General features: G+C 73.3%; 56 protein-coding genes, 1 tRNA gene and 1 pseudogene (2 of these 58 cut by a window edge). 35 read left to right on the top strand and 23 right to left on the bottom strand.

All coding sequences use genetic code 11. The annotated features are described in order from the left end of the window. Positions 1-588, top strand: the 3' portion of a protein-coding gene (locus L7N97_RS04820) for an amino acid--[acyl-carrier-protein] ligase (RefSeq protein ID WP_237477218.1). The gene continues 345 nt to the left of window position 1, outside the view; the window shows 588 of its 933 coding nt (coding positions 346-933); the start codon falls outside the window, past its left edge; the stop codon is at positions 586-588. A gap of 17 nt (positions 589-605) precedes the next feature. Here the strand turns inward: L7N97_RS04820 and L7N97_RS04815 are convergent, their stop codons facing one another. Genes L7N97_RS04815 through L7N97_RS04795 form a run of 5 tightly spaced genes read right to left on the bottom strand, consistent with a single transcriptional unit; the run spans position 606 to position 4018 of the window. Beyond that, entirely contained in the window at positions 606-1061 is a 456-nt protein-coding gene (locus tag L7N97_RS04815) for a hypothetical protein (RefSeq protein ID WP_237477217.1), read from the bottom strand. A 57-nt stretch (positions 1062-1118) separates the two neighbouring features. Next, a complete protein-coding gene (locus tag L7N97_RS04810) occupies positions 1119-1637 on the bottom strand; it encodes a GNAT family N-acetyltransferase (RefSeq protein WP_237477216.1) in 519 nt (172 codons plus the stop codon). Positions 1638-1655: 18 nt separating this feature from the next. Beyond that, the gene (locus L7N97_RS04805) at positions 1656-2405 is read right to left on the bottom strand and encodes an SDR family NAD(P)-dependent oxidoreductase (protein WP_237477215.1); all 750 of its coding nucleotides are present in this window, start codon (positions 2403-2405) and stop codon (positions 1656-1658) included. Positions 2406-2412: 7 nt separating this feature from the next. Then, positions 2413-3786, bottom strand: coding sequence for an ANL family adenylate-forming protein (locus L7N97_RS04800; protein WP_237477214.1), 1374 nt, complete (start codon positions 3784-3786; stop codon positions 2413-2415). Next, a complete protein-coding gene (locus tag L7N97_RS04795; protein WP_237477213.1) occupies positions 3746-4018 on the bottom strand; it encodes a phosphopantetheine-binding protein in 273 nt (90 codons plus the stop codon). The genes L7N97_RS04800 and L7N97_RS04795 overlap by 41 nt, the downstream gene beginning before the upstream one ends. A 75-nt stretch (positions 4019-4093) precedes the next feature. Between L7N97_RS04795 and L7N97_RS04790 the strand changes: the two genes are divergently transcribed. Beyond that, entirely contained in the window at positions 4094-4960 is an 867-nt protein-coding gene (locus L7N97_RS04790; RefSeq protein WP_237477212.1) for a hypothetical protein, read from the top strand. A gap of 73 nt (positions 4961-5033) precedes the next feature. Beyond that, a complete protein-coding gene (locus tag L7N97_RS04785; protein ID WP_237477211.1) occupies positions 5034-5729 on the top strand; it encodes a glutamine amidotransferase-related protein in 696 nt (231 codons plus the stop codon). 13 nt (positions 5730-5742) lie between these two features. Here L7N97_RS04785 and L7N97_RS04780 read toward each other — a convergent pair whose 3' ends face one another. Beyond that, complete coding sequence (locus L7N97_RS04780) at positions 5743-6591, bottom strand: branched-chain amino acid aminotransferase (protein WP_237477210.1); 849 nt, start codon at positions 6589-6591, stop codon at positions 5743-5745. Positions 6592-6647: 56 nt separating this feature from the next. Then, the gene (locus tag L7N97_RS04775; protein ID WP_237477209.1) at positions 6648-7844 is read right to left on the bottom strand and encodes an MFS transporter; all 1197 of its coding nucleotides are present in this window, start codon (positions 7842-7844) and stop codon (positions 6648-6650) included. 276 nt (positions 7845-8120) lie between these two features. Here L7N97_RS04775 and L7N97_RS04770 point away from each other — a divergent pair, with 276 nt between their 5' ends. Beyond that, on the top strand, positions 8121-9542 hold the full coding sequence (locus tag L7N97_RS04770; protein ID WP_237477208.1) for a class II 3-deoxy-7-phosphoheptulonate synthase: 1422 nt from the start codon (positions 8121-8123) through the stop codon (positions 9540-9542). Positions 9543-9653: 111 nt separating this feature from the next. Here the strand turns inward: L7N97_RS04770 and L7N97_RS04765 are convergent. Both L7N97_RS04765 and L7N97_RS04760 read right to left on the bottom strand, forming a co-directional pair. Beyond that, positions 9654-9729: transfer RNA gene (locus tag L7N97_RS04765), tRNA-Thr, on the bottom strand. Between the two features lie 67 nt (positions 9730-9796). Then, a complete protein-coding gene (locus L7N97_RS04760) occupies positions 9797-10612 on the bottom strand; it encodes a hypothetical protein (protein WP_237477207.1) in 816 nt (271 codons plus the stop codon). Between the two features lie 339 nt (positions 10613-10951). Here L7N97_RS04760 and L7N97_RS04755 point away from each other — a divergent pair, with 339 nt between their 5' ends. Then, positions 10952-11449, top strand: a complete 498-nt coding sequence (locus L7N97_RS04755; protein ID WP_237477206.1) for a YciE/YciF ferroxidase family protein — start codon at positions 10952-10954, stop codon at positions 11447-11449. A gap of 24 nt (positions 11450-11473) precedes the next feature. On the opposite strand, the gene L7N97_RS04750 is transcribed toward L7N97_RS04755, so the two are convergent. The 5 genes and pseudogenes from L7N97_RS04750 to L7N97_RS04730 form a co-directional block, all read right to left on the bottom strand. Then, positions 11474-11854 (bottom strand): acyl-CoA thioesterase, encoded by a 381-nt coding sequence (locus L7N97_RS04750; protein ID WP_237477205.1) that lies wholly within the window; start codon positions 11852-11854, stop codon positions 11474-11476. Positions 11855-11986: 132 nt separating this feature from the next. Further along, positions 11987-12397: a response regulator gene (locus L7N97_RS04745; protein WP_237477204.1), complete on the bottom strand. Its 411-nt coding sequence runs from the start codon at positions 12395-12397 to the stop codon at positions 11987-11989. A 192-nt stretch (positions 12398-12589) separates the two neighbouring features. Next, positions 12590-13084: pseudogene (locus L7N97_RS04740) on the bottom strand (YciE/YciF ferroxidase family protein); the annotation flags it as partial. A gap of 145 nt (positions 13085-13229) precedes the next feature. Further along, a complete protein-coding gene (locus L7N97_RS04735; protein ID WP_237477202.1) occupies positions 13230-14249 on the bottom strand; it encodes an LLM class flavin-dependent oxidoreductase in 1020 nt (339 codons plus the stop codon). Positions 14250-14595: 346 nt separating this feature from the next. Continuing rightward, entirely contained in the window at positions 14596-15297 is a 702-nt protein-coding gene (locus L7N97_RS04730) for a FadR/GntR family transcriptional regulator (protein WP_237477201.1), read from the bottom strand. A gap of 179 nt (positions 15298-15476) precedes the next feature. Here L7N97_RS04730 and L7N97_RS04725 point away from each other — a divergent pair, with 179 nt between their 5' ends. From L7N97_RS04725 to L7N97_RS04705, 5 genes are all read left to right on the top strand, one after another. Beyond that, a complete protein-coding gene (locus tag L7N97_RS04725; RefSeq protein WP_237477200.1) occupies positions 15477-16487 on the top strand; it encodes a zinc-binding alcohol dehydrogenase family protein in 1011 nt (336 codons plus the stop codon). A gap of 115 nt (positions 16488-16602) precedes the next feature. Next, on the top strand, positions 16603-17610 hold the full coding sequence (locus L7N97_RS04720) for an ABC transporter substrate-binding protein (protein ID WP_237477199.1): 1008 nt from the start codon (positions 16603-16605) through the stop codon (positions 17608-17610). Further along, positions 17607-19106, top strand: a complete 1500-nt coding sequence (locus tag L7N97_RS04715) for a sugar ABC transporter ATP-binding protein (protein ID WP_237477198.1) — start codon at positions 17607-17609, stop codon at positions 19104-19106. Before L7N97_RS04720 ends, L7N97_RS04715 begins: the two co-directional genes overlap by 4 nt. Next, positions 19106-20047 carry an ABC transporter permease gene (locus L7N97_RS04710; protein WP_237482043.1) on the top strand — a complete coding sequence of 314 codons (942 nt, stop codon included), beginning with the start codon at positions 19106-19108 and terminating at the stop codon, positions 20045-20047. Before L7N97_RS04715 ends, L7N97_RS04710 begins: the two co-directional genes overlap by 1 nt. Continuing rightward, the gene (locus L7N97_RS04705) at positions 20047-20997 is read left to right on the top strand and encodes an ABC transporter permease (RefSeq protein WP_237482042.1); all 951 of its coding nucleotides are present in this window, start codon (positions 20047-20049) and stop codon (positions 20995-20997) included. The genes L7N97_RS04710 and L7N97_RS04705 overlap by 1 nt, the downstream gene beginning before the upstream one ends. Positions 20998-21059: 62 nt before the next feature. On the opposite strand, the gene L7N97_RS04700 is transcribed toward L7N97_RS04705, so the two are convergent. Beyond that, positions 21060-22199 (bottom strand): fumarylacetoacetate hydrolase family protein, encoded by a 1140-nt coding sequence (locus L7N97_RS04700; protein ID WP_237477197.1) that lies wholly within the window; start codon positions 22197-22199, stop codon positions 21060-21062. 215 nt (positions 22200-22414) lie between these two features. On the opposite strand from L7N97_RS04700, the gene L7N97_RS04695 reads away from it, so the two are divergent. Then, a complete protein-coding gene (locus L7N97_RS04695) occupies positions 22415-23089 on the top strand; it encodes an RraA family protein (protein ID WP_237477196.1) in 675 nt (224 codons plus the stop codon). 64 nt (positions 23090-23153) lie between these two features. Continuing rightward, entirely contained in the window at positions 23154-24428 is a 1275-nt protein-coding gene (locus tag L7N97_RS04690; RefSeq protein WP_237477195.1) for a glycerate kinase type-2 family protein, read from the top strand. A gap of 21 nt (positions 24429-24449) precedes the next feature. On the opposite strand, the gene L7N97_RS04685 is transcribed toward L7N97_RS04690, so the two are convergent. Beyond that, positions 24450-24953, bottom strand: coding sequence for a cupin domain-containing protein (locus L7N97_RS04685; RefSeq protein ID WP_237477194.1), 504 nt, complete (start codon positions 24951-24953; stop codon positions 24450-24452). 234 nt (positions 24954-25187) lie between these two features. Between L7N97_RS04685 and L7N97_RS04680 the strand changes: the two genes are divergently transcribed. Then, on the top strand, positions 25188-25856 hold the full coding sequence (locus L7N97_RS04680; protein WP_237477193.1) for a peroxiredoxin: 669 nt from the start codon (positions 25188-25190) through the stop codon (positions 25854-25856). Between the two features lie 73 nt (positions 25857-25929). Here the strand turns inward: L7N97_RS04680 and L7N97_RS04675 are convergent, their stop codons facing one another. Next, the gene (locus L7N97_RS04675; protein WP_237477192.1) at positions 25930-26154 is read right to left on the bottom strand and encodes a hypothetical protein; all 225 of its coding nucleotides are present in this window, start codon (positions 26152-26154) and stop codon (positions 25930-25932) included. A 216-nt stretch (positions 26155-26370) separates the two neighbouring features. On the opposite strand from L7N97_RS04675, the gene L7N97_RS04670 reads away from it, so the two are divergent. After that, positions 26371-26622, top strand: coding sequence for a hypothetical protein (locus L7N97_RS04670; RefSeq protein ID WP_237477191.1), 252 nt, complete (start codon positions 26371-26373; stop codon positions 26620-26622). Between the two features lie 163 nt (positions 26623-26785). Then, a complete protein-coding gene (locus tag L7N97_RS04665) occupies positions 26786-27073 on the top strand; it encodes a hypothetical protein (RefSeq protein WP_237477190.1) in 288 nt (95 codons plus the stop codon). A gap of 110 nt (positions 27074-27183) precedes the next feature. On the opposite strand, the gene L7N97_RS04660 is transcribed toward L7N97_RS04665, so the two are convergent. Beyond that, positions 27184-27516 (bottom strand): hypothetical protein, encoded by a 333-nt coding sequence (locus L7N97_RS04660; RefSeq protein ID WP_237477189.1) that lies wholly within the window; start codon positions 27514-27516, stop codon positions 27184-27186. Between the two features lie 156 nt (positions 27517-27672). On the opposite strand from L7N97_RS04660, the gene L7N97_RS04655 reads away from it, so the two are divergent. Beyond that, positions 27673-28044 carry a hypothetical protein gene (locus tag L7N97_RS04655; protein WP_237477188.1) on the top strand — a complete coding sequence of 124 codons (372 nt, stop codon included), beginning with the start codon at positions 27673-27675 and terminating at the stop codon, positions 28042-28044. Between the two features lie 25 nt (positions 28045-28069). Here L7N97_RS04655 and L7N97_RS04650 read toward each other — a convergent pair whose 3' ends face one another. The 4 genes from L7N97_RS04650 to L7N97_RS04635 are packed head-to-tail and all read right to left on the bottom strand — an operon-like array spanning position 28070 to position 32962. Then, positions 28070-29239 carry a glycosyltransferase family 4 protein gene (locus tag L7N97_RS04650; protein ID WP_237477187.1) on the bottom strand — a complete coding sequence of 390 codons (1170 nt, stop codon included), beginning with the start codon at positions 29237-29239 and terminating at the stop codon, positions 28070-28072. Further along, on the bottom strand, positions 29236-30285 hold the full coding sequence (locus tag L7N97_RS30140) for a glycoside hydrolase family 5 protein (RefSeq protein WP_237477186.1): 1050 nt from the start codon (positions 30283-30285) through the stop codon (positions 29236-29238). The genes L7N97_RS04650 and L7N97_RS30140 overlap by 4 nt, the downstream gene beginning before the upstream one ends. Beyond that, positions 30282-32186, bottom strand: coding sequence for an alpha/beta hydrolase family protein (locus tag L7N97_RS30135; RefSeq protein WP_237477185.1), 1905 nt, complete (start codon positions 32184-32186; stop codon positions 30282-30284). The genes L7N97_RS30140 and L7N97_RS30135 overlap by 4 nt, the downstream gene beginning before the upstream one ends. Continuing rightward, a complete protein-coding gene (locus tag L7N97_RS04635) occupies positions 32183-32962 on the bottom strand; it encodes a WecB/TagA/CpsF family glycosyltransferase (protein WP_237477184.1) in 780 nt (259 codons plus the stop codon). Before L7N97_RS04635 ends, L7N97_RS30135 begins: the two co-directional genes overlap by 4 nt. Positions 32963-33302: 340 nt before the next feature. On the opposite strand from L7N97_RS04635, the gene L7N97_RS04630 reads away from it, so the two are divergent. The 8 genes from L7N97_RS04630 to L7N97_RS04595 all read left to right on the top strand — a co-directional run bounded on the left by L7N97_RS04630 (position 33303) and on the right by L7N97_RS04595 (position 42838). Continuing rightward, positions 33303-34325, top strand: coding sequence for a glycosyltransferase (locus tag L7N97_RS04630; protein WP_237477183.1), 1023 nt, complete (start codon positions 33303-33305; stop codon positions 34323-34325). 45 nt (positions 34326-34370) lie between these two features. Beyond that, positions 34371-35846 (top strand): oligosaccharide flippase family protein, encoded by a 1476-nt coding sequence (locus L7N97_RS04625; RefSeq protein WP_237477182.1) that lies wholly within the window; start codon positions 34371-34373, stop codon positions 35844-35846. A gap of 32 nt (positions 35847-35878) precedes the next feature. Continuing rightward, complete coding sequence (locus tag L7N97_RS04620) at positions 35879-37033, top strand: GumK N-terminal domain-containing glycosyltransferase (protein ID WP_237477181.1); 1155 nt, start codon at positions 35879-35881, stop codon at positions 37031-37033. A gap of 31 nt (positions 37034-37064) precedes the next feature. Beyond that, positions 37065-38261, top strand: a complete 1197-nt coding sequence (locus L7N97_RS04615; RefSeq protein WP_237477180.1) for an acyltransferase family protein — start codon at positions 37065-37067, stop codon at positions 38259-38261. Positions 38262-38435: 174 nt separating this feature from the next. Next, positions 38436-40418, top strand: a complete 1983-nt coding sequence (locus L7N97_RS04610) for a GumC family protein (RefSeq protein WP_237477179.1) — start codon at positions 38436-38438, stop codon at positions 40416-40418. Then, a complete protein-coding gene (locus tag L7N97_RS04605) occupies positions 40415-41665 on the top strand; it encodes a hypothetical protein (RefSeq protein WP_237477178.1) in 1251 nt (416 codons plus the stop codon). Before L7N97_RS04610 ends, L7N97_RS04605 begins: the two co-directional genes overlap by 4 nt. Before the next feature lie 14 nt (positions 41666-41679). Next, a complete protein-coding gene (locus L7N97_RS04600) occupies positions 41680-41919 on the top strand; it encodes an acyl carrier protein (protein WP_237477177.1) in 240 nt (79 codons plus the stop codon). A 97-nt stretch (positions 41920-42016) separates the two neighbouring features. Then, complete coding sequence (locus tag L7N97_RS04595) at positions 42017-42838, top strand: thioesterase domain-containing protein (RefSeq protein ID WP_237477176.1); 822 nt, start codon at positions 42017-42019, stop codon at positions 42836-42838. A 9-nt stretch (positions 42839-42847) separates the two neighbouring features. Here the strand turns inward: L7N97_RS04595 and L7N97_RS04590 are convergent, their stop codons facing one another. Beyond that, positions 42848-43885, bottom strand: coding sequence for a hypothetical protein (locus L7N97_RS04590; protein WP_237477175.1), 1038 nt, complete (start codon positions 43883-43885; stop codon positions 42848-42850). A 111-nt stretch (positions 43886-43996) separates the two neighbouring features. Here L7N97_RS04590 and L7N97_RS04585 point away from each other — a divergent pair, with 111 nt between their 5' ends. From L7N97_RS04585 to nuoH, 11 genes are all read left to right on the top strand, one after another. Continuing rightward, positions 43997-45166 (top strand): HPP family protein, encoded by a 1170-nt coding sequence (locus L7N97_RS04585; RefSeq protein ID WP_237477174.1) that lies wholly within the window; start codon positions 43997-43999, stop codon positions 45164-45166. A 214-nt stretch (positions 45167-45380) separates the two neighbouring features. Beyond that, positions 45381-45746 carry an NADH-quinone oxidoreductase subunit A gene (locus tag L7N97_RS04580; protein WP_237477173.1) on the top strand — a complete coding sequence of 122 codons (366 nt, stop codon included), beginning with the start codon at positions 45381-45383 and terminating at the stop codon, positions 45744-45746. Next, a complete protein-coding gene (locus L7N97_RS04575) occupies positions 45737-46393 on the top strand; it encodes a NuoB/complex I 20 kDa subunit family protein (RefSeq protein ID WP_237477172.1) in 657 nt (218 codons plus the stop codon). The genes L7N97_RS04580 and L7N97_RS04575 overlap by 10 nt, the downstream gene beginning before the upstream one ends. Positions 46394-46420: 27 nt before the next feature. Further along, positions 46421-47065, top strand: coding sequence for an NADH-quinone oxidoreductase subunit C (locus L7N97_RS04570; protein WP_237477171.1), 645 nt, complete (start codon positions 46421-46423; stop codon positions 47063-47065). After that, a complete protein-coding gene (locus L7N97_RS04565; RefSeq protein ID WP_237477170.1) occupies positions 47062-48252 on the top strand; it encodes an NADH-quinone oxidoreductase subunit D in 1191 nt (396 codons plus the stop codon). Before L7N97_RS04570 ends, L7N97_RS04565 begins: the two co-directional genes overlap by 4 nt. After that, a complete protein-coding gene (locus L7N97_RS04560) occupies positions 48252-48491 on the top strand; it encodes a hypothetical protein (RefSeq protein ID WP_237477169.1) in 240 nt (79 codons plus the stop codon). Before L7N97_RS04565 ends, L7N97_RS04560 begins: the two co-directional genes overlap by 1 nt. Then, positions 48491-49561 (top strand): NADH-quinone oxidoreductase subunit NuoE, encoded by a 1071-nt coding sequence (gene nuoE / locus L7N97_RS04555; RefSeq protein ID WP_237477168.1) that lies wholly within the window; start codon positions 48491-48493, stop codon positions 49559-49561. Before L7N97_RS04560 ends, nuoE begins: the two co-directional genes overlap by 1 nt. 11 nt (positions 49562-49572) lie before the next feature. Further along, a complete protein-coding gene (gene nuoF / locus L7N97_RS04550) occupies positions 49573-50874 on the top strand; it encodes an NADH-quinone oxidoreductase subunit NuoF (RefSeq protein WP_237477167.1) in 1302 nt (433 codons plus the stop codon). 4 nt (positions 50875-50878) lie between these two features. Further along, positions 50879-51088, top strand: coding sequence for a hypothetical protein (locus L7N97_RS04545; RefSeq protein ID WP_237477166.1), 210 nt, complete (start codon positions 50879-50881; stop codon positions 51086-51088). Between the two features lie 125 nt (positions 51089-51213). Next, positions 51214-53277, top strand: a complete 2064-nt coding sequence (gene nuoG / locus L7N97_RS04540) for an NADH-quinone oxidoreductase subunit NuoG (RefSeq protein ID WP_237477165.1) — start codon at positions 51214-51216, stop codon at positions 53275-53277. Between the two features lie 4 nt (positions 53278-53281). Next, positions 53282-54278, top strand: partial view of an NADH-quinone oxidoreductase subunit NuoH gene (nuoH, locus tag L7N97_RS04535; RefSeq protein WP_237477164.1) — the 5' portion only. It continues 23 nt past the right edge of the window; only the first 997 of its 1020 coding nucleotides appear in the window; the start codon lies at positions 53282-53284; its stop codon lies beyond the right edge, outside the window.

Genomic DNA, 54278 nt, shown 5'->3' with positions numbered 1-54278 from the left:
GGGCTCGAGGCCGGCGACCTCGTGCTGACGCCGGCTGCCTGCTACCCGGTCTACCCGATCGCGGCGCGCCGCGGCGCGCTGCCCGCCGGCGGCCTGCGCTTCGACGTGGCGAGCGACTGCTTCCGCCGCGAGCCCTCGCCCCACGCCGACCGCTTCCAGTCCTTCCGCATGCGCGAATACGTGTGCATCGGCTCGCCGGCCGACGTCGCGGCCTTCCGCGAGCGCTGGATCGTCAAGGCGCGCGGCATGGCGGAGCGGCTCGGGCTGCCCTACCAGGTCGAGGTCGCCAACGACCCGTTCTTCGGCAAGGTCGGGCTGATGATGGCCGAGATGCAGCGCCACGACGCGCTGAAGTTCGAGCTCGTGGTGCCGGTCCGCACCCCCGAGAAGCCGACCGCCTGCATGAGCTTCAACAACCACAAGGACCATTTCGGCGAGGTGTGGGGCCTGCGCGACGCGACGGGCGGCGTCGCCCACACGGGCTGCGTGGCCTTCGGCATGGACCGGCTGGCGGTGGCGATGTTCGCGATCCACGGGACCGACACGGCGGGATGGCCGACGGCGGTGCGCGACGCGCTGCGGTTTTGAGAAGAAGGGCGTGGCGCTCACCCGGGTGGGGCCGGGAACCGGTCTAGGAAGCGCCGCGCCCGTGGCAGGGCGTCGTGGAGGAACTGCCCCGGCTCCCGCAGCCGGAGCGCCGGATCGAAGGCGCGCGAGCCGGCCTCGGACGTGAGCACGGCCGGCGGGATTTCGATCAGATCCGCATCCCATCCTGGACAGCGCTGCCGTGCACGCGTCTCGTGGTGGATCAACAGCGCGCCCGGCCGTACGAATCCGTGGTAGTCGAAAGTCCAGGCGCCTCCGTCGACGAAGACGTGGTGGCCGGCGAAGCCCGTGTCCGGCCTGATCCAGACGACGCGCACCCGCACTGATTCATGGCGCTCCAGAAACGCGTGGGCGAGGATGTGGCAGGCGCCGCAGGCGAAGAACACCCGGTCCGGCAAGGCCCAGCGCATCGCGGGATCGCTCTTGCGATAACGGGGCGTGCGGACGACGTACATGCCCCTCGAGGATCCCATGCGATGCAGGGTGTGAGAGGGCGGCCCCGATCGGCCGCGTCAAGCCCCGGCCTCGAAGCATAGCACGACGCCCTCCCAACGCCCCTCCGTTCCAAGTCGCTCCTCGACGCTCGGCAGGTGCCGCGCGACCATGCGCCAGAAGGACAGGGCAGGGGTGTTGTAGGACGCGACGCCGACCTGCCATCGTCCGGGATAGAGGCTGAACAAAGCCTGCGCGGCTCGCCGTCCGACGCCGGCTCGTCGATATTTCCGCAGCACGAAGAATTCAGCCAGGGCGTGATCGAGGGGCGCGTCGAGTGGCGGCCAGCGGTTCACCAGCGCTAAGCCGGCGACGCGCCCGTCGGCGCGGATCAGCACCGGCATGTGGCCGGGCTCGCGCCAGTAGCCGTCGAGCCCCGGCGGGTAGGCGAAGAGCCCCTCCGCATCCACCTCCCCATAGGGGCTGCCGCGCGGGGCGAACTCCGAGAAGTCGTGCAGGTAGAGCTGGAGGAGCCGGTCCAGGACCGGCCTGTCCGAAGCCGGGACGGGCGCCACGGCGACATCCTCGACCTCATCCACCGTGCTGTCCTCCCCGGCTCACGCCGTGTTGCCGGCGTCCACCGTCAGCACCGTCCCCGTGATGTTGCGCGCGGCGTCGCTCATGAGGAAGCCGACCGCCTTCGCCACGTCCTCGACCTCGGCGAGGCGGCGCAGCGCGCTGCGGCCGGCGATCTTGCCGCGCTGGGCGTCGCCGAGGCCGCCGGTCAGCTCCGTCTCGACGAAGCCCGGCGCCACCGCGTTCACGGTGATGCCCGCCCGCCCGACCTCGCGCGCCAGCGATTTCGTGAAGCCGACCAGCGACGCCTTGGTGGCGCCGTAGACCGACAGGCCGTTGTAGCCGGTCGAGCCGATGATCGAGGCCATGTTGACCACGCGCCCGCGCCCTTCCGCGATCATGCCGCGCACCGCGTATTTGCTGAGCACGATGGGGGACAGCGTGTTGATGCGGATCAGCGCCTCGATCTGGGAGTTGTGCATCGTCGCGAGCAGGCCCTCGGTGCCGATGCCGGCGTTGTTGACGAGGCCGTAGAGCGGGCCGTGGAGGCGGCGCTGCTCCTGCACCATGGCCGGGATGGCGTCGATGTCGCCGAGGTCGAGGGCGACGAAATGCACCTCGCCCGCGCCGTCCCGCGCGGCCTCCTCGGCGGCGGCGTCGAGCGCGTCGCTCGGGCGGCGCGCCACGGCGAGCACGCGGTGGCCGGAGGCCGCGAGGTCGCGCACGATGCCGAGGCCGAGGCCGCGGCTGCCGCCGGTGACGAGGACGTTGCGCCTGGAGCCCTGGACCATCGTCCCCTCACGCGTGGTGGCGTTGCAGCTTGCCGGCCGGCGTCACCGCGAGGCCGTCGGCGAAGCGCAGCAGCACCGGCACCTTGTAGGCCGGCAGCGTGGCCCGGCACAGGTCGAGGATCTCGGCCTTCAGGGCCGCCTGCCCGGCCTTCGCACCCTCCGCGAAGGGCGCCTCCGCCACCACGTCGGCCACCACGATGGCGCCCGTGATGGGGTTGGCGCGGGCCTTCACCAGCGACATGCGGACGCCGGCGTGGCGGTTGATCACGGCCTCGACCTCCTCGGGATGCACCTTCAGGCCGCCGACGTTGATGACGCCCGAGCGGCGGCCGACGAAGTGCATCCGCTCGCCCCGGCGCTCGACGAGGTCGTCCGTGTCGACGTAGCCCTCGGGGTCGGCCAGCGCCGCCCCGCCGATGTAGCGGCTCGCCGTGCGGGCCGAGCGGATGCGGAGCGAGCCGTCCTCGACCTTCATCGCGACGGCGCGGCCGGGGTCGAGGAAGGACGCCGGGAAACCCTCCAGCCCGTCCGTCACCTCGAAGCCGACGCCGGCCTCGGTCGACGCGTAGGCGTGGCCGAGCGCGGCGTTCGGGTAGGCGCGCGCCAGGGCGTCGAGCACCGCCTGGTCGGCGATCTCGCCCGACAGGCGCACGGCGCGGGGCGCGATCGACGCCGCCTCGGGCGCCATCAGGGCGCGGCGCCAGTGCGACGGCGTGCCGGACAGGTGGGTGACGCCGTGGCGGGCGAGGCGGCCGAGGTGGTCGGCCACGGGCTCGCCGGCCTCCGACAGCACCAGCGAGCCGCCGCCCAGCACCGCGCGCAGGAAGATCTGCAGGCCGCCGTAGCGGCGGATGTCGTAGAAGGTGCCCCACACCGGCGCCGAGACGGCGGGGTCGATGGCGCCGACGAGGCCGGCGCGGCTGTGCACCACCATCTTCGGCGTGCCCGTGGTGCCCGAGGTCAGCATCACCCATTCGGTGTCGCGCGCCTCGCCCCCGTCGGGCGGCAGCGGGGACAGCGGGCCCGGCACGGCGACCAGCAGCCCTCCGGGCAGGCTCGGGTGGTCGCCGTCGCACACCACGGCGTCGATCGCCGCGCCGGCGACGACGCCCGGCAGGTCGCTCGGCTTCAGGTCGGGCGGCGCCAGCACCACGCGGCGCGCGAGCCCGTCGAGCTCGATCAGGGCGAGGCCGGCGGCGATCTGCGTGCCGGTCGCGACCAGCACCGAGCGCCCGCCGAGGGCGCCGCGCAGCGGGCCGATGCTCGTGGACGCGCGGAGGTCGTCGAGGGGGAGGCTCCGGCCGGGCGCGTGGATCGCGCGCCCCGGCCGGGGCTCCGCCTCAAGCAGCCAGCGTCGGAGCGGCTTGGCGGCTTGCGGCATCGTCGTAGAACCGGATGAAGTCGCCGAGCGTGACGGGGAAGTACACGTCGTCCGACAGGGTGAAGGGGTCGAAGCCGACCTCGTCCTCGAGGCGCGTCACCAGCACCGCGAAGCAGAGCGAGTCGAGGCCCGAGTCAAGCAGCACGAGGTCGTCCGTCAGCGGCTTCAGCGGCTTGCTCTGCTCCGCCGCGACGGCCTCGATCGCGGCAAGGATGACCGACCTCATGTGCATCGGATAGAACCCCTCTTGGAACCGGAGCCACGCTAGCATGCCGTCCTGCCGCGACAACGAGAACGCACCCGCGTGGTGAACGGGGTGCAACCGGGGATGCTGCCCGGCCTGCGCCGCCGAGAGATCCGCGAGGACGACCTGCCGGGCGTCGCCGACCTGCTGCTGCGGGGCTTCGCCCACCGGCCGCGCGGCTTCTGGGAGCGGGGCCTGCGCCGCATGGCGGCCCGCCCGGCCGTCGAGGGCTGCCCGCGCTTCGGCTTCCTGCTCGACGACGGCGCCCGGCCGGTCGGCGTCGCCCTGACCCTGTTCAGCCGCGACGGGGCGGGGGCCACGCGCTGCAACCTGTCGAGCTGGACGGTCGACCCGGCCTACAGGGCGCAGGCGCCGCTGCTCGTCGCCTCCGCGCTCCGGCGGGCGGACGTGACGTTCACCAACATCTCGCCCGCGCCCCACACCTGGCCCATCATCGAGTCGCAGGGCTTCCGGGCCTATTCCGAGGACCAGAGCCTGATGGTGCCGCTGCTCGGCCGGCCGGGCGCGCGGGCGCGCGCGTCCTCCGACCCCGCATCCTGGCGCGGCCTGCCCGAGGCGGCGATGCTCGACGACCACCGCGGCTTCGGTTGCTCCTGCCTGACGGTCGAGGCCGGGGGCGAGCTGCGCCCGATCGTGCTCCTGCCGGTGCGGGCGCGGGCCGGCCGCTACCCCCTGCCGGTCATGCAGGTGGTGTTCTGCCGCGACGCCGCCGACGTGCCGCGCTTCGCCGGCGCGCTCGGCCGCTGGATGGCGCCGCGCGGCGCCTTCGGGCTCCTGGTCGACGGCGACCTGCCGCCGGGCGCGGTGGGCCGGCGCCGCATCCGGCGCAGCCGCAAATACGCGCGGGGCCCCAACCCGCCGCGGGTGGGGGACCTCAGCTACACCGAGCTCGCCCTGTTCGGGCCTTGACGGTCCGCCGCGCCCGTGGTGCCACCGGGCGGCCCCGGAGCGGGCCTCGCAGCCGCGCCGAGGAGGCGACCCCGTGACCACCATCGGCATCCTCGAAACCGGCGTGCCGCCGGACGACCTCGCGGCGCGCTTCGGCCGCTACGACGCCATGATGCGGCGCATGCTGGGCGACGGCTTCGCCTGCCGCACCTACCGGGTGCGCGACGGCGAGCTGCCGGCCGCGCCCGACGCGCATCCGGCCTACGTGATCACCGGCTCGTCGGCCGGCGCCTACGAGGACCTGCCCTGGATCGCGCCGCTGGAGGACTTCATCCGTGCCATCCACGGCCGCGCCCGCATGGTGGGGGTGTGCTTCGGCCACCAGGTGATGGCGCAGGCGCTCGGCGGCCGCGTCGAGAGGAGCGACAAGGGCTGGGGCCTCGGGCTGCACCGCTACGCGGTCGACCGGGCGGAGCCCTGGATGGACGGCGCGGCCGGCGTGGCCGTCGCGGCCTCGCACCAGGATCAGGTCGTGGAAGCCCCGCCCGGCGCCACGGTGCTGCTGTCGAGCGGCTTCACGCCCAACGCGGCGCTGCTCTACGCGGGCGGCGAGGCCGTGTCGTTCCAGTTCCACCCCGAGTTCGAGCGCGGCATGGCGCAGGCGCTGGTCGACCTGCGCCGTCCGCAGCTCGACGAGGCCGAGGCCGACCGCATGCGGGCGAGCCTCGACGCGCCGAGCGACGCCGCGCGCGTCGGCGGCTGGATCAGGCGGTTCATCGCGCGGCCGTGACGCCGCGCCGCCCTCAGCCGTGCGCGAAGTCCCAGTAGAGCGCGCGGGCCCTGGCCGCGACCGGCCCCCGCGGCAGCTCCCGGTCGTCGACACGCGTGATCGGCACGACCTTCGAATAGTTGCCGGTCGAGAACAGCTCGTCGGCCCGCGCCACGTCCTCGTAGGACAGCCGGGCCTCGACGACCTCCGTCCCGGCGCCGCGCAGCAGCCCGATCACACGGGCGCGGGTGATGCCGGCCAGGAAGGTGCCGTTCGGGGCCGGCGTGAAGACCGTGCCGCCCTTCACCAGGAACAGGTTGGCGTTGGCGAGCTCGGCCAGGTCGCCGTACGCGTCCAGCATGGCGCAGTTGTCGAAGCCGCGCCGCTTGGCCTCGGCCAGCGCGCGGGCGCCGTTGGGGTAGAGGCACCCGGCCTTGGCCTCGGTCGGCGCCGTGTCGGGCCGGGGCCGGCGGAACGGCGACAGCGTCACCGCCACGCCGGCGGGCTTCGGCATCGGGGCCTCGTAGACCGACAGGCACCAGCGCGTGGTGGCGGGGTCGAACATCACGCCGCCGCCGTAGCCGGCCTCGGCCCAGTACATGGGGCGGACGTAGAGCTCGGGCCGGGCGCCGAAGCGCGCGATGCCGTCGCGGGCGAGGTCCATCCAGCGGGCGGGACCCACGACGGGGTCGAGCCCGAAGGCCGCGGCGGAGGCGTTGATCCGCGCGCAGTGGAGGTCGAGGTCCGGCGTCACGCCCTCGAAGGCGCGGGCGCCGTCGAACACGGACGAGGCCATCCAGGCGCCGTGCGTCCGCACCCCCATGATCGGCACGTTGCCCTCGTGCCAGCGGTCCTCGAAGAAGGTCCAGGTTCGCGAATGCATGGGGCGCTCCGCCGAGGGATCCGCGCGGACGCTAACCCCGAGTCGTCACGGAACCGTCAACCGCGGCCAGGTTCGATCTCCCCGAGCGTCGGCTCGCGCCGCAGCGCGGGGCCGCGCCCACGGACGCCGACGCGCCACATCGCGTAGGCGGCCAGGGCCGCGTGGGTGGCGCCGTTCTGCCAGAACAGCGCGGTGGCGCCGAACCGCCCCATCAGGGCCGCGGCCAGCACGGGCGCGAGGATCGCGCCGGCGCAGTACAGGAACAGCAGCCCCGACGACACCGTGACGGCGTGGAGCGGCCCCGCGCGGTCGTTGGCGTGGCTGACCGCCAGCGTGTAGAGCACCATGGTGGTGGAGCCCACCGCGAAGCCGAGCGCGCAGACGAGGCCGTAGGGCAGGGCGGAGCCGAGCGCCAGCGCCGCCTCGGCCAGCGCGCCGACGCCCGCGAAGCCGATCAGCACGAGGCGCCGGTCGATCCGGTCCGACAGGCGGCCGGCGGGGTAGAGCGCCAGCGCGGTGCCGATGATCACGCAGGTGATGAAGCCCGCCACGCGGCCGGCGTCGAGGCCGAGGCTCAGCCCGTAGACCGGCACCATGGCCCAGAACGAGCCGTTGGCGCAGCCGATCGCGAAGGCCGCCACCGCCCCGACCGGCGCCGTGTTCCACAGCCAGGGCAGGCGCAGGCTGACGGTGCGCGGCTTCGGCGGCGGCTCCGCCCGGGTGAAGGCCATGGGCAGCATGGCGAGGGCGAAGAGCCCGGCCACGAGCGAGAACAGCGCCGCCGAGCGCGGGTCGACGAAGGCCAGCACCTCCTGCCCGGCCGCGGTCGCGCCGTAGCTGACCACCTGGTAGACGGCGTAGATGCGCCCGCGGTTGCCGGCGTTGGACTTGTCGCTGAGCCAGGCCTCGATCACGGCGTAGAAGCCGGAGAACAGGAAGCCGATCGCGTAGCGCAGCCCCACCCACACGGCGGGCACGACCGCGAGCGGGTAGACGAGCGCCACCACCACGGCGCCCGCCACGAAGGCCGCGAAGGCGCGGATGTAGCCCGCCCGCGCGATGAGGCCCGGCGCCGCCAGCGTGCCGGCCAGCATGCCGGCGAAATAGCCAGAGCCGAGCAGGCCGATGGCGAGGTCCGGGAAGCCCTCCATCTTGGCGCGCAGCGGCACCAGCGTGTTGACGAGCCCGTTGCCGGCGATGAGCACGAGCACGGAGGACAGGAGCGCGGCGATGGACGAGACGGCGGCGGGCATCGGCTGGGTGCGGGAGGGCTGGGACGGGCCGGCGGCGCGGGTTCGTCGACGGGGCCGCCCTTCCTGCCCGCGCCAAGGCGGCGGAACCGTGTCTCCGCGCCGATAAAACCGACGATTGGAGCCGTTCGGACGCGTTCGCCGGAGCCGTGTTGCCGGCGCGCCGCAGTCGAGGGCGCCCCGAATGTGGACCGATGCGCGCGCTGGTGTATAAGCGCGGCCTCACGGTCGGGAAAAGGACCGTCGGCGCCGGAGCGAGGCGCCGCGGGGAGTGGAACCATGGCACAGGATCGCAAGCTGTTCGAGGGCGGGGCCCGCGCGAACTGGACGCCCGCGAGCTGGCGGGGGTTTCCGGTCGAGCAGTCGCCCGTGTATCCGGACGCCGCGAGCCTCGACGCCGTCGAGCGGCAGATCGCCGGCTTCCCGCCGCTCGTCTTCGCCGGCGAGGCGCGCAAGCTGAAGCGCACGCTGGGCCAGGTGGCGAAGGGCGAGGCCTTCCTGCTGCAGGGCGGCGACTGCGCGGAAGCCTTCGGCGAGCACGCCGCCGACACGATCCGCGACTCGTTCCGCGTGTTCCTGCAGATGGCGCTGGTGATGACCTTCGCGGGCGCGGTGCCGGTGGTGAAGGTCGGCCGCATCGCGGGCCAGTTCGCCAAGCCCCGCTCGGCCCCGACCGAGACGGTCGACGGCGTCGAGCTGCCGAGCTACCGCGGCGACATCATCAACGGGATCGAGTTCGACGCCGCGGCCCGCACGCCGGACCCGCAGCGCCAGCTCGACGCCTACCGGCAGTCGGCCGCGACGCTGAACCTGCTGCGCGCCTTCGCGGGCGGCGGCTATGCCAACCTCGAGAACGCGCACCGCTGGATGCTGGGCTTCGTCGCCGACAGCCCGTCCTCGTCGCGCTACGCGGCGGTGGCGGACCGGCTGACCGAGAGCCTGGAGTTCATGCGCGCCATCGGGCTCGACGCCGAACACCACCCCGAGCTGCGCGCGACGGATTTCTACACCTCGCACGAGGCGCTGCTGCTCGGCTACGAGCAGGCGCTGACCCGGATCGACTCGACCAGCGGCGACCCCTACGCCACCTCGGGCCACATGATCTGGATCGGCGACCGCACCCGGCAGCCGGACGGCGCCCACGTGGAGTTCTTCCGCGGCGTGAAGAACCCGATCGGCCTGAAGTGCGGGCCGAGCATGACGGCCGACGGCCTGCTGAAGTTGATCGACATCCTCAACCCGGCCGACGAGGCCGGGCGCCTGACGCTGATCTGCCGCTTCGGCGCCGACAAGGTGGGCGACCACCTGCCGGCCCTGATCCGCGCGGTGCAGCGCGAGGGCCGCACCGTCGTGTGGTCCTGCGACCCGATGCACGGCAACACCATCAAGGCGTCGAGCGGCTACAAGACCCGCCCGTTCGACCGCATCATGGGCGAGATCCGCACCTTCTTCGCCGTCCACGCGGCGGAAGGGACCTATCCGGGCGGCGTCCACTTGGAGATGACGGGCAAGAACGTGACGGAATGCACGGGCGGTGCTCGCGCGATCTCCGACACCGACCTGCACGACCGCTACCACACCTACTGCGACCCCCGGCTCAACGCCGAGCAGTCGATCGAGGTGGCGTTCCTGGTGGCGGAGCTGCTCAAGGCCGGGCGGCAGGGCCGGGCGAGCCTGCTGCGCGCCGACGCGGCGGAATGACCGCGGCGGCGGGTCGGCGCCTCGCGCCCGACCCGCCGCCACGACGATCTGGTCTTCAGGGCAGCGAAGGCGACGGACCTCGCTGTCGTGACTGGCTCGATTGATGAGGAGTGGTGCCGGTTGCAGGAATCGAACCTGCGACCTTCGGTTTACAAAACCGCTGCTCTACCAGCTGAGCTAAACCGGCGACGCACGCATTCTACTTGATTGCCTTGACGTGACAACGGAAATCGCTCCCGAAGTCTCGGTCCCGGTCAGAAGTAGTGCCAGACACCGGCCGTGAAGCCCCGCCCGTGCAGCGCGTCGCGCCGAGACGCCGTCGTGAAGGCGCCGAACTGCAGGGCCCAGGCCTGCGTCAGCGCGTAGACGCCCGTCGCGGCGACGCGCGTGGACCGGGACCGCAGGTCGCCGGGCCCCACCGGCACCGTCGTGAAGCTCTGCAGCAGCACCAGGAGGCGGTCGGTCGGGTAGAAGCCGACGGTGGCGTCGGCGTGGCCCTCCGCGGCCGCCCCGCCGGAGCGGAGCCGGTAGCTGGCCTGCAGGTCGAGGAAGGGCCTGAACGGCAGGGGCAGGTTGGCCCCGGCGAGCACGCGCAGGTCCCCCTCGCGGGACGTGTTGCCCACCAGCGCCGGATTGGCGCGCGAGGTGGAGCCCGGCAGCGTGAAAGTGCCCTGCACGGCCAGCACGGCGGGCCCGAACGCCAGCGCCTGCCACTGCGCGCCGACCGTGCCTTCGCCGAGGCCGCGGTAGCGGCCCGCATCGGGCGCCCCGATCCGGATGTCGTCGAGCGACGGGCGGGCGATCAGGGTCAGGCTTTCGGTGGCGCCGTATTCCACGTAGGCGGCGAGCTCGGACTTGCTGTAGCTCCGCGCGGGCGCCAGACGCCCGCGGCCGTCGAAATAATCTGTTCCGGAGTCCAGCGTGTAGTCGACGATGGCGAGGCCCTGGCCTTGCGGCCGATTCCAGGGCCCGGCCGCGGCGGGCTGGACGGCGACGGAGCCCAGCAGGATGGCGAGCCGTGCCGCGCTCGCCCGCACCGGGGTCGGGCAACGCGGCACCGCGGGGATCAAGCTCCGGCCATCCGTCGCAACCCTTCTTCCGCCGTGGGCCTCTGAGGCCAGCGGACGGCGACGAGCGACATCGAAGAGGCGGCCCGCCGTCGTCGCTCCTGCCCCGAGACTAGGGTCGCGGGCAGGGCGATGCAATGATCAATTGAGGATATCCCCGCGACCGGGCGACCGACGCTCTCCCCGGAGCTGGGGCGTCGCCGCCAGGCCGACGGTGCGTCGCGGGCCGGCCTGCATCCTCCTGCGGCGTGGTGCAGCATCGCTCGGCGATCGCTTGATCGCCCCCATTGGCCAGCCCTGAAGGGTCGCCGACGTCCGCGGCCCGAACGGGAGGAGGGTCCGATGGCCGACGCGGCATTCGAGCAGTGGTACGTGCAGGGGCTGCAGGCGGTGAGGACCGCCGCCGACCAGGGGCGCGCGGCGTCGGGCAGCGAGCACGCCCGGAACGCGCCGCCCGAGATCCGCGAGCTGATGGAGGGCGGTGCCAAGGTCTTCGGCCGGCACGCCGAAACGCTGGGCGGCCTGCTGCACAAGGCGGGCGGCGCCGCGGGCAGCGCGCCGAATCCCTTCTGGGACGGCATCCAGAAGGGCAGCCAGCACATGATCCAGGCCGCGCAGGACGCGGGCGTGCGGGAAGCCAGCGTCGTCGCCGCGGCGCAGATCGCCACGCACTATTTCATCGCGGCCTACGGCACGCTGGCCTCCAACGCCAAGCACCTCGGGCTCGACGAGGACGCGCGGGCGCTGAAGGGCTTGGCGGACGAGATGAAGGCCGCGGACGAGCGGATGACGCAGCTCGCCGAGGACAAGTTCAACGAGCGGGCCGGCTCGGGCGCCTGACGCGGGCCCGCCGCGCCGGGGCGATCAGCCTCGGCGGAACCCGCGCGGCTTGCCCGCGTCGTCGACCGGCACGTAGGTGAACAGCCCCTCGGTGACCTTCTCGGCATCGTCGCCGTCGCGGCTCTGGGACCAGGTCTCGATCTTCACCGTCAGGGACTCGTCGTCCGCCCGGTCAAGCGAGCAATAGCAGCTCACCTCGTCGCCCACCGAGACGGCGTGGAGGAACCGCATCGCCTCGATGCTGCCCGTGACCACGCGGCCCCGGCTGCGGCGGGCCGCGAAGGTGCCGCCCGCCAGATCCATCTGCGACAGGATCCAGCCGCCGAAGATGGCGCCGCTCGCGTTGGTGTCGGCCGGCATGGCCACGGTGCGGAGCAGGGGGGCTTCGGGTGCGCGGTCCGCCATCTGCAGAACATCCCTCGACGTGGATGCGGATCAAGTCCCGTTCCGCCGTCCGGGTTCCGGCCGGGGAGATCGGGCCGCCCCCGCCCCGCGAGGGGAGCGCGGATCCCGTTCGCCAGCTCGTCCGGGCGGCGCTCAGGACCGCAGCCCCTCCGGCTTGCGGCCCTCCGGCATGATCTCGCGCAGGTGGCCGTGCACCGTCTCGGCGCTGAACGGCTTGCCGATGAAGCGGGCCCCGGCCGGCATGTCGCCGTCGTGCGGCCGGAGCCGACCCGAGGCGACCACGATCGAGATCGCGGGCCATTTCGCCGCGACCTCCCGCGCCAGGGCGAAACCGTCGCGCGAGCCCGGCATCTCAACGTCGGAGAACAGCAGCGTCACGTCGAGGTGGCGCTGTTCGAGCATGAGGATGGCCGCGTCGCCGTCGGCCGCCTCTAGGGTGCGGAAGCCCAGGCCCGCCAGCAGGTCGGACACATCCATCCGCAGGATGTCGTCGTCGTCGACGACGAGGGCGTGAGGCGGTCGGTCGGGGAGCGGAGCAGCCATGCACACCGAATGTTTCACACATGCGATGGTTCACTGCGCCGCCGCGCCCGTGCGCGCCGCTCAGGCCTTGGCGGGCGCCTTCTTGGGAGCCTTCTTCGCGGGCTTCTCGGCGGCCTCGGCGGCCTCGTCGCCTTCGAGCTCGCCCTCGGCTTCCCGGTCCTCCTCGTCCTCGTCGTCGTCCTCCTCGACCTCGCCCTTCCCGGCCGCCGCGTTGGCCTGGGCTTCGGCGATCTTGCTCAGCTTCGCGTCGAAGGCCTTGTCCTCGCCGGTGATCTCCTCCAGCAGCTTCGCCGCGTCGGCGTGGCCGAGCTGCTTGGCCCAGGCCTTGAGCGAGCCGTAGCGGGCGATCTCGTAGTGCTCGACGGCCTGCAGGCAGCCGATCAGCACGGCGTCGGACGCTTCGGTGTCCTCGAACTCCTCAAGGTCCTCCGTCATCTCCTCGACGATGCCCTTCATGGCCTCGCAGGTCTTGGCGCGGGCGGTCTTGCCGATGATCTCGAACACCTGCTCCAGCCGCTCGATCTGCCCGGCGCTCTGTTCGCGGTGGCCCTCGATGGCCTCCTTCAGGCCGGCGTCCTCGGCTGCCTTGGCCGACTTGCCGAGCGCGCGGGCGGCCTGCTTCTTCGCCCAGTAGGCGTCCTTCAGCGTCTCGTAGAACGCGTCGCTGAGCGTCTTTTCCTTGGCCATGGTCCGGCTCCTCACATCCCGCCGCCCTGCGGAGACGCCGCAAAGCTCGCGCGGGAGCGGGGCGCCGACGGGGCGCCCTCGATCCCGCCGGAGCCCAACACGGTGCCGCGGAGGAGGTTCACCCCGAAACGGCAGGGCCTCGCCGTCAGCGCCAGCCGAGCGCGGGCGCGACGTGCTTGAGGACGCTCTCGATCACGTGCGTGTTGTAGCCCACGCCGAGCTGGTTCGGCACGGTGAGCAGCAGCGTGTCGGCCTCGGCGATGGCCTCGTCCTCCCGGAGCTGCTCCACCAGCCGGTCGGGTTCGGCCGCGTAGGAGCGGCCGAACACCGCGCGCATGTTGTCGATCACGCCCACCTGATCGCCGCCTTCGCCGCTGCGGCCGAAGAAGGCGCGGTCGCGGTCGCTCACCAGCGCGAAGATCGAGCGCGACACGGAGACCCGCGGCGCGCGGGCGTGGCCGGCCTTCGCCCAGGCGTCGCGGTAGAGGCGGATCTGCCGCGCCTGCTGGACGTGGAAGGGCTCGCCCGTCTCGTCGGCCTTGAGGGTCGAACTCTGCAGGTTCATGCCGCGCGTCGCTGCCCAGACCGCGGTCGCGTCCGACGCGGAGCCCCACCAGATCCGGTCCCGCAGCGTCGGGGAATGCGGCTCCACGCGCAGCAGGCCCGGCGGGTTCGGGAACATCGGGCGCGGGCTCGGCTCGGCGAAGCCCTCGCCGCGCAGCACGTCGAGGAACACCTCGGCGTGGCGGCGCCCCATGTCGGCGTCGCTCTCGCCCGCCGCCGGCGCGTAGCCGAAGTGCCGCCAGCCCTCGACGACCTGCTCGGGCGAGCCGCGGCTGAGGCCGAGCTGCAGCCGCTCGCCGGCGATGAGGTCGGCCGCGCCCGCGTCCTCCGCCATGTAGAGCGGGTTCTCGTAGCGCATGTCGATCACGCCGGTGCCGATCTCGATGCTGCGCGTGCGCGCCCCCACGGCCGCAAGCAGCGGGAAGGGGGATGCGAGCTGGCGCGCGAAGTGGTGCACGCGGAAATAGGCCCCGTCGGCGCCGACCTCCTCGGCCGCCTGGGCGAGGTCGATGGACTGCAGCAGGACGTCCCGGGCCGACCGCGTGGCGGAGCCCGGCGACGGCGACCAGTGCCCGAAGGACAGGAAGCCGATCTTCTTCATGGTGATGCCCTCCGGACGCGGCGCGCCGTTCGCGGCCGTGCCGCGCCCTGTCTCGACGCATCGGGGCGGCGGAGCGCCGCCCGGTGCTGGCGCTGATTAGGGGAGGGCGGACGCGCCCGGCAAGCAGGCACATGGTTGTAACCGGGCCGGCTGGCTTCACGGCCATGATCGGGGTCGACCCGCCGATCGCGGCGGGACCGGCACCCCGAAGCTCGTGGAGCGATGGCCCGATCGCCAGCCGGCGCGGCCGAGGTGGCCGCGCCGTTCGAGGTGAGGGTCGGCCTGTCCCGGCCATCGACGAGGCGCCGCGGGCCGAGCCGGGCGAGGATGCCGCCGTGGATGGGTTTCAGGGCGCGCAGACGCCGTTCAGCCACCGCTCGCCCGACTGCTGGAGGTGGCGGCGCATCGCGGCCTCGGCCTGGAACGGGTCGTTGCCTTCGAGGGCCGCCAGGATGGCCTCGTGCTCCGACAGGGCGGCCGACCAGGTCTCGCCGTTCTCGGACCGCGCGCTGACCCGGTTCGACAGGCGGCTGTGGCGCCCGTCGAAGAGGTCGCCCACGATGCGCGCCAGCAGCCCGTTGCCGGACTGGCGCGCGATGGCGACGTGGAACGACCGGTCGTGGTCGAGCGGGTCGCGCCCTTCCGCGATCGCGGCCCGCATGTGCTCGACCGCCGAGCGGAGCGCCAGGAGCGTGCCCGGCGCCATGCGGGCGCAGGCCAGGACGATCACGGCCCCCTCGATGACCATGCGCCCGTGCATGAGTTCCGAGGGGCTCTCGCCCAGCACCGTCAGGCCGCCGGGCCACCGCTCCGCCGCGGAGGTGACGTAGACGCCGGACCCGAGCCGGATCTCGACCACGCCCTCGATCTCCAACGCCACCAGGGCCTCGCGCAGGGACGGGCGGGACACGCCGAGCTGAGCCGCGAGGTCGCGTTCGGCCGGCAGCCGGGCCCCGACGGCGAGCTGCCCGCCGCGGATCAGCGCGCGGATGTCGTCGGCCACCACCTGGTAGATGCGGCGGGGATCGGGGCGCTTCGCGTCGGTCAAGCGGCACTCCCCCGGGTCGCGGCTGCGAGTCGGCCGCGACACCATCTTGCCCACCGTCCGGCGGTCAGGCCAATAGTTCATTGGCTTGACAAGCCGGGCTCGCGCCCATGAGATGACCGGCAATCGTCAGGCCAGAGCCCGAGGCTCCCCGCCTGTGACATCCGGGGGAGGACGAGCCGATGCTGACCGTCGTGTGCGAGGCCCCGGGCCGGCTGGAGGCGCGGGAGCGCCCGGCCCCGGAGCGGGGGCCGGACGAGATCCTGGTCCGCATCAGGAGGGTCGGTGTCTGCGGCACCGACCTGCACATCTTCGAGGGGACGCAGCCCTACCTGTCCTACCCGCGCGTCATGGGCCACGAGCTGGCCGGCATCGCCGAGGAGGTGCCCGAGGGCAGCGAGGTCCGGGTCGGCGACGTCGTCTACATCGTGCCCTACCTGTCCTGCGAAACCTGCGGCGCCTGCCGGTCCGGGAGGACGAACTGCTGCCGCCACCTCCAGGTGCTCGGCGTCCACCGCGACGGCGGCATGGCGGACTACCTCAGCCTCCCCCGGCGCTTCGTGCGCGCCGCGACGGGCCTCAGCCTCGACCAGGCCGCGATGGTGGAGTTCCTCGCCATCGGGGCCCACGCGGTGCGGCGGAGCCGGGCCGTCGCGGGGCAGCGCTGCCTCGTGGTCGGGGCGGGGCCGATCGGCATCGCGGTCGCGCTCTTCGCCCGGCTGCGGGGCGCCGCCGTCACGATGCTGGACGCGCGCCGGGACCGCTTGGCCTTCTGCGAGCGGGAGCTCGACCTTCGGTCGGTCGTCGAGGTCGGGCCGGGCGACGAGGGCGAACTCGCCGCCTTGACGGAGGGCGAGATGTTCGATCTCGTCTTCGACGCGACCGGCAATCCCCGCGCCATGGAGCGGGGCTTCCGCTTCGTGGCCCACGGCGGCACCTACGTCCTGGTCTCCATCGTGAGCGGCGACATCTCCTTCTCGGATCCGGAGTTCCACAAGCGCGAAACCAGCCTGCTCGGCAGCCGCAACGCGACGGTCGAGGATTTCGAGACCGTGGTGGAGGCGCTGCGGGCGGGCGCGATCCCGGCCGACCGGCTGAACACCCATCGCATGCCGCTGGCGGACGCGCCCGCGTCCTTCGCGCGGCTGCTCGATCCCGAACAGGGCGTCGTCAAGGCGCTCCTCGACGTGTGACCATCGCGCGGCGGCTCCGGCCGCCGCCCATGGTCGACGGCACCCATCGACCCGTGAGGCTCCCCTCACCAAGGCGCCGGAGAGCGCCCAACGCCACAGCCACAAGGGAAACGCCATGAAAGCGCTCGCCGCATCGACCGTCCTGCTCGCCCTGGGCGTCCTGCCCGCCACGGCGGCGGACACCAAGGACATGAAGATCGCCCTGTCCAACAACTTCGCCGGCAACAGCTGGCGGCAGGCCATGCTGAAGAGCTGGGAAACCGTCACCAAGCGGGCCGTCGCCGACGGCGCCGTGGCCGAGGCGCCCGCCTTCACCACCTCGGAGAACCAGGCGACCGAGCAGGCCGGCCAGATCCAGAACATGATCCTGCAGGGCTACAACGCCATCGTGATCGACGCGGCCTCGCCCACCGCGCTCAACGGCGCCATCAAGCAGGCCTGCGACGCCGGCATCGTCGTGGTGACCTTCGACGGCATCGCCACGGAGCCCTGCGCCTACCGCATCGCCGTCGACTTCAAGAAGCTCGGCGACATGCAGATCGGCTACTTCAAGTCGCGCGGCCTCAAGGGCAACCTCCTCGAGATCCGCGGCCTCGCGGGCGTCTTCGTGGACGACGAGATCCACGACGGGATCGAGGCCGGCGTGAAGGCGGACCCGGACCTCAAGATCGTCGGCAGCGTCCACGGCGACTGGACGCAGACCGTCGCGCAGAAGGAGGTGGCCGGCATCCTGCCGACCCTGCCCGAGGTCGTCGCGGTGGCGACGCAGGGCGGCGACGGCTTCGGCACAGCCCAGGCCTTCAAGGACGCCGGCCGCAAGACGCCGGTGATCTTCCTCGGCAACCGCGAGGACGAGCTGAGCTGGTGGAAGCAGCAGAAGGACGCCAACGGCTACCAGACCATGTCGGCCTCGATCGCGCCGGGCTCCTCCACCTTCGCCTTCTGGGTGGCCAAGAAGATCCTGGCCGGCGAGAAGCTGCCGCACGACATGACGCTGCCCATCACGGTCGTGACCCAGGACAACCTCGAAGACCAGCTCAAGCATACCGAGAAGGGCAGCGTCACCAACGTCGAATACAAGGAGGCGGACGTGTCCCGCATCCTGGCGGACTCCGCCAAGTGACCACGCCCGGCGGGGGCGCGGCGTCGGCGGCGCTCCCCGCCGATGCCGCTGAAACGGCCGCGGGGGCGGCCTTCGTCGACCTCCGCGGCGTCGCCAGGAGCTTCGGCGCCGTCCGCGCCCTCCGGCCGGTCGATCTCTCGGTGCGCCGCGGCGAGTGCCTCGGCCTCGTGGGCCACAACGGCGCCGGCAAGTCGACGCTGATGAACGTCCTGTCGGGCGCGCTGCCGGCCAGCGCCGGCACGATCGCGATCGCGGGCCAGGACCTGACGGGACGGTACGACGTGCGCGGCGCCCACCGGGCCGGCGTGCGCTGCGTGTTCCAGGAACTCTCGCTGTGCCCGAACCTGTCGGTCGCCGAGAACGCCAGGATCGCCCACCCGTCGCTCAACGGCTTCGGCTGGCGCCGGCGCGCCGCGGCCCTCATGCAGGACGCGCTCGACCGCATCTTCCCCCGCCACGGCATCGCCATGGGCGACGTGGTCGGCGCGCTGCCGATCGGCCGGCGCCAGATGGTCGAGATCGCCCGCGCCTTCACCGAGACGGACGAGACGGCGCGGCTCGTGATCCTCGACGAGCCGACCTCGTCGCTCGACGCCTCGGCGGCCGAGCAGCTCGTGTCCGCGGCCCGGCGCTTCGCGGCCGCGGGCGGCAGCGCCATCGTGATCTCCCACAAGATCAACGAGATCCTGGCGGTCGCAGACCGGATCGTGGTGATGAAGGACGGCGCGGTGGTGGACGACCGGCCGCGGGCCGCCTTCACCCGCGAAGGCGTCGTCGACGCCATGGGCCACGCCGTCGAGCGCGCACGCGCCACGCGCGTGTCCACCGCCACGGCCGCGACCGTGGTGGAGGTGCCGAGCGCGCGGCCCGGGAGCCTGCCGCTCCGCGCGGCCGCGGGCGAGATCATCGGCCTCGCCGGCCTCGCCGGCCACGGGCAGACCGAGCTGCTCCTCGCCGTGCAGGCGCTCCGGCGTGACGTCCGCGTCACGGGCGACGTCGCCCTCGTGCCGGGCGACCGCACCAACGACGGCGTGTTCCCGCTCTGGTCGATCGAGCGCAACATGTCGGCGCGCTGGCTGCCCGGCCTGCGCGGCAAGCTGTTCCTCGACGGCCGGCGCGAGCGGGCGGAGGCGGCCGAATGGCGCCGCCGCCTCGCGCTGAAGACGCCGGACCTGCGCGACCCCATCCTGTCGCTGTCGGGCGGCAACCAGCAGAAGGCGCTGTTCGCCCGCGCGCTCGGCTCCACGGCCCGGATCATCCTCATGGACGACCCGATGCGGGGCGTCGACGTCGGCACCAAGCAGGACGTCTACGCCATGATCGCGGCGGAGGCGGCGGGCGGCCGGACCTTCCTGTGGTACACGACCGAGATGGACGAGCTGTTCCACTGCGACCGGACCTACGTGTTCCACGACGGCCTGATCGTGGAGGAGCTGCGGGCGGACCAGATGTCGGAGAACGCGGTGGTGCGGGCCTCCTTCCGGGAGCACGCGTGATGGGGCGCGTCCTGTCCTGGTCGGCCGCCGAGCGCCTGCTGCCGGCCGTCACGCTGGCGGCCCTGCTGGCCGGCATCTTCTCCCAGCAGCCGCGCGCCATGTCGTATTTCGGGCTCGACCTGCTGCTCAACCTGTCGGTCCCCATCATCTTCGCGACGCTGGCGCAGATGCTGGTCATCGCCATCAACGACCTCGACCTGTCCATCGGCGCCTTCGTGTCGCTGGTGGCCTGCATCGGCTCGACGCTGCTGACCACGCAGCCGGTGCTGGGCGTGCTGGCGCTCTGCGCCGCGGTCGCGGCCTACGGCCTCGTCGGCGCCCTGATCGAGTGGCGCCGCCTGCCGTCGATCGTGGTGACGCTGGGCCTGTCCTTCGTGTGGCTCGGGCTCGCGGTCATCATCCTGCCGACGCCCGGCGGCCGCGCCCCCGCGGTCCTGTCGACCCTGGTCCGGTTCAAGCCGCCCTTCGCCCCGCTGCCGGTCTACGTCGCGGCCGCGGTCGCGCTCATCGGCTGGCTCGTTGTGTCGCGCTCCTCGCTCGGCGTCGTGCTGCGCGGCGCGGGCGGGAACCCGCGCTCGGTCGCCCGCGCGGGCTGGTCGATGCTGCTGATCCGCGTCGCCGTCTACGCGACCGCGGGCCTGCTCGGCACGGTCGCCGGGCTGCTCCTGCTCGGGCTCACGACCTCGGGCGACGCCAACATCGCGTCCCGCTACACGCTGCTGTCCATCGCCTCCGTGATCCTCGGGGGGGCCTCGTTCACGGGCGGGCGGGTGTTCCCGGTCGGCGCGGTCCTCGGGGCCGTGACGCTGACCCTGGCAGCCTCGTTCCTGACGTTCATGCGGATCAGCCCGGACTGGCAGATCGGCGCGCAGGGCTTCATCCTCATCGGCGTCCTGGCCCTGCGGGCGCTGCTGTCGCGCGCGAAGGAGACCGCCGCATGATCGCCGCCCTCCGCAGCCGGGTCGACGCGGCGCCCTGGGTCTGGTCCTTCGTCGGCACGGCCGCCGCCTGGGGCGTGACGCTGTGGATCTCGGGCGGGCGGGGCGGGGAGCAGATCCTGTCCGCCGCCCTCACCTTCTCGGCCTTCACGGTTCTGGTGTCGCTCGGCCAAATGATGGTCATCACCACGGGGCCCGGCAACGTGGACCTGTCGATCCCCTCCGTGATCGCCCTGTCGAGCGCCGTGTCCATGCTGGTCATGGACGAGCGGGCCGGCATGATCGTGCCGGGCCTCCTCGCCGCGGTCGCGGCGGGCCTCGCGGTCGGGGGCTGCAACTACGCGCTGATCCGCCTCCTGCGCATCCCGCCCATCATCGCGACGCTGTCGTCCAGCCTCGTCGTGATGTCGGTCGCGATCGTGCTCGGCCGGGGCCTCAAGATCAAGCCGCCGCAGAGCTATGCCGACCTCACCACGGCCAAGCTCGCCGGGGTGCCGCTGCTCGCGATCCTGGCCCTGGCGGTCGCGGTCGCGATCTCCTTCGTGCTGGAGCGGACCCTGTACGGCCGCACCGTGTCGGCCATCGGCCAGAGCCGCCGCGTCGCCCGCCTCGCCGGCCTCCACGTCGAGCGCACGAGCTTCATGACCTACGTGCTCTCGGGCGGGCTGGCGGGGCTCACCGGGGCCCTCATCGCGGGCTTCTCGGGCGGCAACTCGCTGGACCAGGGGGCCGAATACCTGCTGCTGACCATCGCCGTCGTGGTGATCGGCGGCACGTCGGTGGCGGGCGGGCGCGCCAGCGTCCCTGGCGTGTGGGGTGCGGCGCTGTTCATGTTCCTGATCGTGACCATGCTGAACGCGTCCGGCGTGTCGCCGGGCGTGCGGATGCTGACGACGGGCCTCATCATCATCGGCGTGATAGCGGCCGGGGGCGGCGAGCGGTCGGCGCGCTGACGCCCGGCGCGCTCGACCGCATCCCGCCGGGGGCGAGGTCGCCCGCCCGGCGCGCGGGCGCGCTAGAGCAGCCCGCGTCCCGCGAGGTTGCGCATGAGGTGCGAGGCGCCGAACGTCCAGGGCGGGCAGTCGGTCGACAGGCGGACGCGGTTGCGCAGCAGGCCGAGCGCGTCGTTGCCGATCGACACCACGTCGTCGATATGGTGCGTGAAGCCCTGGCCCGCCTCGCCGCGGTCCTCGGTGGGCGCGAACAGGGTTCCCATGAACAGCACGAGGCCGTCCGGGTACTGGTGGTGGCGGCCGATCGTCTGGGCGACGAGGTCGAGCGGGTCGCGGCTGATCTCCTTCATTGAGCTGTGCCCCCGCAGCACGAAGCCGTCGCGGCCCTCGACGGTCAGGTGCAGCTCCGCCGCGCGCACGTCGTCCATGCCGTAGCTGCCGTCGAACAGGCGGATGAAGGGGCCGACCGAGCAGGACGCGTTGTTGTCCTTCGCCTTGCCGAGCAGCAGCGCCGAGCGGCCCTCGACGTCGCGCAGGTTGACGTCGTTGCCGAGCGTGGCGCCCTTCACCCGGCCCCGGCTGTCGACGGCGAGCACCACCTCCGGCTCGGGGTTGTTCCACTTCGAGATCGGGTGCAGCCCGACGTCGGCGCCGTGCCCGACCGACGACAGCACCTGCGCCTTGGAGAACACCTCGGCGTCCGGCCCGATCCCGACCTCGAGGTACTGCGACCACAGGCCTTCCTCGATCAGCGCCGCCTTGACCCGCGCGGCCTCGGGCGTGCCGGCCCGCACGTCGCGCAGGCTGTCGCCGATCACGGCGGACACGCGGTCGCGGATGCGGGTGGCGAGGTCCGGGTTGCCCGCGGCGCGCTCCTCGATCACGCGCTCCACCATGGAGCGCGCGAAGGTTACGCCGCAGGCCTTGACGGCCTGGAGGTCGATCGGGGCGAGGAGCCGCACGGGGCCGGCCGAGCCGGCCTCCAGCAGGGGCTCGACGTCGCAGAGCGCCTCGCCCCCCATCGCGGCCACGGCGGAGGCCGGGTCGTCCCGCTCCAGGAGGTCGCGCATCGTCGGCGCCTCGGCGCCCGTGACGTCGACGACCCGGCCGTCGCGCACCGCGACCACCGAGGGGCCGCCAATGTCCTCGCGCCACACCCGGCCCACGAAGGTGCCGGTCCGCAGGAAGTCGCTCGCCGCCATGATGTTCCCCCCGTGCTCCGAGGCTCCGCTCCGGCCCCGCCCGCAGCCGCTCCCCGCGGCCGGGCGACCGAGCCTTGAGCGCCTCGCGGGAGCCCTTATAAGGGGCGGACGCCCGTGCCCGCTACTGGCAGCGGGCCGCCGCCCGCGCCGACGCTCCTCCGGGCAGCGGCGGCGGAGCGGGCCACCATGAGCCACGACAGCATCCGGGGCGAGCCATGAGCGAGACGGACCCGCGCGACATCCCCGCCCTCGACCTCGACCACCTGGCCGGGGTCACCTACAGCGCCGTCTTCTCGGACGTCTGCGACCGCCTGGGCTTCCGCGACCAGACCGCCGAGCCCGGCATCGTCCCGCTCGCCGGCCGGGGCACCGTCGTCGGCTGGGCCCGCACGGCCCGGAGCCGGCCCGTCGACCGGGCGCCCGAGCGCCCCTACGGCGCCGAGATCGACTTCCTCGACAGCCTCCGCCCCGGCGACGTCGCGGTGGTCGACTGCTCGGAGAGGCCCGCGGCGGCCTGGGGCGAGCTCTTCTCCACGGCGTCGGTCGGGCGCGGCGCCCGGGGCGCGCTCGTCGACGGCTACATCCGCGACCGCGCGAAGATCGACGCGCTGGGCTTCCCGGTGCTCGGCCGCGGCTGCCGCCCCACCGACAGCCTCGGCCGCGTCTCCATCCAGGCCGTCGACGTCGGCATCCGGTTCGGCGGCGTGAGGGTGTCCGCCGGCGACCTCGTGGTGGCGGATGCGGACGGCGTGACGGTTGTGCCGCGCGCGATCGTCCGGGAAGCGGTCGCGCTCGCGGTCGAGAAGGCCGGCCTGGAGGACGGCGCGCGAGACCTCCTGCTCGCCGGCGGCAGGATGGCCGACGTCTGGGAGAGGTACCGCGTCCTTTGAGGCCGCACCCGGCCGGGGACCACGCCGCGGGCCCGCGCGAAAGGCCAGCATGGAGCCGAGAAAGATGAGCACCACCTGGTCCGACGCTAGAGCCCGGTCGGCGCTGCGCCGCATCTTCGACGCGGCGGTGGCCGACGCCAATCCGGGTGCCGCCGTGCGGCGCCACCTGCCGCCGAAGCCAAAGGGGCGCTGCGTGGTGGTCGGGGCCGGCAAGGCCTCGGCCGCCATGGCGGCGGCCCTCGACGCGGCCTGGCCGGACGTGGAGCTGTCGGGCGTCGTGGTGACCCGCTACGGCCACGCCGTGCCGGCCGGGCGCGTCGAGATCCTCCAAGCCTCGCATCCGGTGCCGGACGCCATGAGCGAGACGGCGGCGCGCCGCATGCTGGCGGCCGTCGGCGGCCTGACGCCGGACGACCTCGTGGTCGCCCTGATCTCGGGCGGCGGCTCGGCGCTGCTCGCCCTGCCGGCGCCGGGGATGACCCTGGCCGACAAGCAGGCCGTCAACGCCGCGCTGCTGGCGAGCGGCGCCACGATCGGGGAGATGAACGTGCTGCGCAAGCGGCTCTCCGCCATCAAGGGCGGGCGCCTCGCCGCGGCGGCCCGGCCGGCCCGCGTCGCCACGCTCGTGATCAGCGACGTGCCGGGCGACGACCCGGCGCTGATCGCCTCCGGCCCGACGCTGCCCGACGGCGGCGGCCCCGAGGCGGCGCGCGAGATCGTCACCCGCTACGCGCTGTCGCTCCCCGAGGGCGCGCGCCGCGCGCTGGAGCGCGCCGCGGAGCCACCCGGTCCGGGTTGGGACGCGGACGAGGTGGCGGTCGTGGCCGCGCCGGTGACGGCCCTGCGCGCCGCCGCCCTCGCGGCGCGGCAGGAGGGGCTGACGCCGCTGATCCTCGGCGACGCGCTCGAAGGCGAGAGCCGCGAGCTCGGCACCGTCCTGGCCGGCATGGCGCGCTCCGTCGCGAGGCACGGCCAGCCCGTCGAGGCGCCCGCGGTGCTGCTGTCGGGCGGGGAAACCACGGTGACGATCGGCCGGGGCCCGGCCGGCCGCGGCGGGCGCAACACCGAGTTCCTGCTCGCCTTCGCGCTGGCGGCGGCGGGCCACGACCGCGTCTGGGCGGTCGCGGGCGACAGCGACGGCATCGACGGGACGGAGGACGCCGCGGGCGCCATCGTGACGCCCGACACCCTCGCCCGCAGCCGCGCGGCCGGCCTCGACCCCCGCGCGGTGCTGTCGGCCCACGACAGCTATTCGCTGTTCGCCGCCGTGGGCGACCTCGTCGTCACCGGCCCGACGCTGACCAACGTCAACGACGTCAGGGCCGTGCTGATCGCCTGAGGGCGGGCCTCGCGCGGCGCGTCAGGCGCGCGGGTCCCGGTGGATCGGGTCGACCCAGTAGACGGCCTCGGGCTTCTCGACCGGGTCGACGTCCGTGATGTTGACCACCACGGCCTCGTTGTCGGAGCGCACCAGCACGCATTCGAGCACCTGCGCGGGGTCGGCGTTGATCTCCTGGTGGGGCACGTAGGGCGGCACGAAGATGAAGTCGCCCGGCCCCGCCTCGGCCACGTATTCCAGCCGCTCGCCCCAGCGCATGCGCGCCCGGCCGCGCAGCACGAAGATCACGCTCTCAAGCGCGCCGTGGTGGTGCACGCCGGTCTTGGCGTCGGGCTCGATCGCCACCGTGCCGGCCCAGATGCGCTGCGCGCCGACGCGGGCGTGGTCGATCGCGGCCTGCCGGAACATGCCGGGCGTCTGCGCCGTGTTGGGGTCGAGCTGGTCGCCCTTGATGACCCGCACGCCGTCGTGTTTCCAGCGCTCACCATGGTCGTGGTGATGGTCGCCGTGGTGGTGCTCGCTCATCGTCCGTCCCCGTTCGGCGCCCGCCCGCGGTCGCGCTTTCCCGCCAACGCACGGAGGCGGGGCCTGTGATCCCGGCTCGGGCGCGGGCCGTCCCTTATCGTCTACAAAATCCGTAGCTGATTTGGTGCGCCCCGTCCGGCGTGCTAACCTCGCCGGATCGGGAGCGTTCCCGAACCGCGCCCGGGAGCGTCGGTCTGCGCGCGTTCGGGCAGGTCCGGAGGAGTGGAGGTTCACATGCTGCAGATCGGACAGACGGCCCCGGATTTCTCGGCCGAGACCACGCAGGGCACCGTCCACTTCCACGACTGGGTGGGCGACGGCTGGTGCGTGCTGTTCTCCCACCCGAAGGACTTCACGCCCGTCTGCACCACCGAGCTGGGGAGCCTCGCGCGGCTCAAGCCCGAGTTCGACCGGCGCGGCTGCAAGGTGATCGGCCTGTCGGTCGACCCCGTCGAGCGCCACGGCCTCTGGGCGCGCGACATCGCCGAGACGCAGGGCGCCGAGCCGGACTTCCCCATGATCGGCGACACGGACCTCGCCGTGTCGAAGCTCTACGGCATGCTGCCGTTCGGGGCGGGCGACACGTCGGAGGGCCGCACGGCCGCCGACAACGCCACGGTCCGCACCGTCTTCGTGATCGGGCCGGACAAGACGGTGAAGCTCGCCATGGCCTATCCCATGTCGACGGGCCGCAACTTCGCCGAGATCCTGCGCGCGCTCGACTCGCTGCAGCTCACCGCGTTGCACAAGGTCGCGACCCCGGCCGACTGGCAGGTGGGCGAGGACGTCATCATCCCGGCCAGCGTGTCGGACGACGAGGCCGCGAAGCTCTACCCCGCCGGCTTCCGGACCTTGAAGCCCTACCTGCGCACCGTGGCGTCGCCGCGCCCGGCCGGGGACTGAGGCGGCGGGCCGCCGGGAGCGGCGCCGCGCGCGCGTCCCACGCCCCGCCACGTCCCGGCGGAGGAGGGACGGATCAATAGTCGACGCGACCGGCGTGCAGCGCCTCGGACTGGGCGAAGACGCAGGCCTGGCGCATCAGGTTGCCGTGGGCCAGCGCCATGGCGGTCCCTTCCGGACCCTGGAGGTGCCGGCGCCCCGATCCGTCGCGGGCGATGTGGAAGATCCAGGCCATCGTCGATCCCTCGTGCGCGACCTCGACCAGATCGGGCTGTCTGTAGGTCGCTCGGAACTTCGCCATCGCTGCGCTCCCTCGCCGGCTGTGCTGGCGCGAGAACAACGCGGGCGCGAACGGGATGGTGCTGCGACGGGGCCGCGGTACGAGGGCGCGCGGCGGGCGGTCGCGCGTCGAACGGCTCCCGTGCCCCGCGCGGCGGACATGCGCCGCGCAAGGGCCGTCCCCGATGATCCTCCGATGCAGGGTGAGGACGGGACGCCGCACCGCGAGGAGGGGGCCATGGAGGCTTTCGAGATGACGCCGCATCACGACGCCATCAGGACCGAGATCGAGGCCGCCGAGGCCGCGGTGGAGCGCTACGATCACGTCACCGAGGCGAGCGCCGCCGTGATCGACCGGGCCCGCGCCGCGGTGGAGGCGGCGATCGAGGCCGACATGCCGCCGCGCTTCTTCGTCAACCTGCGCGTGTACCTGTCCATCTACAACGCGCCGGCGCGGGCCGCGGAGTCGCGGGCGCGCTTCGGCGGATAGGGGGACCAGCTTTCAAGGCCGGTCGTTCGCGGGAAGCGGCCCATCGCGGCCCGGCCCGCGCCGCGGCGACCCGGTGGACAGCCCGTCCGAACGGGTCCAATCACCCTCGCGGGACCGGTGCGGCCGAGGGCCGGCGCGGTCCGCAAGGAGACAGCCCCCGCCGATGCGCCTCGCCCTGTGTCTCGTCGCCGCGCTGGCGTGCCTGTCGCCGGCCCTCGGAGCGCCGCGCATCGCCGTCCCGCCGGCCCTCAGGCAGTCGGCCCTGCTGTGCCTCGGCGAGGCCCTGCGCCTGTGTCCGGGCGCGCTGGCCGCGAAGGACCACGGCGTGTCCTGCATCGTGGGCAAGCGCCGCCTGCTCAGCGCGCCGTGTCGCAGCGTCTACGATCAGGGCTTGCGCCTCCTGCAGGGCGGCGACCTGCACCTCCAGCTCAGGCCGCCGCGCAAGCCCTGAGGGGGTCATACGAAATCCGTTCGATCCCTTCGTGATGCGGATTTCGGCTTCGCTCATGCGCCGCGCGGGCTGGTGATACGGCACCCCGGCCTGTTCGGCCGGACGCCGTATCAGCCGTCCGCGGGCAGGCTCGCCGAGAAGGCGGGCCACCACGTCCGCCGGGCCGCCAGGGCGAAGCGGGCGGCGCCGTCGTAGGTGCCGACCGCCGCGGCCTCGCCCGCGCGGCCGCGCAGGAGCGCCCGCACCGTGTCGGCCGGCACGCGCCCGTCGTCGCCGCGTATCGCCGCGCAGACCCGCTCGAACAGCGCCATCAGCTCGCCCGCGGTCGCGACGCCCGCGATCGCGCTGGCGCCGTCCCAGGCGACCAGCCTGTCGAAGGCGTCCCTGAGGTCCTCGGGGTCGCCGCGCGCGAGGTCGGCCTCGATGTCGTCGCGATGGAGCAAGGTCCGTCCTCCCGGGTGCTGGACTCCCGCCTGCATGGACCGGCGCCGGCCCGCCGTCGAGCCGGCCTCTACGCCCTGGACCCCCTACACGCCTCGTTAACCGTCCGCGGCCGAAACACGGGGGTGCCCACGCCGAAGGCCAGGAGACCGCGCGACATGATGATGACTTTCGCCACAGAGCTGGTGCGCTTCCACGACCAGGCCGCGGCGGACGACGAGACGGCCAAGCCGGCGAAGATCAAGGGGCTGCGCGCCAACACCGAGGCCCTGCGCGGGGTGATGCTCGACAAGATCGAGCCCGACTGGAAGGTCGAGGAGGCGTTCGGCCGCCTGCAGGACGCCGCGGCCCTCTACAGCCGCACCACGCCCTCCAACTCGGCCCAGCGCGAGGCGCGATTCGCGACCTTCAACGCGGCGCTGGCGGCCTTCGCGGAGGCGCTCGACGGCGCCGAAGCCGACGCAGCCCACATCGCCGGCGCGAATTTCTGCGCCGAGCAGGTGCCGAACCCGCTGGCTGACCTGCTTTGACCGCGCCGCCGGCCGCGGCGGAGGGTCACGCGGTTCGGGGCGCGAAGCCGGGACGGCAGGCCGCGTAGACCGCGGCGTAGCGGGCCGCCACCTCGGGCCAAGCGTAGCGGGACAGGTCGGGCGGGCGCCGTCCGCCCGGCGCGGCCGCGAGCCGCCGGAACGCGCCCTCGAAGGCCGCCGCGGCCGCGGGGGCGTCGCCGAAGTCGACGAGCTCCACCTCGGCATGGTCGGCCGCCACCGCCGCGAAGGCCGCGTTGGGCTGCACCAGCGGCACGAGGCCGGCGCTCAGGGCCTCGATCAGCGCCAGGCCGAAGCCCTCGTAGTCCGACGCCGAGGCGAAGAAGGTCGCGCCCTGCATCACCCGCGCGACCGCGCCGTCGTCGAGCCCGACGCGCACCTCCACCGCGCCCGACAGGCCCGCCGCCCCGACGGCTCCGCGCAGCCGCTCCGCCGACCAGTCCGACTCGACCCCGACCACGTCGAGGTGCCAGCCCGGATCGCGCGCCCGCAGGGCCGCCATCGCGGCGAGGAGCCGGTCGAGCCGCTTGTTGTCGGAGAAGCGGCCCAGCGTGACGATGCGCCGGACCGGGACGGGGCTCGACGCGCCCGCGAATTTGGCGAGGTCGACGCCGTTGAGGATCGTGCAAACCTTGCCGGGCGCCACGCGCGCGAAGGTGCTGGCGTCGCTGTCGCTGCACCCCACGATGGCGCCGTAGGCCCGGCACGACAGCCGCGTCGGCCCCCGGAACCACAGGCCCTTCAGGCCCGAGAAGGCGCGAGTGTGGAAGAAGCCGCCGTGCGTGGTGGCGACCAGCGGCTTGCGGTGGAGCGGCCGCGTCAGCGCGAGCGCGTCGAAGAAGGAGTCGACCGCGTGGACGTGGACGAGGTCGGCGCCGGCGAGGTGGGGCAGGAAGCCGGGCGCCAGGGGATAGCGGGTCGAGCCGCGGAACGGGATGCGGGCGACCGGGATGCCGTCCACCGCGTCGATGGCCGGCAGCACCGTGCCGGGGTCCCGGAACAGCCGGTCGAGCGTCAGCACGCGGGCGTCGATGCCGGCGCGGATCTGCTCGGCGCACAGGTGCCGCACCACGTCCTCGAGGCCGCCCCGGTTGGGCCAGAACTGGCGCACCACGTGCAGCACGCGCGGGCGGGCGGCGGCCTCCCTGAACGAGGCCGCGGCGGGACGGACGGTCATGGCGCTCCGAGGGGTCGGCAGGGCCTGCCCTTGGCGAGGCGGGCCAGCAGGGCGAGCTGCGGCGGCGCGCCGGCCGCCGTCGGCTGCAGGTCGAAGGGATAGTCGCGCGGCCACCATGGGCCGGCCGCCCAGGCGGTCCAGCCCAGCCAGGCCTTCGGGTCGGCGTCGACGCGCTCGACGAGGGCGCCGAGGGCCGCCATGCAGGCGGGCGCCGCCGAGGCGCCGAACTCGCCGAGGAAGCCGCGGCGCCCGTTCGCCACCAGCCAGGCGTGCACGGCGTCGAGGCCCGCGAGGGCCCGCGGGGCGGCCGAGCACTCGGCGGAGCGGCCGGAGAAGTCGGCGTCGAGGTATTGATGGACGTCGAAGGCGAAGCGGTCGAGCGGGTCGCGCACGGCCAGCATGTCGCGCCCGTTGTTGCCGGTCGGCAGGTCGGCGGTCCAGCTGTGCGCGCCGTCCCAGGCCGTGCCGGACACGAGGACGAGGTTGCGCGCGCCCGCGGCGCGGATCGCCGCGATGGCCTCCGTGGCGGCGGCGGCCCAGGCCGGCCCGGGGACGTCGTGGGGCTCGTTCATCAGCGAGAAGACGACCTTTCCGCGCGCGCCATAGCGGGCGGCGATGCGGCCCCACAGGTCCGCCAGCGCGGCAGCCGGCAGCGCCGGCGTGCCGAGCCGGTCCCGGCCGTAATAGGCGTAGTTGTGGAGGTCGAGCACGGTCGAGAGGCCCGCGGCGCCCGCGGCGTCGAAGACGGCGTCGAGCCGCCCGGCCTCGCCGGCGTCGAGCGGCCCGTCGAGCCGCGGCTGGAGGCGCTCCCAGCGCACGGGCAGGCGGATCGCCGTGAAGCCGAGGGACGCCATGCGGCGGACCTCCTCGGCCGTGGGATACACGTAGTCGAAGTTGGCGCGACCCGGCACCGTCCCGCCTTCCGCGCCCGACAGGTTGACCCCGCGCAGGCACGCGGTGGGCGCGCCCCGCGCGGACGCGCCGAGGAGCGTCGCCGCGGCGACGGCCGCCGCCAGGACGGGGAGGGCGCGCCGCCGCCCCGTCACGCCGCCACGCTCCGCAGCAGGACGGCGAGCAGCCGGTCCCGCGACGCGCGGTGGGTGAAGTTGTGGTCGGCGTCGGCGACGATCTCGAGTGTGGCTTCGGGATAGGCGGCGAGGTCGCGCCCGCCCGGCCCGAAGTGCCGGCGGAGCTCGTCGAGGCCGGGGTCGTCGGCCGAGTAGATCAGCGCCACGGGGACGCGGCGCGCCGCCAGCGCGGCCATGCCGCGCCGGACGTCGCGCCAAGCCCTCCCGCTCCGCGAGAGGGCGAGCACCGGGGCGAGCCGCAGGGCCGCCGCGGTGGCGCTCCGCCGCGCGAGGTGGCGCCCGGCGGCCCCGACGCGCAGCCGCCCGGCCAGCAGGCGCCGCCACCCGCCCTCGCGCCACAGCACCGTCCCGAAATCGCCGAGCCGGCGGTGGCCGTAGCGGAGCGACTCCGCCACGTCCTCGCGCGGGTCCCACACGAAGCGCGACAGGTTCACCATCGCGAGCCGCTCCACCCGGCGGTCGCGCAGCGCGGCGTGGAAGGCCGCGTGGGCGCCGCTGCAGCGGCCGACCAGCGTCACGGCGCCGAAGCCCGACGCGGCGAGGACGTCGATCGCGGCGCGGACGTCGTCGATCTGCTCCTCCGAATACAGGATCTCGCGGCCGTCCTCCGCGGCCGGGGGGCTGTCGCCGATGCCGGAGGGGTCGAAGCGCAGCGAGGCGATGCCGCGAGCCGCGAGGGCCCGGGCCTGCGCCACCGTCGCGCGGCCGAGGCCGACGTGGGGATCGCGGCCGGATCCGACGAAGACCACGGCCCGTCCGGCCGGCGCCGCGGCGGGCCGGCACAGGACGCCGAACAGGCGGTCCCCCGGCCCGAACCGGAGCGGCCGCTCCTTGAAGCCGGGGCCGGACAGCGGCGGGGCGGAGGGCAGGGCTCCGGGGCGTCCCGCCGGCGCGGGGCCGGGCAGGGCGGCGCGGGATGACAGCCAGGCCACCACGGCCGCGATGGTTCCGGCCGGCGGCACCGCGACGCTGGGGTCGGCGGCGAGCCTGTCGTAGCCGTCGTAGGGCCGTTCGGCGACCTCCGCGCCGCGGGCGAGGAGGTGCGCCGCGAGGGCCGCGTCGGCGGGGCGCTCCGGCCGGGCCACGACGAGCGAGGGCAGGGCGGGCGCCGCGCCGCGCCGCAGCAGGTCGAGGCCGCGGATCGCCGCGGCGCGCTCGGGCGGCAGCGCGAAGCCCGCCACGGCGCAGCCCGACGCGTCGTCCGGGTCGCGGCCGATGCCGATCCGGTCGGTGATCACCCGCGCCCATAGGCCGAGCTCGCGCAGGTGGCGGCGCCCGTCCACCGCCGGGGCCAGGTAGGCGACGGCATCGACGGAGCCGACGTCGCCCGCGACTTCGGCCGCGAGGGCCGCGCCGAGGCCCTGGCCGAGCAGGATCAGGCGATCCACGCCCGCGGCGGCGCGGAGCAGGCCCGCGGCCTCGGCGGCGGCGTGCCGCCAGTCGTCGATGCCGGGGGGCGCCGCGACGTCGAGCGCGTCGCCGGTGCCGGGGAGGTCGAAGCGCAGGCAGGGCAGGCCCGCCGCCGCGGCGGCCTCCGCGAGCGCGCGCCACGTCGTGCGGCAGCACATCTCCTCGTAGCCGAAGGGGCTCAGCATCAGCACGCCGACGGGTGCGGAGCCGGGGTGGAACACGCCGACCGTGCCGGCGAAGGTGACGGGGACGCCGTGCCGGCCGGCGCCGGGCTGCGGGTCGCGCCCGGTCCGGCGGAGTTCGACTGGTGCCGCATCCACGGCCGGACGACGCTGTCGATCTCCGTCCGTCGCGACGGCGCGGCTCCCCTGCCGCCCGGCATGCTCCCCGCGGCCCGTCGTCAGGAGCTGCGATTTGTTGTCGACGCTCCGCACGGCCGGCCGCCTCACGCCCGCCTCAGGGCCGGGCCGGCCTTCAGCCGCAGCAGGGCGATGCACCACAGGAAGGCGACCACGTCCACGGTGTAGCGGCGGCCGAGGCGCCGGGGCTCCTGCGCGAGGCGGAACAGCCATTCCGCCCTCACGGCCCGCACGACCGCGGGGGCGCGCACCACGTTGCCGGCCGTGAAGTCCAGGAACGCGCCGACCGCCATGACGACGGGGACGGACAGCCGCGGGGCGGCGGCGGCGATGAACTCCTCCTGCCGCGGGTTGCCCATGCCGACGAGCAGCAGGTCCGGCTCCGCCCGCGCGACCGCCTCCGCCACGGCTTCGGCCTCCTCGTCGCCGAAGAAGCCGTCGCGCGTGCCGACGATCCGGTGGCGGGGGAACTGCACCGCCAGCCGCGCCGCCGCGGCCTCCGCCGTGCCGGGCGCCCCGCCGAGCAGGAAGATCCGGAGGTCCGGGCCGTCCGCCCGCAGGACCTCGGGGGTGAAGTCGGTGCCGTTGAGGTTGTCGCGGAACGGCCGCCCGGTGAACAGGCGGGAACACAGGTTCATGCCGAGGCCGTCGTTGAGCACGAGGAAACCCGCGAGCGTTTCGGCGAAGCGGGGCCGGCTGAGGGCGTGCAGCATCGTGTTGGCGTTGCAGAAGGCGATCCGGACCGGGGCGCGGTCCCTGAACGCGCGGCCGACGGCCTCGAGGGCCTCGTCACGCCGGAGATACGCGACCTCCACGGGGCCGACGCTGAGCCTGGCCTGGCCAGGATTGCCCGGAGTTTCGCTCACATCCCACCTTCCCTCGGTGCGAGACCGTCCCGATCATGGAACCATGGAAGGGTGATCAATTGAATGAGAGGCGACGTCTCGCGAATGCAATCGAGCGTCAGGGTTAATGCGGGATGGATTGACCCCGGAGACCGAAGGAACTGTTTTCGCCGACGCTGGCGCCCGACGATGCGCGGGTCGGCGAGCAAGCGTTAAGCCTGTCCGCGCAAAAGCCGGGCGTCGTCAGTCCCGTGTCAAGCATAGACGTGGCATTCCATGGCCGCGGCAGCCGGAACCCGGCGCGCCGTGCCGGCGGGCGGCCGTGTCCCGTCCCCAGGGCGTTCGGCATCCGGAGGCGGCCGTGGACAAGATCTCCATCGCGATGGCGACCTTCAACGGTGCCCGCTACATCGGCGAGCAGCTGCGCAGCCTCGCCGACCAGACCCTGCTGCCCGCCGAGCTGGTCGTGACCGACGACGGGTCGACCGACAACACGGTGGAGATCGTGTCGGCCTTCGCCGCGACGGCCCCGTTCCCGGTCCGCGTCCACGTCAACCCGCAGCGCCTCGGCTACGGCGCGAACTTCATGGGCTGCGCGGCCCGGTGCGAGGGCGACCTCATCGCGTTCTGCGACCAGGACGACATCTGGAGCCCCGACAAGCTCGCGGCCTGCGCGGCGCTGTTCACACCCGAGGTCCGGCTCGTCTACCACAACGCCGACGTGTTCGAGGGGGACCGCGTGCTCCGGCCGCTCTACCCGCCCTCGCAGCGCGCCTCCCGCCGGCCGTTCGGGCTGTCTCCCTGGTTCGTGGCATACGGCTTCACGATCGTGTTCCGGCGCGAGCTGCTCGCCCTCGGGCGCGTGTGGGAGGGGGCGCTCGGCTACGACGAGGACCAGAGGCTCGCGCATGACCAGTGGATCTCGCTCGTCGGCAACATCTGCGGCCCCGTGCCCTACGTGGGCCGGCCGCTGGCGCGCTACCGCCTGCACGACAGCAACGTCACGCTGCGGCACAGGAGCGTGCTCGACGACCTGCGCGCCAACATCGGGCAGTCGCGAACGCGGGCCGAGAGGGCGGCCGCCGTCCTGGGGAGCGTCGACGCCCTGATCCGGGCCGAGCTGCGGAGCGGCCGGGCACCGGCCGCCCTGGCGCCGCCCCTCGCCGCCGCCGCGGCGGAGCTCGCCGAGACGGGCTCCTGGATGCGCAGGCGCGCGGCGCTCTACGGGCGCACCGGCCTCGTTCGCAACGCGTCCACCGTGGCGCGGCTCCTGACGGCGGGCGCCTACGGGGCGCGCCGCACCGGCGGGCTCGGTGGCAAGGTCTTCCTGAAGGACCTCGTCGTCGGCTGCCTCGCCGGGCTGCTCCTCCCGACGGGGGGCTGAGCGCGATGCGGACGTCGAAGCCACGCTCGCGGAGGGAGGCCCGGCATGGCTGAGCCGGCGCGCCCCGAGGTCAACAGGAGGACGGTCGGCCGCGGCGCGCTCTGGTCGCTGGCCGGCATCGGCGTCGGCCAGGGCGTCGCCCTGCTGACCTTCCTGGTCACGGCCCGCTACGTGTCCAAGGAAAGCTTCGGCGTCATGGCGCTGAGCCTCGGCATCGCGGAGTTCCTGAAGCGGACCGGGATCGAGTCCTTCGCCAACGCGGTGGCGAGCCGCGTCGACGCCGCGGCGGACGACTACGACGCCTGCTTCGCCCTGACCCTGGCCTCAACGGCGCTCATGGTCGGCGCGTCCCTGCTCGGGGCGGAAGCCCTGTCGCTCGCCGGCGGCTCCGCCCCCTTCGTCGACGCGCTCCGCCTCGCGGCCGCGCTGGCCCTCTCCAACGGCCTGTGGCGCACGCACGAGGCCTGGCTCGCGCGGCACATGCACTTCCGGACGCTGGCGATCCGCTCGATCGCCGCGGCGGCGGTGGGCGGCGCCGTGGGGGTCGCCATGGCGGTCCGCGGCTTCGAGCTTTGGAGCCTCGTCGGCCAGCAGCTCGCCACCAACGGGCTGTCGCTGGTGCTGCTCTGGACCACCACGCCCTGGCGCCCGCGGCTGCGCGTCCCCGGCCCGGCGCTCCGCCGCGGCCTCGACGACGCCCGCCACCTCGCGCTCTCCGCGCTCGGCACCTTCTTCTCGACCGAAACCGACATCATCGTCGCGTCCTCGATCCTCGGCGTCGTCGCGGCGGGCGTCTACAACGCCGCGAAGCGGCTGACGCTGGCCCTGCACCTCCTCCTGACGAGCTCGATCCAGAGCGTCACCCTGTCGACCTTCGCCAACATCGCCGACGCCGAGGCCCGGCGCCGCGCCGCGCTGCGCGCCATGGCGGTCGTGGCGGCCGTGACCATGCCGGCCGCGCTCGGCACGGCGGCGCTCGCCCGGCCGGTCGTCGAGGTCCTGCTCGGGGACCGCTGGCTCAGCTCCGCGCCGGTGCTGTCGGCGCTCGCCGTCTCGATCGGCACCGTGTCGATGATGCAGTTCAACACGACGATCTTCATGGTCGGCCGGCGCCTGCCGGAGGTGACGCGCTACGCCATGCTGTCCTCGGTGCTGAACGTCGCCGTGCTGCCGGCGGCGGCCTTCGGCGGCGCGGCCGCCCTCGCCTGCGGGGCCTCGGCGGTGCAGCTCGTCGTCTACCCGCTCGCCACCCGCTCCGCGCTCCGCATCGCCGGCATCGGCGCGGGCCCCTGCGCCGAGGCGATCGGCAAGCCGCTGCTCGCCGCGGCCGTCATGGCGCTGGTCCTCGCCGCCGTCGAGGCCACCGGGACGGTCCACGGCATCGTGGCCCTGGCGGTGCTGGTCCCGGCGGGGGCGGCCGTCTACGCGGCCCTGCTCGCCTGCCTCAGCCCCGAGCTGGTCCGCGAGCTCGCCGGCCTCGCGGCCTCCGTGCTGCGCCGGCGCCGCGTGGCGCTCGGCTGAGCCGATCCCCTGCACCTCCCGGCGAGGACACCATGGCCCCCCATCGCGACAAGATCGTCGTCCTGTCCGGCTACCACGACTACCGCAGCCGGCGGCGGGTCGACCTGCACTTCATCGCGGACGAGCTCGCGAAGGCGAGCGACGTGGCCTTCGTGTCGCTGCGCTACAGCCGCCTGACCCGGCTGCGCGAGGACCCGCGCCACGACCTGTGGCACCGCGCCAACGCCTTCGAGACCGTGAACGGCGTGGACTGCTACCTGTGGCGCACGCCGATCCACCCGTGCCGGCTCCCGCCCGCGGCGGCCTGGGCCGAGCGCGCCCTGTTCGGCCTCTTCGCGCGCCACCTGCCGGCGCCCGTGCGCGACAGGCTCCGGGCCGCCGACACCGTCCTGGTGGAGTCCGGCCTGGGGCTCATCTACCTCGACCTGATCCGGCGCCTGAACCCCGGCGCCCGCCTCGTCTACCTGGCCAGCGACGCGCTGGACGCCATCGGGCAGGCCGGACCGGTGAAGCGCGCGCTCCGGGCCGGAGCCCACCTCATCGACGCGGTGCGCGTGCCGTCGCCGCTGCTCGCCTCCGAGGTGCCCCCCGGCACGCCCACCTGGTTCATCCCGCACGGCATCGCGGCCGAGGCCTTCGCGGCGCGCGGCGCCTCGCCCTACCGGGCCGGCACCGTGAACGCCGTCTCGGTCGGCTCCATGCTGTTCGACCCCGCCTTCTTCGCCGCCGCGGGCCGGTGCTTCCCCGAGGTGACGTTCCACTGCATCGGCAGCGGCCACGCGGGCCCGCCGGCCGGGAACGTGCTGTTCCATCCCGAGATGCCCTTCTCCGAAACGCTGCCCTACCTGCAGCACGCCGACTTCGCCGTCGCGGCCTACGGGCCGGGCGTCGCCCCCTATCTCACCCACACCTCGATGAAGCTGATGCAGTACGACCACCTCGGCCTGCCGGCGGTCTGCCCGGTCGAGGTCGCGGGCGTTCATCCGGGGCGGCACGGCTACCGGCGCGGCGACGCGGCGAGCATCCGCGCCGCGGTCGCGGCCGCGCGTGGGGCGGGCCGGCACGCCGGCGGCGTCCACCTGTCCTGGGCCGAGGTCGCGGCCCGCCTCCGCGACCCCTCGGCCTTCGACGACACGCGGATCGGGGGGCCATCGAGCCGAAGTCTCCTCCACCCCCGTGCAGCCTGAGCGGGGCAGCCCAGTGACGCTCGATTATCCCATGGCGTCGATCCTGGTCGGCGGGTCGCTCGCCTTCGCGGCCGCCACGGCGGTCGGCGCCGCCGCGGCGCGGGCCGGCTTCCCCCTCCCGCCCGGCGAGCGGCGGATCGGCTGCGTCGACGGCCTGCGCGGCTACCTCGCCCTGGCGGTGCTGGTCCACCACTTCGTCGTCTGGATGCAGGTCACGCGGCTCGGCGGCACGTGGTCCGCGCCCGGCGTCGCGCTGCTGAACAACCTCGGGGCCGGCGGCGTCGCCCTGTTCTTCATGACCACGGGGCTGGTGTTCTACCCGCGCATCCTCCGCGGCTTCCGGGCGACGCCGTGGCCCTCGGTCGCCGTGACGCGGGTGTTCAGGATCGTCCCCCTCGTCGCGGTGTCGGTGGCGGTCGTCGCGGCCGTGATCGTTCTGAGGACGGGGGCCCGCCCCGGGGCCGGCGATCTCGGCGCCGCGCTCGACTGGATCACGGCGCGCGCGCAGCCGCCCCTGCTGGGCGACCCCGACAGCGGCCGGATCGACGCCTACGTGCTGTGGTCGCTGCATTTCGAGTGGATCTTCTATGTGGCGGTGCTCCCGGCCTGCGCGCTCGCGATGGACGCCGCGCGCGGGCGGGCGCCGAGCTGGGCCGTGCCGGGCGCGCTGTTCTGCGCCGCCCTCCTGGCCCGGCAGATCCATCCGCAGGACCTGCCGCGCTACCTGCCCCTCTTCGCCCTCGGCATGCTGGCCCACGAACTGCAGCGCTCGGCGGCGGCCGCCCGGTGGCTGCGCGGGCGGCTCGCCACGGCCGCCGCCGCGGCCGCGCTGGTGCTCGGCCTGACCACCGCGCCCGACCCCTACGGCCTGCCGCAGATGGCGCTGCTCGGATTCTTCTTCGCCGCCGTCGCGGCCGGCAACGGCTTCGGGGGCCTGCTGCGGACGCGGGGCGCGCTGGCGCTCGGCGAATGCTCCTACGGCATCTACCTCCTGCACGGCATCGTGCTCAGCCTGCTGTTCGTCGAGGGGGCCGGCCTGCTGCGCGGCATCCCGACCGGCTGGCTGCCCCTCGTCGCGCCCGCCGCCGCGGTGGCCGTGGCCGGGATCACGCCCCTCACCTACCTCGCCGTCGAGCGGCCGATGATCGCCGCCGGGAGCCGCCTCGCCCGAGGTCTGACCCGGCGCAGGGTCTTCGCCGCGCCGCTCCAGGCCGAAGTCGCGCCCTGACGTCGCCTCGTGGCGGCACCGCCGGCGCCGCGGCGGCACCGCCGGCGCCGCGGCGGGGTGGACCGTGCCGGACACCGGCGATGATGGCTACACGGCGCTTTAACCGTGTTCCTCCACTGTCGGCTGAAGGCCCTGCGCCGGCGATGGGCCGCCGCAGCCGCCGGGAGGTCCGACGTGGAAAGCAGGGCGGTGGACCGGGACATCGGGCAGGGCTCGGCGGCGCCGGACGGCTTGCTGCACCTGCTCGGCCTCGCCCGCCGCCGGATGCGGCTCATCGCCGGCTCGGCCGCCTGCTGCACGGCGCTGGCCGCGGCCTACGTGCTCCTGCAGACGCCGGTCTACCGCGCCACGGCCGACCTGCTGGTCGCCCCGCAGGCGCTGCAGGTGGTGGGCCGCGACATCGTCCGCACGGACAGCTCCGCCTCGCTCGACTTCGCCAACGTCGACAGCCAGTCGCTCGTGATGCTGTCGACCCCCGTGCTGCGCCGGGTCGCCGACGAGCTGAACCTCGCGGCCGACCCCGTCTTCCAGCCCCATCCGGGGCTGCTGGCCCGCGTCTTCGGGCCGGGGCCCGCGCCCGGACCGGGGCAGCGGGAGACCGCGGTGCTCGAACAGCTCAAGGCGAGCGTCGTGATCCACCGCGTCGAGAACGCGCTCGTGTTCCAGATCACGGCCTCGGACCCGCGCGCGTCCCGCGCGGCCGAGATCGCCAACGCGCTCGCGGCCGCCTACCTGCGCGTGACCGCCGAGGAGCGCGTCGAAGCCGTCAAGCGCGCCGGTTCCTCCATCATCGCGCAGGTCGCGGGGCTGCGCGAGCAGCTCGACGCCGCCGACGCCGCGGTGGAGCGCTACCGCGGCACCAACGGCCTCGTGAAGAGCAGCTCGGACGGCCTCGTCGTCACGCAGCAGCTCAAGGAGCTGTACACGCAGATCGACGCCGCCGCGGCCGAGGTGTCGCGGCTGGCCGCCAGGAAGGAGCACGTGACGAAGCTCGGGCCCGAGGCGCTGCTGGCCGACGTCGTGCCGGACGCGCTGAACTCGCCGACGCTCGTCACGCTGCGGGCGCAATACGCCGCCCTCGCGCGGGAGGCCGCCAGCCAGGCGCGCACGCTGCTGCCGCAGCACCCGCGCATGGTGGAACTCAACGCCGAGCTCGCGGAGGCGCAGAGGCAGCTCCGCGCCGAGCTCGCCCGCATCCGCTCGTCCGTGTCGGACAGCGCCGCCCAGGCCAACACCAACCTCGCGAACCTGCAGGCCAGGGCCGGTGAGCTCACGCGCAGCAAGAACGACAGCAGCGAGGCCGAGACGAAGCTCCGCCAGCTCGAAAGCGAGGCGCAGGCGATCCGCGCCGTGTTCGACGCCTCGCTGGCCCGCGCGCGCGAGCTCGAACAGCAGGGCAAGATCCAGACGAGCAACTCCCGCCTCCTGTCCGAGGCGACGCCGCCGTTCCGCCCGACGAAGCCGCCGCTGCCGATCGTGCTGGCCGCGGCCGCGCTGTTCGGCGCCTGCCTGGGCCTCGGGCTCGGCTATCTGCTGGACCGGCTGCCGCCGCGGCGGAGGCGGGGGCGGGGCTCGAAGCGGATGACGCCGCGCGACGCCGGGCGCCTGCTGGGCCTACCCGCGACCGTGCTGCCGCGGTCCGGCCGCTTCGGGGACGCGGAGGCGGGAGGCGCCTCCTCGGCGCTCGCCCCGGTGGTCGCGCGGCTCCGGTCGTCGCTGCGCGGGCGCCTGCCGGCGCTCGTGGCCGTGGTGGCGGCCCGCGGGGCGTCCGGCCTGCAGGCCACGGCCGACCCGCTCGGCCAGGCCCTGGCCGACCTCGGCGAGGAGGTGCTGCTGTGCGAGGGGGGCGACCTCGCGAACGGGCTGGCGGTGCGGCGCCTCGCCGGGGCCGGCGCGGGCGCCGCGGCCGAGGCGGGCGGGGAGTTTATCATCACCGCGGTCGACCTCGACCGCGTCCGCACCGCCGCCCTCGACGCCGCCCGCTCGGCCGACGCGGTTGTGCTCGTCGCCGACCTCGCCACCTCCGACGCCGAATCGCTGCTGCTCGCGGCGCAGACGGTGGACCCGTCGCGCCGCCGCATCGTCGCCCTGCTGGTGGTCGCCGCGCCCGCGCCGCAGCGCCCGCGGTTGGCGTCGCTCGTCGAGGCGGCGGCTTGACCGCGCCGGCGGGCGGCGCGGGGCGGGGCGGCACGTTGCTGATCCTGCTCGGCGCCCTCACGTTCAACGCGGCGCTGTGCCTCGCCAACACGGTGGCGGTTCACGTCACCGACTCGGGCGTGATGGGGGCCGAGGTCGTGCTGATCCTCGCCGCGCTGGCCCTGGCGCTGCGCCGCGACCCCGCGCCCTACCTCGTTCTGGCGGTGTTCCTGTCCTACGCGGCGCTCCTGATGGCGCTGCGGCCGCTGCTCGACCTCAAGGCGGCGCGCGACTTCCTGATCCCGATCACCTTCTACGCCCTCGGCCGCCGCTGGAGCGACCCGCGCCTGGCGGACCGGGCCGCGCTGGCGAGCGGGCTCGTGGTGCTCGCCTTCGGGCTGTTCGAGGCCACGGCGCTCGACACCTACACGCGCTTCTTCAACATCGCGCAATATTACGTGGCCCGCGGAAGCGCCGTGCCGGTCGACGCCGCGCAGAGCGAGTTCGGCACGCAGGCCTCGGCGCTGTTCACCAGCGGCATCCGGCCCGACGCCCGCACCATCCTGCCCTTCCTCGGGCCGCACCGCACCTCGTCGGTGTTCCTGGAGCCCGTGTCGATGGGCAACTTCGGGGCCATCCTGTACCTGTGGAGCCTGTGCCGCCCCGGCATGGCGCACCGCCGGCTCGTCATGGCGCTGGGCGCCGCCGCCATCGTTCTCGCCGACGCGCGATTCGGCCTCTACGTCTGCGCGGCCGGCACCGGCACCTGCTTCATCGGCTCGCGGCTGCCGCGCTTCGTGTGGTTCGCGCTGCCCTTCGCCATGCTGGCGGGCTTCGCCGTCTACGGCTTCACCAGCACGGCCGTGGACTGGTCCAACGACATCGGCGGCCGCATGCTGTGGACAGCGCGGCTGCTGACCTCGCTCAGCGACGGCGCCGTGTGGGGCCTGTCGCCCGACAAGCCGTTCCTGTCCGACTCCGGCTACGCCTATTCGCTGAACCAGATCGGGCTCGTCGGCGTCGCCGGCTTCTGGGCGCTGTTCGTGTTCCTGCCCGAGCGGAACCCGGCCGCGTGGCGCTTCCGGTGCGGCGTGGCGACCTACGTGTGCCTGCTCCTGGTGATCAGCGACTCGGTCTACTCGATCAAGACCGGCGCGCTGCTGTGGTTCATGCTGGGGTCGAGCGACGGCGCGCCGGCCGCGGCCACGGCGGAGCGGCGGCGCCCGGCGCACGCGCGCATCCCCGCCGCCGCGGTCCCGGCCACATGAAGGGAGAGGAGGCCATGAACGAGCGCATCCGCACCATCCTCGGCCGCGTCGGCCGGCTGCCCGTGCCGGTGAAGGGGCTCGGCGACGACAGCGACCTCCACGCGGCCGGGCTGACCTCGTTCGGCACCGTCGAGGTGATGCTGTCGATCGAGGACGAGTTCGGGATCGAGTTCCCCGAGGAGATGATCACGCGGGCGCGGTTCAGCTCCATCGCGGCGATCGGCGAGGCGATCCGGACGATCGCGGCCCGCTGAAGCGGCCAGGCGTGAAGGCCGTTCACCCTGTCTCGATGCCATCTTTGATCGAACCCGTGCCGCGTGGGACGCTTCGCCGATCACCAGCGAGGTGCCCATGTTTGCCGCCGCCGCCGCCGAATCGCCGCTCCCCGCCGCCGCGCCGCACCCCTGCCCGGCGCCGGACGCGGGCGGAGGGCGGGACGCCTTCCTGATCCCGAGCGTGTTCGGCGACGAGCCGCAGCTGCGCGACCTCCGCGCGCGGCTGCGCGGCGTGCTGCGCTTCGACATGCTCGCCCTGCCGGACGCCGGCGCGCGCGGCGCCCTGCTCACCGACATGGCGGCGACCGGGCGCATGATCGCCCACGAGATCGAGCGGCGGCGGCCGACGGGACCCGTGGCCCTGGTGGGCTACAGCTTCGGCGCCAGCATGGCGCTCGAAGTCGCGGCCCAGCTCGCCGAGGCCGGCCGCCGCGTGTCCTTCCTCGCGGTGCTCGACGGACCCTTCGAGCCGCCGACCGTGGCGCCGCGTCCGGGCCCGTCCGCCTCCGTGCTGGCCGCGCCGCGGCGCCTGCTGAAGACCGTCGCGGTCGACGCGGTGGGATCGATGAACACCGTGCGGCGCCTCGTCGCAAAGGCGGCGACGCCCGACGCGGAGCCAGGCGACCGCGCGGAGGCGATGCGGCGCGCCATGCTCTGGCATCTGCGCAACAAGGCCCTGAAGGGGTGGAGCCCGCGCGGCTGCCCCGCGCTGGGCCTCCGGGTCACGACCGGCGACTACGGCACCGCCAACGCCGCGCGCTGGGCCGAGCTCTGCCCCAACCTGCACGTCGTGGCGGTCGAGGCCGTCCACGAGCACCTGCTCAAGGACGACGCGCTCGACGCCGTCTCGTACGCGCTGATCGCGGCGGTGCGGCGGTCCGAGGCGGCGTTCGATTGAGGGCGGGGTTCAGCCGGGGATCAGGCGGGTGCGCTCGGCGCCGAGATGCGCCGCGAGGGCGTCGAGCCGGCCGGAATAGTCGCCGCGCAGCTTGAGGAAGCGCGCCGTCTCCGGCCCGGTGAGCCGCTTCGCCCGGTAGCCCGCGGCGAGCAGCCGCTCGATCACCGCGGCCACGTCCTCGTCCGCGGGAGCGTCGGCCGCATCGAGCCCGAGGTCGAACAGCGCGCACAGGTGCGACACGGTGCGCGACCCCGCGCGGTGGAGCAGGGCCGCCTTGCCGGTCGACATCTCCTCGGTCAGTTCCATGACGATGGTGGCGGCGTCGAGCACGGCGTGCAGGGCCGACAGCCAGTCGCTTTCCGCGTCGACGGAGTGGAAATACACCAGCACCGGGAAGGACATGTGGCTGTGCAGCACGGCGGCCGACAGGTCCCGCCAGTCCTTGAAGAAGTCGGGGAGATCGTCCCGCAGCCCCAGGGCGGCGAAGGATTCGAGCAGGCCGATGCCGGACGGCGGCTTGCCGGCGAGCCCCGCCAGGGTCAGCACGCCCGATTCGCGCTGGTGCAGGCTGTTCTGGATCTGCAGGATGTAGGTGAAGGTCGCCGTGATCATGCCGAAGCCCGACAGGGCCGCCCACAGGATCAGCCAGCGCGCCCCGCCCTTGGCGTCGACCTCGCTGACGCCGAGCGTCAGCAGCGACGAGCCCGCGACGTAGAGGGCCTGGTCGAAGCCGTCGAGCGCCGGCCTGAACGAGGCCGCGGCGGCGTGGAACATCAGCGCGAAGCCGAGCAGCAGCAGCACGCTCCAGGTGCCGAAGGCGAGGAAGAACACCAGGGGCGCGAAGACGTTCGACAGCCGCTGGCGCCGCCCGCCGGCGCGCAGCCGCGACAGGCCGCGCCACAGCGGGAGCCCGAGGTCACGCAGCCGGATGGCGATGCGGAACGGCCCCTTGACGGGGCCGGGGATCAGGATGGTGCAGAAAATGTCGGCGAGGGCGAGGGCCGTCACGGCGAGCCCGACCAATCCCTCGACCGCCTGGACCATCATGGTCGCTCCGCGCTCCGACGCCGGGGCGCCTCGACCCGCGGGATGATGGCGCGGAGCCGCGCGGCATGCAAAGGGGTGTCCCGGCCGGTCCGGCTCGACGAACGCGAGTGCATGCGCCCCGATTTCTCCGCCTGGAGGCCCCACACGACCCCGGTGAGCCTGCGCGAGCGCCTCCGCTCGGCCGCCGGCGCGCTGGTCGGGATCCTCGTCACCGGGACGGTGTGCCACCTCGCCGTGGGCGACCGCGCGGCCCTGCCGGCCCTGATCGCCCCGATGGGCGCCTCCGCGGTGCTGCTCTTCGCCGTGCCGTCGAGCCCGCTGGCGCAGCCCTGGTCGATCCTCGGCGGCAACGCCGTGGCGGCCCTCGTCGGCGTCGCGCTGGCGGCGCTGGTCCCGCAGCCCTTCGTGGCGGCCGCCGCGGCGGTCGCCCTGGCGGTCGGGCTGATGATGACCCTGCGCTGCGTCCACCCCCCGAGCGGCGCCGTCGCGCTCACCGCCGTGCTGGGCGGCCCGGCCATCCGCGATCTCGGCTTCGGCTTCGTGCTGTGGCCGGTGGCGGCCAACAGCGTGCTGCTGCTCGCCGTGGCGCTCGCCTTCAACAATCTCGCCGGCCGCTCCTATCCGCACCGTCCGATCGCGGCCGCGGCGGAGCGCGACGCGGCGCCGTCGCGGTCCGGCTCCGGCTTCGAGGCCGCCGACATCGACGCCGTGCTGGTCGAGCACGACCAATTGCTCGACATCGACCGCCGCGACCTCGAAGCCATCCTGCGCCAGGCCGAGATCCGCTCCTACCGGCGCCGCGCCGGGCTCGCCACCTGCGCGAGCGTCATGCGGCGCGACGCGGTTGCGGTGTCGCCCGGCGCCCCCATCGGCGACGCGCTGGGCCTCATGCGGATGCGGGGCGCCGAGGCGCTGCCCGTGACGGACGAGCGGGCCCGCGTGCTCGGCCTCGTCACGCAGGCCGACATGCTCGACAAGCCGGCCTGGGACCGCGCCGGCCCGCGGCTCGGCCTCGCCCGGCGCCTGAGCCTGACGCTCGGGCGGGGCCGCGCGCCGCACGGCAGCGTCGAGGACATCATGACGGCGCCGGTGGCGTCGCTCTCCCCCGAGGCGCCTCTCGCCGACGCCGTGCGGCTGATGGCGCGCACGGGCCTGCACCACCTGCCGGTGGTGGGCCCCGAGGGCCGGCTGATGGGCCTCGTCGCGCAGTCCGACCTGCTCGTCGCCCTGCTGGCGGAGGCGTCCGGGCCGAGGCCCGCGGCGCCGCCGGGCGCGGCGTGAGAGGGCGGGGCGCGGCCGCGCTCGGGAGGCGTCAAGGCAGCCGGCGATGCTGCGCCGCGCGGCGTGCCGCCCCTGTGGCGAAGCCGCCCGCGCCGGGCTTTCGCCTTGCGCGGTGCAGTGCGGTACATTAGTTCATCTCCAAGCTGGCCGGGGCCGAAAAGGTGCCGGATGCGATGTGCTGTGAGGGTCCGGTCCGCGGCCCCGTGGAGGCGCGATGCCGGGGCTTCTCGACCAATACCTGCCGCTGGTGATCTTCATCGCGGTGTCGGCGGTGATCGCGGGCGCGCTGCTCGTCGTCCCCTTCATCGTCGCGTTCCAGGCGCCCGACCCCGAGAAGCTCTCGGCCTACGAGTGCGGCTTCAACGCCTTCGACGACGCCCGCATGAAGTTCGACGTGCGCTTCTACCTGGTCGCGCTGCTGTTCATCATCTTCGACCTCGAAGTGGCCTTCCTGTTCCCCTGGGCGGTGGCGTTCCACGAGGTCGGCGTGTTCGGCTTCTGGTCGATGATGGTCTTCCTCGGCGTGCTGACGATCGGCTTCATCTACGAATGGAACAAGGGCGCCCTCGAATGGGACTGATCCTCGACACCAAGCCGGGTTCCGATCGGGATCTGGCCAAGCAGAACCTGGACGCCGGCGCGCCCGCCACCGGCGGCACGCTGGTCACCGCCCGCCCGCCCGAGGGCGGGACGCCCCTCATCGATCCGCGCACGGGCCGCGCCATCCAGAGCGACGACGGCTTCATCGCCGGCATGAGCGACCAGCTCGCCGACAAGGGCTTCATCCTCACCTCGACCGACGACGTCATCAACTGGGCCCGCACGGGCTCGCTGATGTGGATGACCTTCGGCCTCGCCTGCTGCGCGGTCGAGATGATGCAGTTCTCCATGCCGCGCTACGATTCCGAGCGGTTCGGATTCGCCCCGCGCGCCAGCCCGCGCCAGTCCGACGTGATGATCGTCGCCGGCACGCTGACCAACAAGATGGCCCCCGCGCTGCGCAAGGTCTACGACCAGATGCCGGAGCCGCGCTACGTCATCTCCATGGGGTCCTGCGCCAACGGCGGCGGCTACTACCACTATTCCTATTCGGTGGTGCGCGGCTGCGACCGCATCATCCCGGTCGACATCTACGTGCCGGGCTGCCCGCCCACGGCCGAGGCGCTCCTCTACGGCTTCCTGATGCTGCAGCGCAAGATCCGCCGCACCGGCACGATCGAGCGCTGAGCTTCCCCGTTCCCGAGACCTGACCCCATGAACGATAGCGCGACATTGTCGGACCAGGATCTCGGGCAAGCGGTTGCAGCCGGCTTCCCCGACGGCGCCGTGACGGTCGTGGTGGCGCATGACGAGCTGACGCTGCTCACGGCGGCGGACAACATCGTGCCGCTCGCGACCTTTCTGCGCGACGACGAGCGCTGCCGCTTCGTCAACTTCATCGACCTGTGCGGCGTCGACTACCCGACCCGCGCGCTGCGGTTCGACGTCGTCGTCCACCTGATGTCGCCGAAGCACAACCGCCGCATCCGCGTGAAGGTGCAGACCGACGAGGACACGCCGGTGCCCTCGCTGACGGCCGTCTACCCCTCCGCCAACTGGTACGAGCGCGAAGCCTACGACCTTTACGGCATCCTGTTCTCCAGCCACCCCGACCTGCGCCGCCTCCTCACCGACTACGGATTCGAGGGACATCCGCTGCGCAAGGACTTCCCGCAGACGGGCTTCGTCGAGTCCTGGTGGAACGACGCCGAGAAGCGCGTCGTCAACCACCCCGTCCGCTTGACCCAGGACTACCGCGACTGGGACTTCCTGTCCCCCTGGGAGGCGATGGACATCGCGTCCCTGCCCGGCGACGAGAAGGCCAAGCGCTTCGGCGCCGACGGCGAGAAAGCGTCATGAACGACCAGACGATCCGCAACTTCTCCATCAACTTCGGGCCGCAGCACCCCGCGGCCCACGGCGTGCTCCGCCTCGTGCTGGAGCTCGACGGCGAGGTGGTCGAGCGCGTCGACCCGCACATCGGCCTGCTCCACCGCGGCACCGAGAAGCTGATGGAGCACCGCACCTACGTCCAGAACATCCCGTATTTCGACCGGCTCGACTACGTGTCGCCGATGAACCAGGAACACGGCTTCGTCCTGGCCATCGAGAAGCTGCTCAAGATCGAGGTGCCGCGCCGGGCGCAACTGATCCGCGTGCTCTACTGCGAGATCGGCCGCATCCTGTCGCACCTCCTCAACACCACCACGCAGGCGCTCGACGTCGGCGCGCTCACCCCGCCGCTGTGGGGCTTCGAGGAGCGCGAGAAGCTGATGGGCTTCTACGAGCGGGCCTGCGGGGCGCGGCTCCACGCCAACTATTTCCGGCCGGGCGGCGTCCACGCCGACCTGCCGCCCGCGCTGATCGACGACATCGAGGCCTTCTGCGAGCCCTTCCTCAAGGTCGTCGACGACCTCGAAGCGCTGTTCATCGACAACCGCATCTTCAAGCAGCGCAACGTCGACATCGGCATCGTCACGCTGGACGAGGCGTGGGCCTGGGGCTTCTCGGGCGTGATGGTGCGCGGCTCCGGCGCCGCCTGGGACCTGCGCCGCGCGCAGCCCTACGAGTGCTACGAGGAGATGGAGTTCGACATCCCGGTCGGCACCCACGGCGACAACTACGACCGCCAGGTGATCCGCATGGAGGAGATGCGGCAGTCGACCTACATCATGCAGCAGTGCTGCAGGAAGCTGCGCGCGCCGGACGGGCAGGGGCCCGTGACGACGCGTCAGGGCAAGGTCGCCCCCCCGCCGCGCGCCGAGATGAAGCGCTCGATGGAGGCGCTCATCCACCACTTTAAGCTCTACACCGAGGGCTTCCACGTCCCGGCCGGCGAGGTCTACGCCGCCGTGGAGGCGCCCAAGGGCGAGTTCGGCGTCTACCTCGTCTCGGACGGCACCGACAAGCCGTACCGCTGCAAGATCCGCGCGCCCGGCTACGCCCACCTCCAGGCCATGGACTTCATGTGCCGCGAGCACCTGCTCGCCGACGTGTCGGCGGTGCTGGGCTCGCTCGACATCGTGTTCGGCGAGGTCGATCGCTGATGCGGCGCCTCGCCGCCGGTGTGCTGCTGGCGCTGGCGGCGGCCACGGCCGCCCTCGCGACCGCCAGAGCGGTCGCCGCGCAGGCCGCGACATCGGTGGCGAAGCTCCTGTCCGAAGGATACGAGATCAAGACCGCCTTCGCCGACACGAGCGGCGGGGCCTACATCATCCTGCAGCGGGGCACCTCGGCCTATCTGTGCCACAGCGCACCCCGGCAGACCTGCGAAAAGATGAACTGATGACCGTTCGGCGCCTCGCTGAGACCCAGCCCGAAAGCTTCGACTTCACCCCCGAGAACCGGGCCTGGGTCGACCGCCAGATCCGCAAGTATCCCGAGGGGCGCCAGGCCTCGGCCGTGATGGCGCTCCTGCGCCGCGCCCAGCAGCAGCACCACGGCTGGGTGCCCAAGCCAGCCATCGAGCGCATCGCCGACATCCTCGGCATGCCCTACATCCGCGTGCTGGAGGTCGCGACCTTCTACACGATGTACAACCTGAAGCCGGTCGGCGAGCATTTCATCCAGTTCTGCGGCACGACGCCCTGCGTGCTGCGCGGCGCCAACGACATCAAGGCCGTGCTGGAGCGCCGCGTCGGCCCGATGGAGACCGTGTCGGCGGACGGCAAGTTCTCCTGGTTGGAGGTCGAGTGCCTGGGCGCCTGCTGCAACGCCCCCATGGTGCAGATCAACGACGACTATTACGAGGACCTCACGCCCGAGAACTTCGACAGGCTGCTCGACGACCTCGCCGCCGGACGCCCCGTGAAGCGCGGCTCGCAGACCGGCCGGCTCACCTCCGAGCCCGCGAACGGCCTGACCTCGCTGACCACCTGGTACGGCGTGAACGGCGACGAGGACAGGTTCGCGACGCTGCACGAGCAGGACAACGAGGCCGAACTGACGGCCGCGGACCGCGACCCCGCCCTCGACGACGCGCTGCAAGCCCGCGACACCCAGTCGGCGCCCGACCACGAGCGCGCCGCCGCCGAGAAGGCGCGGCAGGACGGGGCGGAGGCGCAGGCCAAGCAGGGCGGCGAGACCAACAAGCTGGGCCACGGCGGCCTCGACGGCCAGCACGCCCCGCTCGGCGGCAACGCCCGGCCGGAAGGCTCGGTGGCCGGCACCGGCACCCGCACCGACGACCCCGTCGGCACGGGGCAGATCGAGTCGAGCGCGGTGCACAAGCCCCATCCCGAGGCCGACGCCGACCGCCAGGAGCAGCCGCCGAAGGCGGACCCCGCCGCCGACCGCGGCACGACCGGCCCCGGCTCGCCCGCCGCCGGCCCGGCCGCATCCGACAAGCCCGCCTGAGGAGAAGCGCCATGCTCGACGACAAGGATCGCATCTTCCTCAACCTCTACGGCATCGGCGACTGGCGCCTCGAAGGCGCGCGCAAGCGCGGCACCTGGGACGGCACCAAGGGCCTGCTGGAGAAGGGCAAGGACTGGATCATCAACGAGATGAAGGCGTCGGGCCTGCGCGGCCGCGGCGGCGCCGGCTTCCCGACGGGCCTGAAGTGGTCCTTCATGCCCAAGCCCGACCCCGCGCGTCCGGCCTATCTCGTCATCAACGCCGACGAGTCCGAGCCCGGCACCTGCAAGGACCGGGAGATCATGCGCAACGATCCGCACATGCTGATCGAGGGCGCGATGATCGCCTCCTTCGCCATGCACGCCAACGCCTGCTACATCTACATCCGCGGCGAATACGTGCTGGAGGCCGACCGCCTCGACGCCGCGGTGGACGAGGCCTATGAGGCGAACCTCGTCGGGCCCAACAACGTCCACGGCTACCCGTTCGACATCTACGTCCACCGGGGCGCGGGCGCCTACATCTGCGGCGAGGAGACGGCGCTGCTGGAGTCCCTCGAGGGCAAGAAGGGCATGCCGCGGCTGAAGCCGCCGTTCCCCGCCAACATGGGCCTCTACGGCTACCCCACCACGGTCAACAACGTCGAATCCATCGCGGTGGCGCCCACCATCCTGCGCCGCGGCGGCGCTTGGTTCGCCGGCATCGGCCGCAAGAACAACACCGGCACCAAGCTCTTCTGCGTTTCGGGCAACGTGAACACGCCCTGCAACGTCGAGGAGGCGATGTCGATCCCGTTCCGCGAGCTGATCGACCGCCACTGCGGCGGCATCCGCGGCGGCTGGGACAACCTGCTCGCCGTGATCCCCGGCGGCTCCTCCGTGCCCATCGTGCCGGCGCACGAGATCATCGACTGCCCGATGGACTTCGACGCGCTGCGCGACCTCAAGTCCGGCCTCGGCACCGCGGCCGTGATCGTGATGGACAAGTCGACCGACATCATCCGGGCGATCACCCGCATCTCGTACTTCTACAAGCACGAGAGCTGCGGCCAGTGCACGCCCTGCCGCGAGGGCACGGGCTGGCTGTGGCGCGTGATGACCCGCATGTCGGAGGGCCGCGCGCAGAAGCGCGAGATCGACGCGCTCCTCGAAGTGACGACCCAGCTCGAAGGCCACTCCATCTGCGCGCTCGGCGACGCGGCAGCCTGGCCCGTGCAGGGCCTGATCCGGCACTTCCGCCCGGAGATCGAGAAGCGCATCGACACCTACATGGCGAACCCGCATCCCGAGCCGATCCGCATCGCGGCGGAGTGACGTCATGGGCGACGAGCCTGACAACCTTGTCCTCACATATCTCCGCCGTATCGACGCCAAGGTCGATCGTCTGACCGACGATGTCCGGGATCTCAAAATTCCGATGACGGCCGTCGAAGAGGCCGTCGTCGGAGTGCATCGGCGGATGGAGAGTCTCGATGCTCGTCTCCACCGGATCGAGCGTCGCCTGGACCTCGTCGACGTGCCGCATTGAGGCGCCGGGCGATCGGGGCCAATTGTCTGGTGGAAGCGCGGCGAAGGGTGCCGCCGCGCCGCGGGATGGGCTATGACCATGCCGCTTGGAATGATTCTGAAGGCTGAGGCCGCGAAGGGATTGCGATGACCAAGATCGTCGTCGATGGACGCGAAGTCGACGTGCCGGCGGACTACACGCTGCTGCAGGCCTGCGAGGCCGCGGGCGCCGAGATCCCGCGCTTCTGCTTCCACGAGCGGCTGTCGATCGCCGGCAACTGCCGCATGTGCCTCGTCGAGCTGAAGGGCGCCCCCAAGCCGGTGGCCTCCTGCGCCTGGGGCGTGCGCGACTGCCGCCCGGGCCCGAACGGCGAGCTGCCGCAGGTCTCCACCAAGTCGGCCGTGGTCAAGAAGGCCCGCCACGGCATCATGGAGTTCCTGCTGATCAACCACCCGCTCGACTGCCCGATCTGCGACCAGGGCGGCGAGTGCGACCTGCAGGACCAGGCGATGGCCTTCGGCGTCGCCGGCTCGCGCTTCCACGAGAACAAGCGCGCCGTCGAGGACAAGTACATCGGTCCCATCGTGCGGACCTCCATGAACCGCTGCATCCACTGCACGCGCTGCGTCCGCTTCACCTCGGAAGTGGCCGGCACGGGCGACATAGGCGCCATCGGCCGCGGCGAGGACATGGAGATCACGACCTACCTCGAATCCTCCATGGGGTCCGAGCTTCAGGGCAACGTCGCGGACCTGTGCCCCGTCGGCGCGCTGCTGCAGAAGCCCGCGGCCTTCAAGGCCCGCCCCTGGGAGATGAACAAGACGCAGGTGGTCGACGTGATGGACGCGCTCGGCGCCAACATCCGCGTCGACTCGCGCGGCCGCGAGGTGCTGCGCATCCTGCCGCGCATCAACGACGCCGTGAACGAGGAGTGGATCTCCGACAAGACCCGCCACATCGTCGACGGGCTCAAGGCGCAGCGCCTGGACCGGCCCTACATCCGCGAGAATGGCCGCCTGCGCGCCGCCACCTGGGCGGAAGCCTTCGCGGCCGTGGCCGCCAAGGTGAAGGCGACGGACCCGAAGCGCGTCGGCTTCATCGCCGGCGACCTCGTCAGCGCCGAGGACATGTTCGCCTTCAAGGCCCTGGCCGACCGGCTGGGCTCGCCCAACGTCGACTGCCGCCAGGACGGCTCGCAGCTCCATCCGAAGCACGGCCGCGGCTCCTACCTGTTCAACGCCACGGTGGCGGGCATCGAGGACGCGACCTCGCTGCTCATCATCGGCTCGAACCCGCGCCGCGAGAGCCCCGTGCTCAACGCCCGCATCCGCAAGCGCTTCCTCAAGGGCGACTTCCCGATCCAGGTCATCGGCGAGCGCGCCGACCTGACCTACCCCTACGAGTACCTCGGCGCCGGCACGGATACGCTGAAGGATCTCGCGAGCAAGGTCGAGCGCGCCGGTGCGCGGCCGCTGGTCATCGTGGGGCAGGGCGCCCTGTCGCGCCGCGACGGCTCGGCCGTGCTGGCGCTCGCCGCCATGGTCGCGAAGGGCCTCGGCGCCGTCGCCGAGGGCTGGAACGGCTTCTCGGTGCTGCACACCGCGGCCTCGCGCGTCGCCGGCCTCGACCTCGGCCTCGTGCCGGGCGAGGGCGGGCTCGACGCCCTCGCCATGGCGGAGCCCGGCGCGCTCGACGTCGTCTACCTGCTCGGCGCCGACGAGATCACGGTCGGCCCCGGTGCCTTCGTGATCTACCAGGGCTCGCACGGCGACCGCGGCGCGCACCGCGCCGACGTGATCCTGCCCGGCGCCGCCTACACCGAGAAGGCCGGCCTCTACGCCAACACGGAAGGGCGCGTGCAGCAGTCCGACCGCGCGGTGTTCCCGCCCGGCGACGCCCGCGAGGACTGGGCGATCCTGCGCGCGCTGTCGGACCACCTCGGCGCCCGGTTGCCCTTCGACAGCTACCGCGCCCTCAAGGCGGCGCTCCAGGCCGCGGTGCCGCATTTCGCCGAGGTCGAACACGTCGTCCCGGCGGCGGGGGACGCCCTCGGAGCGCTCGCGGCGCTCGGCGGCGAGGTGGAGCGCTCGGCGCTGCGCTCGCCCGTGGAAGACTTCTACCTCACCAACCCCATCGCGCGCTGCTCGGCCGTGATGGCGGAATGTTCGGTCCTGCTCGCCCAGGGCCACCTCCAGCAGGCGGCGGAGTGAACCGATGAACGACGGCTCCGTCTCCCTCTGGCTCAAGCTGCTCGAGAGCGTCGTCTTCGCCGCCCTCGTGCTGATCTACGTCGCCTACATCCTCTACGCCGACCGCAAGATCTGGGCGGCCGTGCAGCTGCGCCGCGGCCCCAACGTCGTCGGGCCCTGGGGCCTGCTGCAGAGCTTCGCCGACTTCGCCAAGTTCGCCCTGAAGGAGCCGATCATCCCGGCGGGCGCCAACAAGGGCGTGTTCCTGTTGGCGCCGGTAGTCACCGGCACGCTGGCCATCTCGGCCTTCGCGGTGATCCCCGTGAACTTCGGCTGGGCCGTCGCCAACCTCAACGTCGGCGTGCTCTACCTCTTCGCCATCTCGTCGCTCGGCGTCTACGGCGTCATCATGGCGGGCTGGGCCTCGAACTCGAAGTACCCGTTCCTGTCGGCGCTGCGCTCGGCCGCCCAGATGGTGTCCTACGAGGTGTCGATCGGCTTCGTGCTGGTCACCGTTCTGCTCTGCGCGGGCTCGCTGAACCTCACCGACATCGTCATGTCGCAGAACTCGGCGCTGGGTATCTTCGGCTGGTACTGGCTGCCGCTGCTCCCGATGTTCGTGATCTTCTTCATCTCGGCCCTGGCCGAGACCAACCGCTCGCCCTTCGACCTCGTCGAGGCCGAGTCGGAGCTGGTCGCCGGCTTCATGACCGAATATTCGGCGACGCCCTACGTGCTCTTCATGCTCGGCGAATACGTGGCCATCGTGTCCATGTGCGCCATCATGTCGATCCTGTTCCTGGGCGGCTGGCTGTCCCCGATCCCGTTCGCGCCCTTCACCTGGGTGCCGGGCGTGATCTGGTTCGTGCTGAAGACCACCTTCATGTTTTTCCTGATCGCCATGGTGAAGGCCTTCGTGCCGCGCTACCGCTACGACCAGCTGATGCGCCTCGGCTGGAAGGTGTTCCTGCCGATCTCCCTCGTCTACGTCGTGATCGTCGCCGGCTTCCTCGAGATCACCG

The sequence above is a fragment of the Lichenibacterium dinghuense genome, assembly GCF_021730615.1.
Taxonomy (GTDB): Bacteria; Pseudomonadota; Alphaproteobacteria; order Rhizobiales; family Beijerinckiaceae; genus Lichenihabitans; species Lichenihabitans dinghuensis.
This window is presented reverse-complemented; position numbering and strand designations above follow the sequence as displayed.

What these genes read in the sequence shown, in the direction of transcription:
- L7N97_RS04545 (WP_237477166.1), top strand. Translation starts at nt 50,879, where the DNA reads ATGGGCGACGAGCCTGACAACCTTGTCCTCACATATCTCCGCCGTATC.
- L7N97_RS04685 (WP_237477194.1), bottom strand. Translation starts at nt 24,953, where the DNA reads ATGAGCGAGCACCACCACGGCGACCATCACCACGACCATGGTGAGCGC.
- L7N97_RS04815 (WP_237477217.1), bottom strand. Translation starts at nt 1,061, where the DNA reads ATGTACGTCGTCCGCACGCCCCGTTATCGCAAGAGCGATCCCGCGATG.
- L7N97_RS04655 (WP_237477188.1), top strand. Translation starts at nt 27,673, where the DNA reads ATGATGATGACTTTCGCCACAGAGCTGGTGCGCTTCCACGACCAGGCC.
- L7N97_RS04720 (WP_237477199.1), top strand. Translation starts at nt 16,603, where the DNA reads ATGAAAGCGCTCGCCGCATCGACCGTCCTGCTCGCCCTGGGCGTCCTG.
- L7N97_RS04710 (WP_237482043.1), top strand. Translation starts at nt 19,106, where the DNA reads ATGGGGCGCGTCCTGTCCTGGTCGGCCGCCGAGCGCCTGCTGCCGGCC.
- L7N97_RS04590 (WP_237477175.1), bottom strand. Translation starts at nt 43,885, where the DNA reads ATGATGGTCCAGGCGGTCGAGGGATTGGTCGGGCTCGCCGTGACGGCC.
- nuoF (WP_237477167.1), top strand. Translation starts at nt 49,573, where the DNA reads ATGCTCGACGACAAGGATCGCATCTTCCTCAACCTCTACGGCATCGGC.
- L7N97_RS04770 (WP_237477208.1), top strand. Translation starts at nt 8,121, where the DNA reads ATGGCACAGGATCGCAAGCTGTTCGAGGGCGGGGCCCGCGCGAACTGG.
- nuoE (WP_237477168.1), top strand. Translation starts at nt 48,491, where the DNA reads ATGACCGTTCGGCGCCTCGCTGAGACCCAGCCCGAAAGCTTCGACTTC.
- L7N97_RS04665 (WP_237477190.1), top strand. Translation starts at nt 26,786, where the DNA reads ATGCGCCTCGCCCTGTGTCTCGTCGCCGCGCTGGCGTGCCTGTCGCCG.
- L7N97_RS04565 (WP_237477170.1), top strand. Translation starts at nt 47,062, where the DNA reads ATGAACGACCAGACGATCCGCAACTTCTCCATCAACTTCGGGCCGCAG.
- L7N97_RS04775 (WP_237477209.1), bottom strand. Translation starts at nt 7,844, where the DNA reads ATGCCCGCCGCCGTCTCGTCCATCGCCGCGCTCCTGTCCTCCGTGCTC.
- nuoG (WP_237477165.1), top strand. Translation starts at nt 51,214, where the DNA reads ATGACCAAGATCGTCGTCGATGGACGCGAAGTCGACGTGCCGGCGGAC.
- L7N97_RS04795 (WP_237477213.1), bottom strand. Translation starts at nt 4,018, where the DNA reads ATGCACATGAGGTCGGTCATCCTTGCCGCGATCGAGGCCGTCGCGGCG.
- L7N97_RS04560 (WP_237477169.1), top strand. Translation starts at nt 48,252, where the DNA reads ATGCGGCGCCTCGCCGCCGGTGTGCTGCTGGCGCTGGCGGCGGCCACG.
- L7N97_RS04570 (WP_237477171.1), top strand. Translation starts at nt 46,421, where the DNA reads ATGAACGATAGCGCGACATTGTCGGACCAGGATCTCGGGCAAGCGGTT.
- L7N97_RS04805 (WP_237477215.1), bottom strand. Translation starts at nt 2,405, where the DNA reads ATGGTCCAGGGCTCCAGGCGCAACGTCCTCGTCACCGGCGGCAGCCGC.
- L7N97_RS04595 (WP_237477176.1), top strand. Translation starts at nt 42,017, where the DNA reads ATGTTTGCCGCCGCCGCCGCCGAATCGCCGCTCCCCGCCGCCGCGCCG.
- L7N97_RS04580 (WP_237477173.1), top strand. Translation starts at nt 45,381, where the DNA reads ATGCCGGGGCTTCTCGACCAATACCTGCCGCTGGTGATCTTCATCGCG.
- L7N97_RS04780 (WP_237477210.1), bottom strand. Translation starts at nt 6,591, where the DNA reads ATGCATTCGCGAACCTGGACCTTCTTCGAGGACCGCTGGCACGAGGGC.
- L7N97_RS04680 (WP_237477193.1), top strand. Translation starts at nt 25,188, where the DNA reads ATGCTGCAGATCGGACAGACGGCCCCGGATTTCTCGGCCGAGACCACG.
- L7N97_RS04745 (WP_237477204.1), bottom strand. Translation starts at nt 12,397, where the DNA reads ATGGCTGCTCCGCTCCCCGACCGACCGCCTCACGCCCTCGTCGTCGAC.
- L7N97_RS04725 (WP_237477200.1), top strand. Translation starts at nt 15,477, where the DNA reads ATGCTGACCGTCGTGTGCGAGGCCCCGGGCCGGCTGGAGGCGCGGGAG.
- L7N97_RS04575 (WP_237477172.1), top strand. Translation starts at nt 45,737, where the DNA reads ATGGGACTGATCCTCGACACCAAGCCGGGTTCCGATCGGGATCTGGCC.
- L7N97_RS04750 (WP_237477205.1), bottom strand. Translation starts at nt 11,854, where the DNA reads ATGGCGGACCGCGCACCCGAAGCCCCCCTGCTCCGCACCGTGGCCATG.
- L7N97_RS04625 (WP_237477182.1), top strand. Translation starts at nt 34,371, where the DNA reads ATGGCTGAGCCGGCGCGCCCCGAGGTCAACAGGAGGACGGTCGGCCGC.
- L7N97_RS04600 (WP_237477177.1), top strand. Translation starts at nt 41,680, where the DNA reads ATGAACGAGCGCATCCGCACCATCCTCGGCCGCGTCGGCCGGCTGCCC.
- L7N97_RS04585 (WP_237477174.1), top strand. Translation starts at nt 43,997, where the DNA reads ATGCGCCCCGATTTCTCCGCCTGGAGGCCCCACACGACCCCGGTGAGC.
- L7N97_RS04675 (WP_237477192.1), bottom strand. Translation starts at nt 26,154, where the DNA reads ATGGCGAAGTTCCGAGCGACCTACAGACAGCCCGATCTGGTCGAGGTC.
- L7N97_RS04615 (WP_237477180.1), top strand. Translation starts at nt 37,065, where the DNA reads ATGGCGTCGATCCTGGTCGGCGGGTCGCTCGCCTTCGCGGCCGCCACG.
- L7N97_RS04620 (WP_237477181.1), top strand. Translation starts at nt 35,879, where the DNA reads ATGGCCCCCCATCGCGACAAGATCGTCGTCCTGTCCGGCTACCACGAC.
- L7N97_RS04700 (WP_237477197.1), bottom strand. Translation starts at nt 22,199, where the DNA reads ATGGCGGCGAGCGACTTCCTGCGGACCGGCACCTTCGTGGGCCGGGTG.
- L7N97_RS04800 (WP_237477214.1), bottom strand. Translation starts at nt 3,786, where the DNA reads ATGCCGCAAGCCGCCAAGCCGCTCCGACGCTGGCTGCTTGAGGCGGAG.
- L7N97_RS04690 (WP_237477195.1), top strand. Translation starts at nt 23,154, where the DNA reads ATGAGCACCACCTGGTCCGACGCTAGAGCCCGGTCGGCGCTGCGCCGC.
- L7N97_RS04695 (WP_237477196.1), top strand. Translation starts at nt 22,415, where the DNA reads ATGAGCGAGACGGACCCGCGCGACATCCCCGCCCTCGACCTCGACCAC.
- L7N97_RS04670 (WP_237477191.1), top strand. Translation starts at nt 26,371, where the DNA reads ATGGAGGCTTTCGAGATGACGCCGCATCACGACGCCATCAGGACCGAG.
- L7N97_RS04755 (WP_237477206.1), top strand. Translation starts at nt 10,952, where the DNA reads ATGGCCGACGCGGCATTCGAGCAGTGGTACGTGCAGGGGCTGCAGGCG.
- L7N97_RS04735 (WP_237477202.1), bottom strand. Translation starts at nt 14,249, where the DNA reads ATGAAGAAGATCGGCTTCCTGTCCTTCGGGCACTGGTCGCCGTCGCCG.
- L7N97_RS04650 (WP_237477187.1), bottom strand. Translation starts at nt 29,239, where the DNA reads ATGACCGTCCGTCCCGCCGCGGCCTCGTTCAGGGAGGCCGCCGCCCGC.